55 protein-coding genes and 3 pseudogenes (2 of these 58 only partly in view) are annotated in these 56,277 nt (G+C 63.9%); 19 read left to right on the forward strand and 39 right to left on the reverse strand.

The genetic code is table 11. From position 1 onward, the window contains the following. The 4 genes in view from G3N95_RS02830 to G3N95_RS02845 are tightly spaced (at most 18 nt apart) and all read right to left on the reverse strand, a layout consistent with a single transcriptional unit that may run on beyond the window. Positions 1-28 carry the 5' portion of an MSMEG_0567/Sll0786 family nitrogen starvation N-acetyltransferase gene (locus G3N95_RS02830; protein ID WP_205968418.1) on the reverse strand. 536 nt of this gene lie to the left of the window's left edge, so the window shows 28 of its 564 coding nt (coding positions 1-28); the start codon lies at positions 26-28; the stop codon falls past the left edge of the window. Positions 29-30: 2 nt separating this feature from the next. Continuing rightward, positions 31-1,164: an MSMEG_0568 family radical SAM protein gene (locus G3N95_RS02835; RefSeq protein WP_205968419.1), complete on the reverse strand. Its 1,134-nt coding sequence runs from the start codon at positions 1,162-1,164 to the stop codon at positions 31-33. Beyond that, positions 1,133-2,155, reverse strand: a complete 1,023-nt coding sequence (locus tag G3N95_RS02840; protein WP_205968420.1) for a Nit6803 family nitrilase — start codon at positions 2,153-2,155, stop codon at positions 1,133-1,135. The genes G3N95_RS02835 and G3N95_RS02840 overlap by 32 nt, the downstream gene beginning before the upstream one ends. 18 nt (positions 2,156-2,173) lie before the next feature. After that, positions 2,174-2,656, reverse strand: coding sequence for an MSMEG_0572/Sll0783 family nitrogen starvation response protein (locus tag G3N95_RS02845; RefSeq protein ID WP_205968421.1), 483 nt, complete (start codon positions 2,654-2,656; stop codon positions 2,174-2,176). Between the two features lie 104 nt (positions 2,657-2,760). Here G3N95_RS02845 and G3N95_RS02850 point away from each other — a divergent pair, with 104 nt between their 5' ends. Together G3N95_RS02850 and G3N95_RS02855 are read left to right on the forward strand one after the other, a co-directional pair. Then, the gene (locus G3N95_RS02850) at positions 2,761-3,015 is read left to right on the forward strand and encodes a hypothetical protein (RefSeq protein ID WP_205968422.1); all 255 of its coding nucleotides are present in this window, start codon (positions 2,761-2,763) and stop codon (positions 3,013-3,015) included. A 48-nt stretch (positions 3,016-3,063) separates the two neighbouring features. Then, entirely contained in the window at positions 3,064-4,455 is a 1,392-nt protein-coding gene (locus G3N95_RS02855; RefSeq protein WP_205968423.1) for a PLP-dependent aminotransferase family protein, read from the forward strand. A gap of 49 nt (positions 4,456-4,504) precedes the next feature. Here the strand turns inward: G3N95_RS02855 and G3N95_RS02860 are convergent, their stop codons facing one another. Next, positions 4,505-5,251 carry a glucose 1-dehydrogenase gene (locus G3N95_RS02860; protein WP_205968424.1) on the reverse strand — a complete coding sequence of 249 codons (747 nt, stop codon included), beginning with the start codon at positions 5,249-5,251 and terminating at the stop codon, positions 4,505-4,507. A gap of 287 nt (positions 5,252-5,538) precedes the next feature. Beyond that, entirely contained in the window at positions 5,539-6,234 is a 696-nt protein-coding gene (locus G3N95_RS02865; RefSeq protein WP_205968425.1) for a CBS domain-containing protein, read from the reverse strand. Between the two features lie 209 nt (positions 6,235-6,443). On the opposite strand from G3N95_RS02865, the gene G3N95_RS02870 reads away from it, so the two are divergent. Next, the gene (locus G3N95_RS02870) at positions 6,444-7,400 is read left to right on the forward strand and encodes a universal stress protein (RefSeq protein WP_205968426.1); all 957 of its coding nucleotides are present in this window, start codon (positions 6,444-6,446) and stop codon (positions 7,398-7,400) included. Between the two features lie 143 nt (positions 7,401-7,543). Beyond that, entirely contained in the window at positions 7,544-8,242 is a 699-nt protein-coding gene (locus G3N95_RS02875) for a nitroreductase family protein (RefSeq protein ID WP_205968427.1), read from the forward strand. Positions 8,243-8,337: 95 nt separating this feature from the next. On the opposite strand, the gene G3N95_RS02880 is transcribed toward G3N95_RS02875, so the two are convergent. The 3 genes from G3N95_RS02880 to G3N95_RS02890 form a co-directional block, all read right to left on the reverse strand. Continuing rightward, entirely contained in the window at positions 8,338-8,799 is a 462-nt protein-coding gene (locus G3N95_RS02880) for a universal stress protein (protein ID WP_205968428.1), read from the reverse strand. Between the two features lie 62 nt (positions 8,800-8,861). Continuing rightward, on the reverse strand, positions 8,862-9,389 hold the full coding sequence (locus G3N95_RS02885) for a flavodoxin (protein ID WP_205968429.1): 528 nt from the start codon (positions 9,387-9,389) through the stop codon (positions 8,862-8,864). A 105-nt stretch (positions 9,390-9,494) separates the two neighbouring features. Further along, positions 9,495-10,535, reverse strand: coding sequence for a zinc-dependent alcohol dehydrogenase family protein (locus G3N95_RS02890; RefSeq protein WP_205968430.1), 1,041 nt, complete (start codon positions 10,533-10,535; stop codon positions 9,495-9,497). 232 nt (positions 10,536-10,767) lie between these two features. Between G3N95_RS02890 and G3N95_RS02895 the strand changes: the two genes are divergently transcribed. From G3N95_RS02895 to G3N95_RS02930, 8 genes and pseudogenes are all read left to right on the forward strand, one after another. Next, a complete protein-coding gene (locus tag G3N95_RS02895; RefSeq protein WP_205968431.1) occupies positions 10,768-11,607 on the forward strand; it encodes a universal stress protein in 840 nt (279 codons plus the stop codon). Positions 11,608-11,633: 26 nt separating this feature from the next. Continuing rightward, positions 11,634-12,470, forward strand: coding sequence for a universal stress protein (locus tag G3N95_RS02900; protein WP_205968432.1), 837 nt, complete (start codon positions 11,634-11,636; stop codon positions 12,468-12,470). A 74-nt stretch (positions 12,471-12,544) separates the two neighbouring features. Continuing rightward, positions 12,545-13,027 (forward strand): annotated as a pseudogene (locus G3N95_RS02905) (ATP-binding protein); the annotation flags it as partial. Beyond that, positions 13,024-13,671 (forward strand): response regulator transcription factor, encoded by a 648-nt coding sequence (locus tag G3N95_RS02910; protein WP_205968434.1) that lies wholly within the window; start codon positions 13,024-13,026, stop codon positions 13,669-13,671. The pseudogene G3N95_RS02905 and the gene G3N95_RS02910, both read left to right, overlap by 4 nt. A 122-nt stretch (positions 13,672-13,793) precedes the next feature. Then, the gene (locus G3N95_RS02915; protein ID WP_205968435.1) at positions 13,794-14,204 is read left to right on the forward strand and encodes a response regulator; all 411 of its coding nucleotides are present in this window, start codon (positions 13,794-13,796) and stop codon (positions 14,202-14,204) included. 13 nt (positions 14,205-14,217) lie between these two features. After that, positions 14,218-15,024, forward strand: coding sequence for a fumarate/nitrate reduction transcriptional regulator Fnr (gene fnr / locus G3N95_RS02920; RefSeq protein WP_205968436.1), 807 nt, complete (start codon positions 14,218-14,220; stop codon positions 15,022-15,024). 33 nt (positions 15,025-15,057) lie between these two features. Continuing rightward, positions 15,058-16,089: a nitroreductase family protein gene (locus G3N95_RS02925; RefSeq protein ID WP_205968437.1), complete on the forward strand. Its 1,032-nt coding sequence runs from the start codon at positions 15,058-15,060 to the stop codon at positions 16,087-16,089. Positions 16,090-16,257: 168 nt separating this feature from the next. Beyond that, on the forward strand, positions 16,258-16,638 hold the full coding sequence (locus G3N95_RS02930) for a DUF3564 domain-containing protein (protein ID WP_205968438.1): 381 nt from the start codon (positions 16,258-16,260) through the stop codon (positions 16,636-16,638). A 39-nt stretch (positions 16,639-16,677) separates the two neighbouring features. Here the strand turns inward: G3N95_RS02930 and G3N95_RS02935 are convergent, their stop codons facing one another. After that, positions 16,678-16,995: a hypothetical protein gene (locus tag G3N95_RS02935; RefSeq protein WP_205968762.1), complete on the reverse strand. Its 318-nt coding sequence runs from the start codon at positions 16,993-16,995 to the stop codon at positions 16,678-16,680. 209 nt (positions 16,996-17,204) lie between these two features. On the opposite strand from G3N95_RS02935, the gene G3N95_RS02940 reads away from it, so the two are divergent. Further along, positions 17,205-18,305, forward strand: coding sequence for a PAS domain-containing sensor histidine kinase (locus G3N95_RS02940; RefSeq protein ID WP_205968439.1), 1,101 nt, complete (start codon positions 17,205-17,207; stop codon positions 18,303-18,305). Positions 18,306-18,406: 101 nt separating this feature from the next. Here G3N95_RS02940 and G3N95_RS40480 read toward each other — a convergent pair. Then, a pseudogene (locus G3N95_RS40480) lies at positions 18,407-18,658 on the reverse strand (DUF6691 family protein); the annotation flags it as partial. Between the two features lie 50 nt (positions 18,659-18,708). Beyond that, positions 18,709-20,385 (reverse strand): AMP-binding protein, encoded by a 1,677-nt coding sequence (locus G3N95_RS02950; protein ID WP_205968763.1) that lies wholly within the window; start codon positions 20,383-20,385, stop codon positions 18,709-18,711. A 261-nt stretch (positions 20,386-20,646) separates the two neighbouring features. Here G3N95_RS02950 and G3N95_RS02955 point away from each other — a divergent pair, with 261 nt between their 5' ends. Together G3N95_RS02955 and G3N95_RS02960 are read left to right on the forward strand one after the other, a co-directional pair. Further along, complete coding sequence (locus G3N95_RS02955) at positions 20,647-21,756, forward strand: AraC family transcriptional regulator (RefSeq protein WP_205968441.1); 1,110 nt, start codon at positions 20,647-20,649, stop codon at positions 21,754-21,756. A 167-nt stretch (positions 21,757-21,923) separates the two neighbouring features. Beyond that, positions 21,924-22,859, forward strand: coding sequence for a histone deacetylase family protein (locus G3N95_RS02960; protein WP_205968442.1), 936 nt, complete (start codon positions 21,924-21,926; stop codon positions 22,857-22,859). A gap of 73 nt (positions 22,860-22,932) precedes the next feature. Here the strand turns inward: G3N95_RS02960 and G3N95_RS02965 are convergent, their stop codons facing one another. The 18 genes and pseudogenes from G3N95_RS02965 to G3N95_RS03050 form a co-directional block, all read right to left on the reverse strand. Next, entirely contained in the window at positions 22,933-23,325 is a 393-nt protein-coding gene (locus G3N95_RS02965) for a 2-oxoglutarate dehydrogenase (RefSeq protein WP_205968443.1), read from the reverse strand. Positions 23,326-23,400: 75 nt separating this feature from the next. Next, the gene (locus tag G3N95_RS02970; RefSeq protein ID WP_205968444.1) at positions 23,401-25,209 is read right to left on the reverse strand and encodes a peptidase S10; all 1,809 of its coding nucleotides are present in this window, start codon (positions 25,207-25,209) and stop codon (positions 23,401-23,403) included. A gap of 518 nt (positions 25,210-25,727) precedes the next feature. Beyond that, on the reverse strand, positions 25,728-26,360 hold the full coding sequence (locus G3N95_RS02975) for a c-type cytochrome (protein ID WP_205968445.1): 633 nt from the start codon (positions 26,358-26,360) through the stop codon (positions 25,728-25,730). A gap of 74 nt (positions 26,361-26,434) precedes the next feature. Beyond that, positions 26,435-26,668 (reverse strand): annotated as a pseudogene (locus tag G3N95_RS02980) (quinonprotein alcohol dehydrogenase); the annotation flags it as partial. A 268-nt stretch (positions 26,669-26,936) separates the two neighbouring features. Further along, a complete protein-coding gene (locus G3N95_RS02985) occupies positions 26,937-27,620 on the reverse strand; it encodes a GntR family transcriptional regulator (RefSeq protein WP_205968446.1) in 684 nt (227 codons plus the stop codon). Positions 27,621-27,713: 93 nt separating this feature from the next. After that, positions 27,714-28,499, reverse strand: coding sequence for a carboxymuconolactone decarboxylase family protein (locus G3N95_RS02990; protein WP_205968447.1), 786 nt, complete (start codon positions 28,497-28,499; stop codon positions 27,714-27,716). Positions 28,500-28,553: 54 nt separating this feature from the next. Next, positions 28,554-28,949, reverse strand: coding sequence for a cupin domain-containing protein (locus G3N95_RS02995; protein WP_205968448.1), 396 nt, complete (start codon positions 28,947-28,949; stop codon positions 28,554-28,556). After that, positions 28,946-29,875, reverse strand: a complete 930-nt coding sequence (locus G3N95_RS03000) for an NAD(P)-dependent oxidoreductase (RefSeq protein WP_346778352.1) — start codon at positions 29,873-29,875, stop codon at positions 28,946-28,948. The genes G3N95_RS02995 and G3N95_RS03000 overlap by 4 nt, the downstream gene beginning before the upstream one ends. Positions 29,876-29,897: 22 nt before the next feature. Beyond that, positions 29,898-31,247, reverse strand: coding sequence for an MFS transporter (locus G3N95_RS03005; protein ID WP_205968450.1), 1,350 nt, complete (start codon positions 31,245-31,247; stop codon positions 29,898-29,900). A gap of 86 nt (positions 31,248-31,333) precedes the next feature. Then, the gene (locus G3N95_RS03010; protein WP_205968451.1) at positions 31,334-31,729 is read right to left on the reverse strand and encodes a carboxymuconolactone decarboxylase family protein; all 396 of its coding nucleotides are present in this window, start codon (positions 31,727-31,729) and stop codon (positions 31,334-31,336) included. 133 nt (positions 31,730-31,862) lie between these two features. Further along, on the reverse strand, positions 31,863-33,293 hold the full coding sequence (locus G3N95_RS03015) for an aldehyde dehydrogenase family protein (RefSeq protein ID WP_205968452.1): 1,431 nt from the start codon (positions 33,291-33,293) through the stop codon (positions 31,863-31,865). A gap of 22 nt (positions 33,294-33,315) precedes the next feature. Continuing rightward, positions 33,316-34,203 (reverse strand): NAD(P)-dependent oxidoreductase, encoded by an 888-nt coding sequence (locus G3N95_RS03020; RefSeq protein WP_205968453.1) that lies wholly within the window; start codon positions 34,201-34,203, stop codon positions 33,316-33,318. A 12-nt stretch (positions 34,204-34,215) separates the two neighbouring features. After that, on the reverse strand, positions 34,216-34,542 hold the full coding sequence (locus G3N95_RS03025; protein ID WP_205968454.1) for an NIPSNAP family protein: 327 nt from the start codon (positions 34,540-34,542) through the stop codon (positions 34,216-34,218). A 30-nt stretch (positions 34,543-34,572) separates the two neighbouring features. Next, positions 34,573-35,496 carry an NAD(P)-dependent oxidoreductase gene (locus G3N95_RS03030; protein WP_205968455.1) on the reverse strand — a complete coding sequence of 308 codons (924 nt, stop codon included), beginning with the start codon at positions 35,494-35,496 and terminating at the stop codon, positions 34,573-34,575. A gap of 28 nt (positions 35,497-35,524) precedes the next feature. Then, on the reverse strand, positions 35,525-36,910 hold the full coding sequence (locus tag G3N95_RS03035; RefSeq protein ID WP_205968456.1) for an MmgE/PrpD family protein: 1,386 nt from the start codon (positions 36,908-36,910) through the stop codon (positions 35,525-35,527). After that, positions 36,900-37,685, reverse strand: a complete 786-nt coding sequence (locus G3N95_RS03040) for an SDR family oxidoreductase (protein ID WP_205968457.1) — start codon at positions 37,683-37,685, stop codon at positions 36,900-36,902. Before G3N95_RS03040 ends, G3N95_RS03035 begins: the two co-directional genes overlap by 11 nt. Next, positions 37,682-38,491: an N-acyl homoserine lactonase family protein gene (locus tag G3N95_RS03045; protein WP_205968458.1), complete on the reverse strand. Its 810-nt coding sequence runs from the start codon at positions 38,489-38,491 to the stop codon at positions 37,682-37,684. Before G3N95_RS03045 ends, G3N95_RS03040 begins: the two co-directional genes overlap by 4 nt. 78 nt (positions 38,492-38,569) lie before the next feature. Beyond that, positions 38,570-39,973 (reverse strand): MFS transporter, encoded by a 1,404-nt coding sequence (locus G3N95_RS03050; RefSeq protein WP_205968459.1) that lies wholly within the window; start codon positions 39,971-39,973, stop codon positions 38,570-38,572. A 468-nt stretch (positions 39,974-40,441) separates the two neighbouring features. Between G3N95_RS03050 and G3N95_RS03055 the strand changes: the two genes are divergently transcribed. Then, positions 40,442-41,608: a porin gene (locus tag G3N95_RS03055; RefSeq protein WP_205968460.1), complete on the forward strand. Its 1,167-nt coding sequence runs from the start codon at positions 40,442-40,444 to the stop codon at positions 41,606-41,608. Positions 41,609-41,716: 108 nt separating this feature from the next. After that, positions 41,717-42,400, forward strand: coding sequence for an HAD-IA family hydrolase (locus tag G3N95_RS03060; protein WP_205968461.1), 684 nt, complete (start codon positions 41,717-41,719; stop codon positions 42,398-42,400). Between the two features lie 52 nt (positions 42,401-42,452). On the opposite strand, the gene G3N95_RS03065 is transcribed toward G3N95_RS03060, so the two are convergent. Together G3N95_RS03065 and G3N95_RS03070 are read right to left on the reverse strand one after the other, a co-directional pair. Further along, positions 42,453-43,919: an HDOD domain-containing protein gene (locus G3N95_RS03065; RefSeq protein WP_205968462.1), complete on the reverse strand. Its 1,467-nt coding sequence runs from the start codon at positions 43,917-43,919 to the stop codon at positions 42,453-42,455. A 263-nt stretch (positions 43,920-44,182) separates the two neighbouring features. After that, positions 44,183-44,578: a DUF3331 domain-containing protein gene (locus tag G3N95_RS03070; protein ID WP_205968463.1), complete on the reverse strand. Its 396-nt coding sequence runs from the start codon at positions 44,576-44,578 to the stop codon at positions 44,183-44,185. A 141-nt stretch (positions 44,579-44,719) separates the two neighbouring features. On the opposite strand from G3N95_RS03070, the gene G3N95_RS03075 reads away from it, so the two are divergent. Further along, positions 44,720-45,379, forward strand: a complete 660-nt coding sequence (locus G3N95_RS03075) for a TetR/AcrR family transcriptional regulator (RefSeq protein ID WP_205968464.1) — start codon at positions 44,720-44,722, stop codon at positions 45,377-45,379. 27 nt (positions 45,380-45,406) lie between these two features. Here G3N95_RS03075 and G3N95_RS03080 read toward each other — a convergent pair whose 3' ends face one another. Further along, the gene (locus G3N95_RS03080; RefSeq protein WP_205968465.1) at positions 45,407-45,676 is read right to left on the reverse strand and encodes a hypothetical protein; all 270 of its coding nucleotides are present in this window, start codon (positions 45,674-45,676) and stop codon (positions 45,407-45,409) included. 354 nt (positions 45,677-46,030) lie between these two features. After that, positions 46,031-47,404 carry a M14 family metallopeptidase gene (locus G3N95_RS03085; RefSeq protein WP_205968466.1) on the reverse strand — a complete coding sequence of 458 codons (1,374 nt, stop codon included), beginning with the start codon at positions 47,402-47,404 and terminating at the stop codon, positions 46,031-46,033. Positions 47,405-47,730: 326 nt separating this feature from the next. Between G3N95_RS03085 and G3N95_RS03090 the strand changes: the two genes are divergently transcribed. Continuing rightward, complete coding sequence (locus G3N95_RS03090) at positions 47,731-48,000, forward strand: hypothetical protein (protein ID WP_205968467.1); 270 nt, start codon at positions 47,731-47,733, stop codon at positions 47,998-48,000. 95 nt (positions 48,001-48,095) lie between these two features. Here the strand turns inward: G3N95_RS03090 and G3N95_RS03095 are convergent, their stop codons facing one another. The 5 genes from G3N95_RS03095 to chrA all read right to left on the reverse strand — a co-directional run. Continuing rightward, positions 48,096-50,357 (reverse strand): S8 family serine peptidase, encoded by a 2,262-nt coding sequence (locus tag G3N95_RS03095; protein WP_205968468.1) that lies wholly within the window; start codon positions 50,355-50,357, stop codon positions 48,096-48,098. A 41-nt stretch (positions 50,358-50,398) separates the two neighbouring features. Continuing rightward, positions 50,399-51,715 (reverse strand): phosphatase PAP2 family protein, encoded by a 1,317-nt coding sequence (locus tag G3N95_RS03100; protein ID WP_346778346.1) that lies wholly within the window; start codon positions 51,713-51,715, stop codon positions 50,399-50,401. A 47-nt stretch (positions 51,716-51,762) separates the two neighbouring features. Next, positions 51,763-53,484, reverse strand: coding sequence for a tetratricopeptide repeat protein (locus tag G3N95_RS03105; RefSeq protein ID WP_241018178.1), 1,722 nt, complete (start codon positions 53,482-53,484; stop codon positions 51,763-51,765). Between the two features lie 394 nt (positions 53,485-53,878). Continuing rightward, a complete protein-coding gene (locus G3N95_RS03110) occupies positions 53,879-54,946 on the reverse strand; it encodes a LuxR C-terminal-related transcriptional regulator (RefSeq protein WP_205968470.1) in 1,068 nt (355 codons plus the stop codon). Positions 54,947-55,105: 159 nt separating this feature from the next. After that, on the reverse strand, positions 55,106-56,277 hold the 3' portion of the coding sequence (gene chrA / locus G3N95_RS03115; protein WP_205968471.1) for a chromate efflux transporter. Its footprint extends 67 nt past the window's final position; the window shows 1,172 of its 1,239 coding nt (coding positions 68-1,239); its start codon lies off the right edge, out of view; its stop codon occupies positions 55,106-55,108.

Genomic DNA, 56,277 nt, shown 5'->3' on the forward strand with positions numbered 1-56,277 from the left:
CGAGCTCGTCGATGGATTCGCAGAACATGATCAGTCCTCGTACGATGCCAGCGACGAACATGCGCCGCATTTGCCGCAACCGGCCTTGATATCGGCGGAACGCATCTGCGCGTCGCGCAACATCGCGCCGAGCGGCGCCAGAATCGACTTCATGAACTCCGGCGAAGGGGCAGGATGATCTTCGAGCGGCGTGCCGCTGATCGGCACGAACGGCACGACGAACGGATACACGCCGATCTCGATGAGTTCGCGTGAGATCGACAGGATCGCCTCCGCCGTATCGCCGAGACCCGCGAGGATGTAGGTGCTGACCTGCCCTTTGCCGAACACGGCGACGGCCGCCCTGAACGCTTCCATGTAACGCTCGACGGGCACGCTCGCCTTGCCCGGCATCACGCGCGCGCGCACCTCGGGCGTCACCACTTCGAGATGCATGCCGAGCGTGTCGATGCCGCTCGCCTTCATGCGCTCGAACCACGCATCGTCGTCGGGCGGTTCGCATTGCGCCTGAATGGGAAGATTGACGGCTGCCTTGATCGCGAACGCGCTTTCGCACAGGATCTGCGCGCCGCGATCCGGCGTGGGCGGCGTGCCCGTGGTCAGCACCATGTGCTTCACACCGTCGAGCAACACGGCGGCACGCGCCACTTCCGCAAGCTGCTCCGGTGTCTTGCGCGCAATCGTGCGCCCCGCCGCGAGCGACTGGCCGATCGCGCAGAACTTGCACGTCTTCTTGCGGCTCTCGTAGCGGATGCAGGTTTGCAGCACCGTCGTCGCGAGCACATCGGTGCCGTGCAGCGTCGCGATGTGCGAATACGGCACGCCGTCGAGCGTCTGCAACTGCGTGAAGCGCGGCGCTTTCGGGAAGCTGATGCTGGCAATCGGGATCGTGCCGCGCAGCAGCGCACTCGCGCCGGCTTCGTCAGGCGCGCCTGCGACGAACGGCGAATTCCACGCGGAACTGGTGTGCACGGGCACCATGATCGTCACGCCGTCCACGGTCACGGCCTTGTGGTCCGACGGCCCTGCGCCGCCGCGCCGGCTTGCGGCACCCGCATTCGGGTCGACGAGACGCAAACCGGCCGACTGCAACTCCGTGCGCAGTTCCATCATCTGACGCTGCGTGCGCGGCTCAGCCGGCGACGGATTCATGCTGGCATTCATCCTGGCCTCCCTCCGTGGTGTCGGGCGCGGCGTCCGCGCCGGCACGTTCGAACGACATCGACATCGGCGCAACGGGCGTCGCCGGGCGATCGTTGATGGCAAGACTCAGCAACTCGGGCCGCGCATAGTGGCCGACCGAGTCCATCATCCGTTTGCGCTTGGTGATCAGCGACATGTCGAGATCCGCGACGACCATGCCTTCGCCCTCGCGCAGCGGCTCAGCCAGATGCTGCCCTTCGGGCGACACGATCGCCGTCATGCAGCCGCCGCGCAACGCCTTTTGCAGCTTCGGGTCCGGCGTCACCGCTTCGATCTGCGCGTCGCTCAGCCAGCCCGTCGAGTTGACGACGAAGCAGCCCGATTCGAGCGCGTGATGACGGATCGTCACTTCGATCTGCTCGGCGAAGATGGGACCGACGAGCGAACCTGGAAACTGGCTGCAATGGATTTCTTCGTGCTGCGTCATCAGCGCATAGCGCGCGAGCGGGTTGTAGTGTTCCCAGCACGCCAGCGCGCCGACGCGCGCGATGCCCGTGTGCGCGACCTTCAGGCCCGCTGCATCGCCCTGGCCCCAGATCATCCGTTCATGAAACGTCGGCGTGATCTTGCGACGCTTGAGCACGAGACGCCCGTCGACGTCGAACACGAGTTGCGTGTTGTACAGGCTGCCGTGATCGCGCTCGTTGACGCCGAGCACGACAACCATCGCATGACGGCGCGCGCGCTCGCTCACGGCCTGCGTGACAGGACCGGGGACAACTACGGCCTGTTCATAGAGGCGCATGTGATCGGCACCCGACGCGACAGGCGGACGCACGAACGAAAAGTATGGGTAGTACGGTACGAACGTCTCGGGGAAGACGATCAACTGCACGCCTTGCGCCGCCACTTCGTCGATGGCGGCGCATACCCTGTCGAGCGTGCCGCCGGGTCGCTCGAACTCCGGTGCAATCTGCACCGCGGCTGCACGGATGATTCGCTGGTCGGACATGATCGGCACCCGGCGCGCTCAGACAGTCCACGTGTGGATGATCAGCGCGTTCTCCTTGCGATGGAGCAACTGCAGATCGAGCACATCAAGCGGATTGATCGGCCGGATGCCTTCGATCAGCGACGCTTCGCCATGACCGTACAGCGCCTGCAACGCAAAGCGGCATGCGTAGACCTTGCCGCCCTCTTCCATGAACTTGACCAGTTGCTTGTTGAAGTTCAGATGACCGGGAAAGGCTTCGTCGCCGAGCGTCGGAAAGCCGCGCTGCAGACCGAGCGTGACGCCGGGCCCGTAAAGCAGCACCGACGTATCGAAGCCCTTGCGCTGCAGGCGCGTGGCCTGCAGCAGATTCACGAAGCCGATCGAACCTTCGAATGCAACGGTATGAAAGGTGACGAGTGCTTTCTCGCCGGGCTCGGCCTTGACGTCAGGGAAGACCTTCTCTTCGTAATCGACCAGATAATCGCCTTTCTGATGCATAGGTTGATTGACGGCAGGCATTTCACTCTCCAATAAGTCGCGTGATTGATCGGATTGCTCAACGGGACAAGCCCCGATTGGCGTGTCACTTGACGCAACCCGTATGCCAATTTCCGGCGCGGTTCATGCAATCAATTTCCAATCAATCAAACGGCGATTGTTCGAGCGACCCGAAAATTTCTTTGCGAGCCTTGGCGGGCGCGGCTTTTCAGGGAAAGTGGACCGCTGCGCGCGCACCGACTGCGCACAAAGACGCAGCGTCTTTTGCGTGCGGATGGTGCGGCGTACACCGCAAGCGTGCATTGATCCAATCAATGCGATCAGGTTTTGAATTGAATGAAAAGCGATTTATTTTTTGCGGAGTTCGCGTGGTACTTTGAATGACGCATTCATTCATTCGCTCATTCATTGGCATCGGGAATCACGGCATGGACAGTCTCACGCACCACTGGCTCAGGCGGCTCACCGAGAGCCGCAAACCGGCGTATCTCGTGATACCGGATCTGATCGAAGAAGATCTCGCGAGCGGACGTCTGCGTCCGCGCGACCGCCTGCCCGGTCTGCGCGATCTGGCGGGTGCCTTGCAACTGAACTACACGACCGTCGCTCGTGCCTACGCGGAGGCGCGCAAGCGCGGCCTGCTCGATGCGCGCGCGGGCAGCGGCACGTTCGTGCGTGGACGCACGCAGACGCTGCCGCTTGCAGGCGGCAGCAGTGTCGAGATGTCGATGAACATGCCGCCCGAACCGCCCGAGCTTGCGGCACGGCTGAGAGAATCGTCGGCGCAACTGCTCTCGCAGACGGATCCTTATCGCCTGCTGCGCTACCAGGATTTCGGCGGCACACCCGACGACCGCGCAGCGGGTCGCGCATGGCTCAAGGAACGCGTACCCGATTGCGAAGACGATACCGTGCTCGTGTGTCCGGGCATCCATAGCGCGCTCGTTGCCCTCGTCTCGCAACTCGCGAGGCCGGGCGAAACCATTTGCCTCGATACGCTCGCGTATCCAGGCATCAAGGCCATTGCGTCGCAATTGGGCGTGCGCCTTCAGCCATTGCCGCGCGACGAAGAGGGTCCGCTGCCGCATGCGTTCGAAGCGCTCTGCAAAACGGAAAAGCCCGGTGCGTTCTATTGCAATCCGACGTTGCAGAATCCGAGCACGCTGACGCTGTCGGTACAGCGGCGCGAAGCGCTGGCCGATATCGCGCTGCGCTACAGCGTCCCGATCATCGAAGACGATGCGTACGGCTGGCTGCCCGCGAACAAGCCGGTCGCGCTCGCGTCGCTTGCACCTGAACTGACGTGGTACGTGACGGGCTTTTCGAAAACGTTCGGCGCAGGGCTGCGCGTCGCGTATCTGCGTGCGCCTACGTCGCGACAGACGCAGCGCGTGGCGGGTGCGCTGCGCGCGACGACGGTGATGCCGAGTCCCTTCACGGTGATGCTCGCGACACAATGGGTCAACGACGGCACCGCGCATGACATGCTCGATGCGATCCGCAAGGAAGCGAACGCGCGCCAGTCAATCGCATCACAGGAACTCGCGGACTGGCGTTACGATGCGCAGCCCGACGGGTTTCATCTGTGGTTGCCGATTCCCGCGCAGTGCGACTGGAGCGCGCCCGACCTCGCGCTGCAACTGCGCAATCAGGGCGTGGGTGCCGTCGCGGGTGCGGCCTTTTCGACGGATGGCAATCCACCCAATACGATCCGCGTGTGCCTGGGCGGTCCGCAGGACAGAAACGATTGCCGCGACGCGTTGCAACGCGTCGCGGAAACGTTGAACGATCCGCATCATCTGCACATTCCGATGATGTGATCCGCGCTCGCCGCCCGCTTTCAGGCGGACGGCGCGTTACGCCGGCGTATCAGCGCATCCCGCCGCTTGCGACGATCTGTTCGCCAGTCAGCCAGCCCGAGTCGTCGGACGCGAGGAACACCGCGATCGATGCGATATCGCTCGGCTGACCCACACGGCCCAGCGGTGTCTGACTCACTGCCATCGCTTCGAAGTCGGAGCCGACGATGCCCGCTTCGTGCGTGCCTTCCGTGATCACGATGCCCGGATTGATCGCATTGACGCGAATCTTCTTCGGTCCCAGTTCGCGCGACAGCACGCCCGTGATCGCGTCGACGGCGCCCTTCGTGCCGCTGTAGACGGCGCTCGTCGGCGGCGTGATGCTCGTCACCACCGAGCTGATGTTGATGATGCTCGCGCCTTCGCCAAGGTGCTTGAGGGCGGCTTGCGTCGTCAGCAGCAGGCCTAGCACATTGATGTTGAACTGGCGGTGGAATTGATCTTCGGTGAATTCTTCGATCGGCGCGAGTTCATAGACGCCTGAATTGTTCACGAGAATGTCGATGCGGCCGTACGTTTCGACGGCCGCACTGATGATGCCCTGTGCATCCGCCGCCTTCGATACATCGCCGCCGACCGCGATCGCCTTGCCTTGCGCTGCCGTGATGTCAGCCACGACTGCGTCGGCAGCGGCTTTGCTGCTCGAGTAGTTGACCACCACCGACGCGCCCTCCGCAGCGAGCGCCTTCGCGATGCCCGCGCCGATGCCCTTGGAAGCACCCGTGACGACAGCGACCTTACCTGCAAGCTTGCTCATGACCTGTTTCCTCAATCGATTCGATAACATTGAACGGGACCCGCCGTTACTCGAACAGCCGGCCTGCGATGGAGAGAATGTAGACAGACGATTCGCCGCAATAAAGCGGCTCAGGGCGAATTGACTTGAAGGATCTGGCGAACAATCGACTGCGGATGGTGCAGAGAGCCGCTCGCGGGGATTCTAGCGGGGAAGATGAATATGCGCGACGAAGGTCCGCGGCACGCCGATGCGTTCGCGTATCCCTCGCCGCGCGACTGTCGGCGGGCGTGAAGGCGGTGCAATCGTCACATCAAAGGCATGACGGTCGGATAGCTCAGATGCGCGCGCGCTTCTTTCACGCCTTTCACTTCGAGCGCGGCGACGCAGAGCGCGCGTTCCTCTTCTTCGGACTGGATCACGCCCCACAGATGCGCCACGCCATCCTTGACGATGACGTTCTCCTTTGCCAACGCCCAGCGCTTGCCGCTCAATGCAGCGACGATCGCCTCGGCGATCTCGCGGTCGCTGACGGACTGGCCGTCCTGCGTTTGCGCCGGCGCGGCGGCGCTCGCCAGCGCGCGAATCAGGTTGCCGCGTGTGACGATGCCGATCAACGTGCCGCCGCGCATCACGGGCACGCGTTTGATGCGGCGCGTTTCCATCAGGTCCGCGATGTCGGCGACGGGCATTTGCCAGTCGACGGTCCACACGGACGCGGTCATCACATCGGCGACGCTGCGCCCGTGCTCCTTCACGAACGTGCTCGCCAGGTCGCGCGTCGTCGAGAACAGTTCGAGCCAGCGCGAGCGCCTCGTTTCCGTTCCCGTCTCGACTCTATGCAGCAAATCGCCTTCGCTCACGATACCCACCAGCGCACCGCTTGCGTCGACCACAGGCATACCGCTGATCCCGTTGTCGACCAGTCGTTTCGCTGCTTCCTGGACGGTCATGTCCGGTTGCGCGCAGATCACGGACGGCGTCATCACATCGATAGCTAACATGGTTTTCTCCTTGGCACACTTAGGTAGTGTCTGCCGCTATCGGAGAAACGGCTTGATTGAAGTCAAGCGGATTCAAGCGGGATTCAAGCGAGGGACAGGCCACGTTCCCGCGCGACCCGTTGACGATAGTCAGTCTGGCGAGCGCAACGGCGAGCACAATGACCCGATAAACGTGCGAATAACCCTTTGCACGAATCGCGGAGGAGATCATGGCCAATCCAGTCGATGTGGAACGCAATGCCGTCGGCGCATTCCAGCGTGTGCTGCTGGCTGTCGACGGCAGCGAAGCGAGCCTGCACGCTGCTCAATACACGAACGCGCTTTTCAACGGGCGTGCAGCCATCGCCGTCGTATCCGTCGTGCAGAATCCGCGCACGCTGTTTCCGCTCGGCGCGACGACCCAGGCGTTCCTGAATGCCGCGCGCGACGAACTGCTCAGCGACGCGCGCGCCGCGCTGCAACGAATCGAATCGGTGTTTTCGGGCGCCGCACTCGAAACCGACGTGATCGATCTGTCCAGGCGCGACGGCGACACGGTTCACGCGCTGCTCGACACGGCGGCACACTGGCAAGCCGATCTGCTCGTAATGGGCGCACGGCATCATCACGGGCTGCTGCGCTGGGTCGAGGGCGCCGTGTCCGAGCCCGTCACGCGGCGCGCGGACAGCTCGCTGCTGCTCGTGCCGGAAAACAGCCGCGCCCGCACGGACGCGCCGCCGCAGCGCATCCTGTTCGCGCTCGACGGCAGCGCGCATTCGCTCGGCGCGCTGCGCATCGGTATTCAGCTTGCGTCGGCGCAGACACAACTGCGCGCGATCTACGTCGTCGATCGAGCCGTGCATCTGTTCGATATCGCGCCCGTCGACATGCTCGAAGGCGGATTCCTCGAAGAAGGACGCGTGACGCTCGATCTGGCCGAACGCATCTTCACCAGCGAGGGATATTCCGCTGAAACGGCAATCGTCGAAACGCACAGAACGGGCGACGACGTGCCCCATGCGATCGTGCGCGACGCAGAGCAATGGAACGCCGACCTGCTCGTCGTCGGCACGCATGGACGGCGCGGCATCGCGCGCTGGTTCCTCGGCAGCGTGGCGTCGCGCACGCTGCGGCTCGCCGATACGCCCGTTCTGCTGGTGCGCGTGCCCGAACTCACGCAGTCATGAGCCGCGCCACTGCACCTGGCGAACCACGCTTCCGGCGCGCTTGATCTGTATCAATCCGCGCCGTGCGAAGCATGGGACGATGGACCTACGTTATCCCGGAGGTCCGCAAGCGGAAGACACCTTCCATGCACGGACGGCTCGCCATGACCAAACCTCTTTTCCGCATCGGCGCCGCGCTGCTCCATACGCCCGCGCCGCGTCCCGTCGAAGGCACGCCCGTTCCGTATATCGGCTTTGCGCCCGCTCATCGCACGGGCGGCATGCCCTTGCTCGACGCGCTCGCCGCGCGGCAAACCTCGCGCGAATTCGCCGATACGCCGCTCGATCACGACACGCTCGGCGATCTGCTTTGGGCCGCCGACGGCATCAACCGGACTTCCGAAGGCGGCCGCACCGCGCCGTCGGCGCTCGGCGGCTATGAAATCGACATTTACGTGCTGCTGGCGAGCGGCGCGTATCGCTATGACGCTGCCGCGCATGCACTTTCGCTCGTCGCATCCGCCGACCTGCGCGCGATGACCGGCTATCAGGAGTTTCTCGGCCACGCACCCGTCAATCTCGTCTACGTCGCGGATCTCACGCGCATGCACGACATTCCGCATGCGCAGCGCGAAGCGTTTGCATCGGCGAGTGCGGGCGCGATCTTGCAGAACGTGTACCTGTACTGCGCATCGACGGGTCTTGCGGCCGCCGCGCGCGGCTGGATGAACCGGACGGCGCTCGCCGTCAATCTGAAGCTGCCCGTGGGATCGATGGCGCTGCTCGCGCAGACGGTCGGGCATTTCGCGGGGAGACGCGCGCATCGTCCGACGGATGAAGACTTTGCGACGACGGCATGTTGATGCCGTCGTCGACGCGTGATCAGTACGACGCGCCGCTCATCGAAGTCGAGCGGCGCGGTCCATAACTACTCACCGCGCTGCGTCAGCGCATCGAATCACGCTTCGTGCGGCTCGCTGCCGCGCACCAGCAGCACGGGACACTTCGACATCCGCAGGAAACGTTCCGCGACGCTGCCAAGCACGATCCGCTTCATGCCGCGCCGTCCGTGCGTGCCGAGCACGACAAGTTCGGCGCCGATGCGCTCCGCACAACGCTGCAGCGTGTGCGCGACATCGTCGTTCAGCTGTTCCGTTTCGATCAGTTCGCTCGCACTCGCGACACCCGATTGCCTGCACACCGCCTCGGCGTCTTCGAGCGCCACGCGGCCATCGTTACGCAGCGCGTCCGTCAGCACGACGGGGTCGAAGTAGCCGGCGTAGTTGAACATCGGTGACGTATCGACGACATAGACGGCATGCACCGTCCCGCTCGTCAGCGATGCCATCTTCGCCGCCTCCTGGACCGCCAGCTTCGATGTGTGGCTACCGTCCACCGCCACGAGGATTTTCTTGTACATGCTGAGACTCCTTTAAACACTCAAAAGCACGACGCTGCACGCCGGAAAAAGGAAGGCACCGGCTAATCGATCCATTCTGTCTGCTGCAGCTTTGCCAGCCGATGCCGGAGCTTCTGGCCAAAACCTTGACGTTTCGTCCCGTCGATACGTCGCCGCAAGTCGTGCGCCGTGATGGCGCAGACAGCCAGCGGCGTCTTGCCCGCCGCCTTCGCCAACTGGTCCAGCGCCGGCTGGCTGCCTCGGCCGCCCAGCGTGCAGAACAGCGCGAGATGCCGGATGCGCTCACGCTGCGCCTTCAGCCACGCGACGGCCGGCGCAGACGCACGGCTTGCCCACACGGGCGTGCCGACCACGATGGCGTCGTACGCGGACAGGTCGTGGACAGGAGACATTACGCGGACGTCGCGATGACGCAGCGCGTCGAGAAGCGAGCGCACGTAGCCGCGCGCACCCGAACGTGCGGAGTGCTCGCCCTGCTCGCGAATCGGCTCGAGGTCGGCGCCCAGTTCCGCCGCGAGCAGTTCCGCGATGCGCTGGGTCGTGCCGCTGCGCGAGTAGTAGACGACCAGAATCCTGCTTGGCGCGGTCATGACGGGTACTCCCTTTCTCGCAGTGCCGGCACCGAATGGGGCGCCGCCTGAGCCCAGCATAAAGGCGTGCTGCAACTCACCGCTGACGCAGATCAAACGCACCGGCTAGGAAACCTCGATCAGCACCTTGAGCGCATGCGTGCTCGCCGCATGCGAAAAGGTCTCGTACGCCGCGAGCATATCGTCGAGTGCGAAGCGGTGCGTGATCAGCTGCTTCGGATCGAGGCGCCCCGCGCGCACGGTTTTCATCAGCATCGGCGTGCTGACGGTGTCGACGAGACGCGTGGTGATCGAGATGTTGCGGTCCCACAGTGCTTCCAGATGCAGATCGCACTTCACGCCATGCACGCCCACATTCGCAATCGTGCCGCCGGGCGCAATCAGCGCTTCGCAGAGTTCGAACGTCGCGGGCACGCCGACGGCTTCGATTGCGCAATCCACGCCCGTCGATTCCGTCAACGCCATCACCTGCGCGACGGCATCCTCGTGACCGTTGTTGATGCATGCCGTCGCGCCGAAGCGCCGCGCGACTTCGAGCCGGTTCGAATCGGGATCGATCATGATGATCTGCGCGGGCGAGTAGAACTGTGCGGTCAGCAGCGACGCGAGCCCGATCGGCCCCGCGCCGACGATCGCCACCGTGCTGCCCGGCTGAACCTTGCCGTTGAGCACGCCGCATTCGAAGCCTGTCGGCAGGATGTCGGAGAGCATCACGAGCGCCTCTTCGTCGAGGCCGGCGGGAATCCGGTAGAGGCTCGTCTGCGCATGCGGAATGCGCACGAATTCGGCCTGCGTGCCGTCGATACGATTGCCGAGAATCCATCCGCCCGTCGTGCAATGCGAATACATGCCGCGCCGGCAATACTCGCACTGCCCGCACGACGAGATGCACGACACCACCACGTGATCGCCGACGGCGAGACCGCTCACCGCGCTGCCCACGCTGTGCACGACGCCCACGCCTTCGTGTCCGAGGATGCGCCCAGGCTCGCAGGTCGGCACGTCGCCCTTGAGGATGTGCAGATCGGTGCCGCAGATCGTCGTGCGCGTCATCCTGACGATGGCATCCGTCGGCGCCGCGAGTTCGGGCATCGGACGTTCGTCGAGCGACTTCTCGCCGGGGCCGTGATAAACGAGTGCTTTCATAAATGTCCCCCAGGGAAGGAATGAAGCAGTTCACACGGAGCAATCTAGGCGCATGCAGGCCAACGCGCTTGACGTCGATCAAACGATGTCGAGTCCCGTCTGACAATACACCTCCGGCTCGCGATACGACACCGCTTGATCTGCATCAATCGCGTCGCCGGACCGCCTCGTAGACTCGATTGCATCGCGGGCCGCGGCCCGCCCCACGTGTCTCTGTTCCGGAGCAACGGCGATGAGTTACAAGAGCATCCTCGTGCAACTCGATACGGGCGTTCATGCGCATCCGCGCCTCGAAACCGCGCTGCGTGTCGCCCACCAGTTTCATGCGAGACTCACGGGCCTCTTCACCACCTACCTGCCCGATCCGCACGCGTTCTACGTGATGGCGGGCACCGCGTCCTACTACGCGGAGCACGAGCGGCAGCGCAACGAGCGCGGCGCCGCGCTCGAGCGCCTGTTCCATGCGGAGGCCGCACGCGCGAAGGTCGATGGCCGCTGGATCGCAGCCGCGGGCTATGCGAACGACGTCGTGCCGCCCTATGCGCGCCTCGCCGATCTGGTGATCGCGGGACAGGCCGATCGGCAAGACCCGGAATCGTTCATCGCCGATCAGTTCGCCGAGCATCTGCTGATGTCGGCGGGGCGCCCCGTGTTGCTCGTGCCCGCGAGCGGCACACATGCGACGCTCGGGCAACGCGTGATGGTCGCGTGGGACGGCAGCCGCGAAGCCACCCGCGCGATCCACGACGCGATGCCGTTCCTGTCGCATGCCGCCGACGTCACGCTGCTCACCGTCAACGCGACGCGCAACGAGCCGCCGTCATGGCGCATTCCGGGCGCCGACATCGCGCTGACGATCGCGCGCCACGGCGTCAAGGTGAACGTGCGCGAACTGAGCGTCGAAGCCGATGCGGCGATCGGCGACGTGCTGCTGTCGCAGGCGGCCGAAGCGGGCTGCGACATGATCGTGATGGGCGCCTGGGCGCATTCGCGTTTGCACGAACTCGTGCTCGGCGGCGCGACACGCACCGTGCTTCAGTCGATGACCGTGCCCGTGCTGCTGTCGCATTGAGCGCATTGCCCCCAAAAGGAACCGACATGAGCTACAAGACCCTGCTCGTCCATATCGACGATAGCCGCCGCAGCGACACACGTATCGCGCTCTCGCTCGAACTCGCGCAGCGCTGGGATGCGCATCTGATTGGCCTGTACGTCGTCTGCCAGGATCTCTTCAGGCCGATCTTCCGGCAGGACAAAACGTTGTCGTTCGCGCAGATCGAAGCGCAGGAAACCAACCGCCGCGACACGGCTGGGAATGCCTTCCTCGCGGCCGCCGAGCGTGCCGGGCGCAGCGCCGAATGGCGCGCGCCACCCGGTCCCGCGCTCGATGTCGCGATGCTGCATGCGCGGCATGCCGACCTGCTCGTGCTCGGTCAGGAAGATCCGAAAGATCCCGCCTCATTTGTCGCGCCGAATTTCGCAGGCGACCTGGTACTGGGCGCCGGCCGCCCCGCGCTCGTCGTGCCGTATGCGGGCGAGGTGCGTACGCTCGGCGAAAACGTGCTCGTCGCGTGGGACGGCAGCCGCGAAGCGGCGCGCGCCGCCGCCGATGCGCTGCCCCTGCTCCAGCGCGCGCGTCATGTCGGCATCGAGATCGTGCACGCACACGGCCAGCCACAGTATCCCGAGGTGCCCGAGGGTATCGACGTCGCAGCGTGGCTCGAGACGCACGGCGTGCGCGCAGCGTTCTCGACGACGCCGCATCATATCGGCGTCGGCACGGGCGCGACGCTGCTCAATCGCGCAACGGATCTGCATGCGGACCTGCTGGTGATGGGCGCGTACGGGCATGCTCGCGCGCGTGAACGCGTTTTCGGCGGCGTCACGCGGACGATGCTCGAATCGATGACGGTGCCCGTGCTGATGGCGCATTGAGTCGATTGCGTGATGCGCGTGGCCACGGGCAAGGCGTCACGCGGCGCGCATTGGCGCACGGCTCGCAAACGCGCACAATGTGTGCGCCCCGCGCGCTTCGGGCTCGGCCTCGCCCGAAGCCAGCCGCGACGAGGCGCCATCACTGGCTCGCGAACGACTTCACGAACCGCTACGGCATCGCGATCGAGCGGCGTATCGAAACGAACGACGCAGCCTTCACGAACGACGCCGCGACCGCGCTGTTCCGCAGCGCGCAGGAAGCGCTGACCAATGTCGCGCGCCATGCGAATGCCACCGCCGTCGAACTGACACTGCACATGACCAGCCGGCACTACGTCCTGCGCATCGCGGATAATGGGCGTGGCGCCGATCGTCATGCCAGACCGGACACGAGCGCCAGTCCCGGCGAGGACAAGTCGTTCGGCCTGATCGGCGTACGAGAACGGGCCTATATGCTCGGAGGTTCCGTGCAGATCGATACGGCGGCGAACGAAGGCTTTGCGCTGACGGTCACTTTCCCCTTGCAGGCCGTGCAACAGGAACACTCGCATCCATGATCAAGGTATTGCTTGCCGACGACCACACGCTCGTACGCGACGGGCTGCGCCACATCCTGCAATCCGCGAGCGGCTTCACGGTGGCGGGCGAAGCGTGCGACAGCGCGACCACGCTCGCGCTCGTCCGCGCCACCGACGCACACGTGCTGGTGCTCGACCTGTCGATGCCCGGCCGCAACGGCATCGACCTCATCAAGCAGATCAAGGACGAAATGCCCGCGCTGCGCATTCTCGTGCTGACCATGCACGCCGAGCAGCAATACGCGGTGCGGGCGTTCAAGGCCGGCGCATCCGGCTATATGACGAAGGAAAGCGCGAGCGCCGAGCTGGTCGGCGCGGTGACCAAGGTGGCGGCGGGCGGCGTCTACGTCAGTCTCGCGATGGCCGAGCGCTTCGCGCAGAATCTCAACGAACCTGCCGAAGCGCTGCCGCATCAACGGCTGTCCGACCGGGAGTTCGACGTGTTCAGGCGTATCGTCGGCGGACAGACTATCACCGAAATCGCCCACGAACTCTGCCTGAGCGTCAAAACCGTCAGCACGCACAAAACCCGCATCCTCGAAAAAATGCAGATGCCCAACGAAAACGGGCTCGTGCGCTATGCGATCCGCCACAAGCTGTTCGACGACGAAGCCGACATTTGACCGCAAGCGAAGCACCTCGCGTCGCGGGGTAGGAATATTCCTATAAGACCCACCCAAGTTCCTGGGTTTGCTTCAATCATCTCCGATACATTTTTAAGATAAGCCCGCCGATACTGGTGGACATGGATACCGCCGTGTCAGCCATCGTCTCGAAGGTCTATCTCGTCGACGCCGCCGTCGAAGTCAGGCGCCGCCTCGCTCGTCTGCTCGGCGCAATTGCGGGCGTCGAAGTCGCCGGCGAGGCGGAAGACGGGGACGCCGCGCTGGAAGGCATTCTTGCGTGCGGCGCGGATATCGTCGTGCTCGACCTGCGGCTAGCAAGCGGGACGAGTCTCGATCTGATCCAGGCGCTATCGCGCACGTACCCCGCGATCGTCAAGATCGTGCTGACCAACTACACCGCGCGCGCGTTCCGCGCTGCCTGCGAGGCGGCGGGCGCCGATTTCTTCTTCGACAAGACGTCTGAATTCGATGCGGCCTGCCACACGGTCGCAGGCATTGCACGCGCGCGCGGTGCGCGTGCACGTGAATGAACAGGAGCCGATCATGCTTGCCGCAACCGACCTCGACACGGTCATCGACACCGCCATCGCCCCGATGAGTCCGCCGCCGCGCGCGGCAACCGTCGTGCCGATTCATCCTGTGGCACGAGCCGAACGCGCTCCGCAGCGCGCGTCCCGCTGCTCGACGTGCGCGATGCGCGCCCTCTGCATGCCCGCCGAACTGAGCGCGGCCGAACTCGCGCGGCTCGATTCGATCATCTGCGCGACGCGCTCGGTCAAGCGCGGGGACACGCTGTATCGCGCGGGAGATGCATTTCACAGCATCTACGCGGTGCGCGCGGGCTCGTTCAAGACGGTCGTGATGCATCGCGACGGCCGCGAGCATGTGACCGGCTTCCAGATTGCCGGCGAGGCGCTGGGGCTCGACGGCGTCGGCGCGGGTCAGCACAGTTGCGATGCGATTGCGCTCGAAGACAGCGCCGTCTGCATCATTCCGTTCGCGCAGCTCGAAGTGATCTGCCGCGAGATGAAACCGATGCAGCACCACATCTATCAGATGATGAGCAGCGAGATCGTCCGCGAGTCGAGCCAGATGATGCTGCTCGGCACGATGTCGGCGGAGCAGCGCGTCGCGACGTTTCTGCTGAATCTGTCGCGACGCTTCAAGGCGCGCGGCTTCTCGGCCGCCGAATTTCATCTGCGCATGACGCGCGAGGAAATCGGCTGCTATCTCGGCATGAAGCTCGAGACCGTGAGCCGCATGTTCTCGAAGTTCCACCGCGAGCGGCTCGTGTGTGCGAACGGCAAGACGATCCGTATCGTCGATCCCGAAGGACTCGCGCGCGTGTAACGCCTGCTTCGCCTCGCCCCGGAGGATGCCCCGATGGTTCACGCGTCTTCGCATTCCGCCTGGCAGATCGATGAAACGCATTTCGATCGTGCTGGCCCGCTCGCCGAACAACTGCGCTTCGCGCTTCAATACGCGGTGCTCGCGCCGTCCAATCACAATACCCAACCGTGGCGCTTCCTGATCGACGGCAACACCGTGCAGGTTTGCGCCGACCGGCTGCGCGCGCTGCCCGTCGTCGATCCATTCGACCGCGAGCTGCTCTTCAGCTGCGGTGCGGCGCTCTTCAATCTGCGCGTCGCGCTGAGCCATTTCGGCCTGGCCTATGCGATCACGCTGTTTCCATCGGACGCGGATCCCGACGTCGTCGCGCTGGTGCTCGTGTCGAATCACGGACATCGCGACATGGCGCTTGCGCCGCTCTTCGATGCGATCACGCAGCGCGTGACGACGCGCGCTCCCTTTGCGGACGAACCCGTTCCGGCCGCCGCGCAGCGCGCGCTGATCGACGCATGCGAGGCGGAAGGCGCGCTAGCCAGTTGCGTGCATGAACGGGCCGGTCGCCAGGCGATCGCGGATCTGGTCGCGGAAGCGGACCATATCCAGTTCGCCGACCCGCGTTTCAGGCGCGAACTCGCTGCATGGATTCATCCGCGTCACCGCGACGACGGCATGCCCTTGTATGGCGCGGCCGTCGGCGGGCTGCTCGATTTCGCGGTTCCGCTGGTCTCGGCCGTGGTGCGCGTGTTCGATGCAGGCGCGGGCGTTCCCGCCACGCATCGCCATCTCGTCGACGGATCGCCGCTGATGGTCGGCATTGCGACCGCGCGCAACGACCGCGAGGCGTGGCTCGCCGCCGGACAGGCGCTCGAACGCATGTTGCTGGTCGCAGCCGGCTTGGGCCTGACGGCGTCCTACCTTAATCAGCCGATAGAAATCAGCACGTTGCGCGTGCAGATCAGCAGCCTGCTCCATCTCGACGCGACACCGCAACTCTTGTTGCGCGTCGGACGCGGCCCGCACGCGGAGCATGCGCCAAGGCGTCCGCTCTCCGATGTCCTGTTCTGAGTTCATGGCCGGCGCGCTTTGACGCATGGGGATGTCCGCCGTCGTTGACGTGCCTCAATTTCCATCGACGGACACGCGATAGATTGAAACTGCGATCTACGCCACAGCACGATTCGCTGCCTCTCGCGCGAATCGCGCCCTTCCCGAGTGTCCGACAAGGAGCCGTCGATGAGAATCACCCTTCACCTCGATACGTTCGAATGTGCCGATCCCGCCGCCTACGCGATTCTCTGGCTCGACCGCGACGCGCGCAAATGGTCGCGCGAAGGACACGCGGCCATCGATCTGCCCGAATGGGGCACCCTGGCGCTCACGAAGGACAGCACGCGCATCCTGGGCGCCGCCGGCGCCGGCAAGGATCATCTCTACTGCGAACTGACGCGTCTCGATCTGCTGTCGCCGCAAGGGCCGTTCGAAGGCGAGTCGGGACACGTGCTCTGGTATCGCCATGCGGATCGCGCGCCCGTTGCAGGGCAATGGCATGTGCAGTGGATCGACGAAACCGACACGGAACCGGAGCACGGCGTCTTTGCGGACGACGAGCTCTGATATCCGACCCGCTTAAGCACAAGCGGCGCACCGTTTCGATCAACGCCGTCGCGTCGCTGCAATGGCCGCTGTCTGCAACGCCCGTTCCGCGGCGTCGAATGCGCAGCGCACGGCCTCTTCCGCACTCTCCGCCGCATAGCGCCCGATGGGCTCCAGTTCCTGCGTCGCGGTGACCAGATCGAGGCGCACATCGTAGAGCGGCTTGCCCGAGCGCAGACACAGCGCTTCGATGGCCAGACGGCAGTTCGACAGACGCGCGCCGAACCGTTGCAGGCGCACGAGCTGCATTGCCGCTTCGGCTTCGAGCGACGCCGAGGCACTGCAGCCGAGATACACAATCTGCATGCCGATGCCCATCATCGCCTCCCGTCGATCCGCTCTTCATTCGATGCGCGGACCTCGCGTCGCGCAAGCCCGTATCGCCAGCGTACCGGCGCGCGCGCGGCCACGATTGATGCAGGTCAACGCGCCTGGCCCGGCTCCCAAACTGGAACAACCGTTAGCGAACTGATATAACTCAGCTTCGAATGCGCGAAGCGTCGTCTGTCAAACTGCCGGGAGCCGCGATGGCCACGCCGAAGAACGAGCCGTCCCGCATCGCCAGAGCGGCATCCGCGTCGGATGTCCCGCTCGAAGACCGCTATGTGCTGCTGATCGAAGCCGTTCAGGATTACGCGATCTTCATGCTCGACGCGAACGGCAAGATCTCCAGCTGGAATCCGGGCGCGCAGCGAATCAAGGGCTACACGCACGACGAGATCATTGGCCGGCACTTCTCGACGTTCTATACGGAAGAGGACATCGCCGCCGGCAAGCCCGCGCGCGAACTGGAAATCGCCGCCGCCGAAGGACACGTCGAGGACGAAGGCTGGCGCGTGCGGCGCGACGGTTCGCGCTTCTGGGCCAACGTCACCATTTCCGCCGTGCGCGACGCGAACGGCGCGTTGCTCGGCTTCGCCAAGGTGACGCGCGACATGACCGACCGCATGCGCCTCACGGAACTGGAACGGGCGAGCGAGGTGTCGGCGCAGGTGCAGATCACGCGTGAAAACGAGCAGAAGCGCATTGCGCGCGAATTGCACGACGATCTCGGGCAGCAACTGACCGCGCTGAAAATGAGCGTCGCGCTGATCGAAGGGACATTGGCAAAAAAGGACGAAACCGCGCATCTCGTGCCGCAGACCCACGCGCTGCAACAGGAAATAGACGCCATGGCGATGTCGTTGCGCCGCATCGCCGCGGACCTTCGTCCTCCGCTGCTCGACGATCTCGGTTTGACGGCCGCGCTCGAATGGCTCGCCGAGGACTTCACGAAGCGCTACGGCGTCGTCGCGACGGTCCACGTCGAGACGGACGAACCGCAGTTCAACGAGTTCGCTTCGACGACGCTGTTCCGCATCGTGCAGGAAGCGCTGACCAATGTCGCGCGCCACGCGGCGGCGAGCCACGTGCGCATCGAGCTTGCGCGCGAAGGCGACAGGCTGGCGCTGGAAATCGAGGATAACGGCGTGGGCGCGACGCCAGGCTTGCCGACCGGCAACACGTCGTTCGGGTTGCTCGGTATCCGCGAACGCGTCAGGCAATTGCACGGCACCGTGTCGTACATCAGTTCGCCCGGCGCGGGCTTTCGCATTTCGATCCGCGTGCCCTTGGCCAACGTGCAATGACGCGACAATGACGCAAGCGCGTCAAGAGCGAGCATCGCGTCGAAAGCAGAGCCGGGACAGGCCGTTCATCCGGCAACGAAGCGATGTCACATCGAACCAGCTTAGGCCCGCTGCCGCGTGTGCTGCAATCGTTCGAGCAATTCGAATGCCGCCATGCCGCCGAGCATCGCCGCGACGAAAACCCACGCCTTCGTGGAGCCCGCGCCGAGCGCGACCAGCGCCGGCCCCGGGCAAAACCCCGCGATGCCCCAGCCGACGCCAAACGCGGCGCTGCCTGGCACGAGCCTCGCGGTCACGGCGGCGCTGGCGGGAATCTGCATCGGCAGGCCCAGCAGCGATTTTGTGCGGGCACGGCATCCGCCTATGGGCGCAATTGTTTCCTGGCTGTCGCGGGAATGGAAGATCAATCGACGCCGCGCAGTTCCCGCCGAAGGATCTTGCCCACTGTCGACTTCGGCAACGCATCGACGAAACGGATGATCTTCGGCACCTTGTACGCGGCCATGCTGGCCCGGCAATGTGCGATCAGCGCGTCCGGCGTGAGTTCGACGCCCGGCGCGGTGACGACGAACAGCTTCAGCGCCTCGCCCGTCCTTTCATCCGGCACGCCGACGCACGCGCATTCGGCGACGCCCGGCAGCGCCGTCGCCACCGCTTCCACTTCGTTCGGATAGACGTTGAAGCCGGACACCAGCACCATGTCTTTCTTGCGATCCACGATCCTGAGGAAACCCTGCGCGTCGAACACGCCCACGTCGCCCGTGCGGAAGTAGCCGTCCGCCGTGAACGCGCGCGCGTTGGCCTCCGGCTGCTGCCAGTAGCCGCGCATCACCTGCGGACCCTTGACGCAGATTTCGCCGGGCTCGCCGATGGCGGCTTCGCGGTTCTCGTCGTCGAGCAGTTTGACGTCGGTGGAAGGCACGGGAAGACCGATCGTGCCCGTGAACGCTTCGATGAATTGCGGGTTGAACGACACGACGGGCGAGGTCTCCGACAGCCCATAGCCTTCGCGGATGAAGCTGCCCGTCACCGACTTCCAGCGCTGCGACACGACGTCGATCACAGCCGCCCCGCCGCCCGCCGACAACCTGAGCCGCGACCAGTCCACTTCCGCGAGGCGCGGATGGGCCGCGAGACACGCATACAGCGTGTTGACGCCGACGAAGATGGTCGGACGCGCGGCCTTGAGCACGTCGATGAGGGAATCGACATCGCGCGGATTCGCGACGAGCCAGTTCTCCGCGCCGACGGAGAAGTACGTGAGGAAGTTCACCGTGAGCGCGAAGATGTGATACAGCGGGATCGCCGTCACGACGACTTCTTCGCCGGGCCGTATCGCGTCGGGCATGAACGCCTTGAACTGCTCGATGTTCGCGACGAGATTGCGATGCGTCAGCACGGCGCCCTTCGACAGCCCCGTCGTGCCGCCCGTGTATTGCAGGAACAGCAGATCGCTGCCGTCGACATCGACGGGATCCGCTTCGAGTTGCGCGCCTTGCGCGAGCGCTTGCCGGAATGTGATCGCGTTGTGCAGCGTTGCGTCGGCGGCAGGGCCGGCAATGCCCGCGCCGCTGCCGTCCCCCGCGCCCGCTGTGATGACCGTGTTGATCTTCGTGCTGCCGATCGCTTCGGCCAGCGTGCGTGTCGAGCCGTCGAAGACGACGATGGTTTCGACGCCCGCGTCGTTGAGCTGATGCTCCAGTTCGCGCGCCGTGTACAGCGGATTGACGTTGACCTGCACGCCGCCGATCTTCGCAATCGCGATGAACGCGATCGGAAAGGCCGGCAGGTTCGGCAGCATCACGGCCACGCGATCGCCTTGACGGACGCCCGCCACCTTCTGCAGATAAGCGGCGAATGCCGTCGACAAGCGGTCGATGTCCGCGTACGTCAACGTCTGGCCGAACGCGCGAAACGCGGGCTTCGCCGCGAACCGCTGCATCGCGGCTTCGATCAGCGCGTTGATGGATGGGTAGCGATCGGCGTCGATCTCCACGGGGATCGAGCCGTATGAGGCGATCCAGTGCCGGTCGCCCGTCGGGCGTTCTCCGGATGAGTTCGTGCAAAGGCTGGGCTTGATGTGGCTGTCGTCCACGTTGTCTCCTGATATCGCTTTTGTGCAGTAGAGACTATCGCCCGCAGAGCGTGTGTTGCAAATGATCGGTGCGGCCGAATCGGTGATCGAAACGGACAATCTACGTCTGGCCGATGTAAGCGCGAGGATTCGCTGAAGCGCCTTATGCGGCGGTTGCGATCAGGGTGAACCCTATGGCGGGTGGATCCGATCGGGCGCAGAATTCCGGGCACGCAACCGGTATCGATTCGGACACAGGACCTCGACATGCAGCAGCGCGCACCGGCGACGGCCACGCATCATCAGGGCGAGCGCCCCGCACAGGCGTCGTCGGCCGTCGCATGGCGCGAGAAGCGCTTCGCGCCGTCGAAGCTCGTCGCGCTGCTCGACGTTACATCGCAAGCCGGCCTCGATGCGAATGCCGTGCTGGCGGGCACGGAACTCGACGCCGCGGCCGTCGCCAACCCGTTCACGCTCACGTCGTCGCTGCAATTTCTGACGGCCGCCCGCAATGCCGTGCGGATGTATGCGAGGCCCGATCTTGGCGTGCGCGTCGGATGCAGCCTGCATGCATCGAGCTACGGCATGTACGGCTATGCGCTGCTGTGCTCGGAGGCGATGACTCAAACGTTCGATACCGCCGTCAAATATCATCAGCTCGCCAACGGGATGCTCGATATCCGCTGGGCCGAGCATGACGACGCAGCGACATGGATCTTCCCGAACCGCGACGAAGTGCGCGTGCCCGACGTCGACGAGCCGCTGTACGACTTCCTGATCGATTTGCAGTTCGCCGTGCACGTGACGGTCATCAAGGACGTGATGGGCGCGTGGTGCGTGCCGGCGCGCGCCTCGTTCACACGGGCGCAGCCGCCGCATGCGGCGCTGCTTGCGGACGCGCTCGAATGTCCGCTCGCCTTCGACCAGTCGCAGAACCTGTTGAGCTACCCCGCAGCATGGCTGTCGCGCGCGCCGCAACTGGCGAATCCGATCACGGCCGCGCAGGTCTCGACGCAATGTGCACGGCTGGTCGAACAGTTCCGCTGGCAGGCGGGCGTCACGCGGCGCGTCTATCAGGAACTCACGCGCACGCCGGGCAGATTCCCCGATATCGAACAGATCGCCGAAAGCCTGTGCATGACCTCGCGCACGCTGCGCCGCAAGCTCGAAGCGGAAGGCGCGTCGTATAGCGAGCTGCTGACGGGCGTGCGCAAGGCGCTCGCCGTCGACTATCTGAACACGACCGCGCTGAGCATCGAAGACATCGCGCTGACGCTGGGTTTCAGCGACGCCGTGAGCTTCCGTCATGCTTTCAAGCGCTGGACGGGCAAGACACCGAACGAGGTGCGGCGCGATGGCGGCGCGGCGCTTCCATAAACGAACGTCTATAGCGAGCCAAAGTTTGTTTGATTGTTCGGTGCGAAAGTCGCGACCTTACACTTGAAGGACGAACGGCAACCGCTCGCGTCGCGAAGCGCGTTCCCCACATTCCACAACATCAACGCCAAGGAGACGATGCCCGTTCTGTCGAGCATCCGCAGCCCATGCCGCCTACCCTCGTCTACACGCACGCCGCCTGCCTGAACCATAAGCCTGGCCCGCATCATCCCGAATCCCCGGAACGGCTCGACACCGTGCTGAAAACCTTGCGCTCCCCCGAATTCGCCGCGCTCGAATGGCGCGACGCGCCGATGGGCACCGTCGAACAGGTGCAGCTCATTCACAGCCAGGACTTCATCGACGAGGTTGCCGGGATCGCGCCGGCGCACGGTTATATGCCGCTCGACGGCGGCGATACGGTGATGTCGCCGGGTTCGTGGGAAGCCGTGATGCGCTGCGTCGGCGCGGCATGCGCGGGCGTCGATGCCGTGCTCGCCGACGAAGCACGCAACGTGTTCTGCGCGACGCGTCCATGCGGGCATCATGCCGAGCCGTCGAAGGCGATGGGCTTTTGCATCTTCAATCAGGCCGCGATCGCCGCAGCGTATGCCTATGAAGTACAGAGACTGGCGCGCGTGGCCGTCGTCGATTTCGACGTGCATCACGGCAACGGCACACAGGCCGCGTTCTACAACCGGCCCGAACTCTTCTATGCGTCGAGCCATCAATCGCCGCTGTATCCCGGCACGGGCAAGGCAGCCGAAACGGGCGTGAGCCACAACGTCCTCAACGTGCCGCTGCCGCCGGGTTGCGACTCGCAGTTGTTCCGCTCGCGTATCGAACTCGACATGCTGCCTGCCGTGCGCGAGTTCGACCCTGAGCTGATCATCATTTCAGCGGGCTTCGATGCGCATCGTCTCGATCCGCTCGCCGCGCTGCGCCTCGACGACGACGACTTCTACTGGATCACGCGCGAACTGGTGCAGATCGCCGACGAGGCATGCGGCGGCCGTATCGTGTCGATACTCGAAGGCGGGTACAGCATGGAGGGGCTGTCGGGCGGCACGCGCGCGCATGTGCGTGCGTTGATGGGGCTTTGAGAGCTTTCTTTCCGCGCAGCTGATTTGATTAGCCCACGCCTCGACACCATTCGAGGCGTGGGCACGTCACACGTTACTGCCGCTGTTGCTGCTGTAAATACTGGCGCACGTCATTCAACGACACGCGGCCCGAATGCGCCGTGTCGATCTGATCGAAGTGCCTGGCGATAAAGCCGAGACCGCTGCTTTGCGCCTGCGCTTTGGTGATCGATGCGCCGTTGCTCAGTACCGAGTTCCCTCCCATACGCGCGTCGACCCGCTGTTGTGCCTGCTGCTGCAATTGCGTTCCCGTGGTTGGCGCGACAGCCGCGGCGCGGCTGGCCGGAAAGAATGGACCGTCGACGCCATGACCGCCCTTCGGCAGCGTGACGGGCGCGACTGCCTGCGTCGCGGCGTACGCACTGCCCGTCACGGCGCCGACAACGACGACGACAAGAATGCGCGACAACATATCGATTCGAGACATGATCACTCGCCCTGAATAGATGAGCCGGAGATCCCCGCTTCCGCAGGGATCGGATCGTTCAAACCTGCTTCAAGCTTACTGCGTCGCCGCCGCCTGCGCTGTGGATGTCGGCGTACCCGCCGGGCTCTCGTCTCGCCACGGCGCAGGCAATGTCCAAAGCGACAGCGCGAGCGGTATTGGCTGGCCGCCATAGTAGTCGACGAGATCGCTCTTCATCTTCGGACGCGCGACGTCATCCAGATAGATCATGTGTCCGCCCTGGAAGAAGTTCACCTGCAAATCAGGATTCAGACCACCCACCGTTTGCAGACGCGCGAGTTCTTTCTCCGTCGTGAAGAACGGCGTCGCGAGATCGTGATAGCCGTTTTCCGCGAGCACCTTCAGCTTCGGATTCAACGTGAGCGCGCCGAGCAGATCGGGCAACGTGTCGGGCAACGGCTGACCGTCATGCGAGAAGTCCCACGCTTCGATGATGTTGTCGTTCAGCGGCATGTAGGTCGCGTTGGGCGCGGTGTAGCCGAGATAGTCGGGCATCTGCGACGCCAGCGCCGTCGTGAACGGCTGCGAGATCAGGATGTCCGAGGGGTCACCGTCCGTCTGCAGACGCGGGTCCGAGTTGGGCAGCGACACCCGTCCATCGTAGCGGCCGATAGTGGTGCCCGGAATCAACGACGTCCCGAACGAATTGACGCTGAAGTAGCCTTGCAGCGCCTGCAACGTCAGGCTCGAAGGCCATTCCCACGACTGAAGCGTGCGCGTCGACGGCACCACCGGGTTGCCGAGCGCATCGGGAATGCCGAGCTGGCTCAGCACCCATGTCTGCGCGTACTTTTTGAAGTGGTTGTATTGGCCGGTCGCGAATATCTCCGATTGCAACGCGAACAGCCCCTGATCGATCAATGGCGGCGACACCTGCCGGTAATACGCGGCGACTTCCGCATAGCCGGGGTAATAGCCGGCGAGCGTATCGGTATCGAGTTGCAGCCCCAGCGTGTCAAGCGTGATTGCCACGGCTTCGATGGAGTCGGCGAAGTAGTTGAGTATCGACGATTGCAGCACGATGCCCGTCAGATGCACACCAGACGTTTCGAGTGCGAGCGCGAGCATGTCGGTGCGCGGTGTGCCGTACGATTCGCCGTACAGATAGATCGGCGAATCGCTGCGATTATTCGCGGCCAGATAGCGGATGATGAAATCGCGCATGATGTCGACGTCGGAATCGACGCCCCAGTACTCCTTGTTCGTATGCGGCAGCACCGCTTCCGAAAGCCCCGTGCCCGGAGGATCGATGAACACCATGTCGGTGGTGTCGATCAGGCTCTCCGCGTTATCGACGAGCGGATAGTTCGGCCAGTTGGTGAGCAGCGGATCGGGCGTCGCGACGCGCGTCGGCGCGAACGAGCCGAGACGCAGCCAGATCGACGACGAACCGGGGCCGCCGTTATAGAGGAACGTCACCGGGCGCGGCTTGCCGTTCGTGCTGGGCGCCGTATAGGACACGTACGACATCGTGGCTTCCGGATTGCCGTTCGCGTCGGCGGCCGTTAAATGGCCTGTCGTCGTCGTGTAGTTGACGGTCGTCTTGCCCGACTTCCACTGGTAATGCATGACGGCCGCTTTCTCCGAGACCTGCGACTTCGCAAGGCCGTCGTTTGCATTCGGCGAATAGGCAACGAGGTCGACGTAGGGCTGATTCGCTGTTTGCGGTTGAGCTTGCGCGAGTGCGTTCGCCTGACTCAACGCGCTCGTCGCCGAAGAAGCGGAACCGCTATCGCCGCCACCGCATCCCGCGACGATCAGCATGGCAAGAATCATCGAACCTGACGCAGCGAGCCACCCCTGACGACGCGGGCGGTTGCGGCTGGTACTACCGTCTGGCTTCATTTTCTGTCCTTGTGATAGGTAGGCTAACCGTGACACAAAGGCCGCCTTCGCCGGCGAGGCGCATAGGAAATGGACAGCGAGTGCAGAACGCGTCGGCACCGATAGCGGCTGACATTTGACTTTCGTGTTTCTAACAGCCTTAATACAATTAAACGGTCTTTCTTTTAATCAGTATCACTAATTACATACCAAGAGACAGGCCGGTAATTTGTTCTCGATATTCGAATTGCTTCGCCCAGGAAAGATTTGGTAATGAATGGTGGCAGAGGAAAAATAGGAGGTCGAATAGGTCTTTGTCAAGGCGCGTTTTCGCGCTTCATGCGTCCTGGATAGGGTTCAATCCAGACACCTTAAAATCTCTAGAATTTTATAAATCGGCAGCACCCATGCGCAATGCCGGATTTAATTGAAGGACGAAAAAGCCAAAGCTTCTTTAAGTCTTTTTATCGACATCAATGCGAATAACGCCGTTGATCATTCAATTCGATGCATGGTTCCGTGCTACCGCCTCACAACCACTACCGCAGGTTCGCGACATAGCCGGCGAGATTGCGAATATCGTCGTCAGTCAGATTTCGCGCGACGCTGCCCATGTTGCCTGCATCGTTGGTGCGCGTGCGGGAACGGAAGTCCTGCAACTGCTTGATGATGTACTGATAGTGCTGCCCCGCCACGCGCGGCATCTCGTTCCGCCCTGAGAAGTTGTCCTGATGACACTTCGTACACAATTCTTCCTGAGATTTCTTGCGCCCCGCTTCGACAGCCGCGCTATCCGCCTTGAAATCGATGGGCGTGGGCTTTTGCGCGGCGAAATAGTCGGCGAGATTCTGCATATCGTTCTTCGACAGTTTCGCCGCCATTGGCGACATGCGCGGATCCTTGCGTCGGCCTTCCCTGAAGTCCGTCAACTGGAGATACGTGTACCGCGCGGGCTGCCCGGCAAGCATGGGATATTGTCCATCCGTCGAATTGCCCATCGGACCATGACACGCGACGCAAACCTGCGCTTTCGCCTTGCCCGCTTCCGCGTCGGCGCGCGCGTCGGTGGACGGCCACACGATGCCGCTCGCACACAAAAGAACCGCGCATGCACAAGCGATACTTCGCGACGCGCGCTGCGCGCCAATCGATGACGTCATGGCGCGAGTCATCACGGCAGCGCCAAAACCGGCACCATGTTGCCGCGCTTGAAGTCCCGCTGCGCGTTGCCGTGCGCCGCGACATCGAAGTGCCATTTGTATTTGCTCGTGTCGAGATCGATCGCGACGAGCGAATCCGTATAGACGTTCCAGCGGGATCGCGCCATCAAGATCGGGCGGCGGATTACCGACCGCGAAGAGCACGATATGCGTCTTCGGGTCGATGGTGCAGAAGTCGCCGCTCTTGTCGGGAATCGTGTAGGACGTCCAAAGCTTGCCCCGGGGTTCGCGTCGAATGCCTTCACGAAGCTGCGTATGCCGGCTGCGCAAATCGGGGCGAGCCGCGCTTCACTCTCGCCCTTAAAAGCCGGCTCAATTGACAAGCATAGGGGAAGCGCTACCGATTTACCATGCGCACGGCATCGCATTGGCGCGGCGTGGCCGCGCCAATGACGGTTGATTCACATATGAGGATTGAAGGCGGTTCGCGCCGCTACGTCGAGCGGCGCGAATGCAATACGGACGATGCTTCCGGAAGCGAGCGCATGGTGCGCCGCATCGAATGCGCACGCAACGGAGCGGGCACGCTCAAGCCTGCTGCGCGTCCTCGCTCTCGCCGAGCATGCGCATCGCAGCCTTCTCCGCGTTGGCCACGTGCAGACGCGCCAGTTCCTTCGCCTCGTCGGCGTTGCGTGCCTTGAGCGCCTTGTAGAGCTTGTCGATTTCGCGCAGGCTGCTCGGCAGCCGGTCGGGATGCATCAGCGACGTGGCGCGCAGTAGATTCACCCGCGAATACAGGCTATTCAGGATCTCCTTAACCAGCGCATTGCCGCAGTTGTCGAGCAGCACGTCGTAGAGCGCCGTCTTTGCCTTGAGGACCCCGGCCTGATCCTGGGCCGTTGCCTGCGCACGCAGTTCTTTCGCGGCCTCGCCGAACTGGGCAATGGCGTCGTCGCTGGCAAGCTTTGCGAATTCATGCGCCGCGAAGCCTTCGAGCAGCCCGCGCAGCGCATACAGCTCGCTCGCTTCCTGCTGCGACATCACCGCGACGATCGGGCCTTTGTGCGGCACGCTGCGCACGAGCTTTTCCGCTTCGAGCTTGCGCAACGCCTCGCGCACGGAGGTGCGGCTCACGCCAAGCGTCTCGCACAGCTCGCGTTCGATCAGCCGCGCGCCCGGCGCGAAGCGCCCGCTCATGATGGCCTGGCGCAGCACGTTTTCGACCTGATGACGCAGCGTCTCAGGCCGGACCAACCCGATATCAGTCGACATGATTGTCTTCCCGTCCGACAAAGTTCCAGTCGCTATGATACTTCACCGCCGGCCGTTTTCCGCCCTCCGATACGCATAAATCACGCGCTGTCGCTATCCATCGACGGCCATATGCCGCTTCGCGAGGGCCGCTTCCAGCAGCGGCGCGCCGAGTTCGGCACCATGAATACCCGTCGTGCTGACGATCTCCAGCAGCTCCATCAACTCGTCCGCCGTCGCGCCGTAGCGCAGCGCGTTGCGCATGTGCAGCTTGAGGCCGGGCACGTACAGATGCGTCGACGACGCATCGAACGCGCAGTACATGAACTCCTTGAGCTTCGGACTCAGCACGCCCGTGCGCCATGGCACCGAAGAAAACTCGACATACGCTTCGAACAGATCGGGATCGAGTTCGAGCAGCCCTTCCCACGTCGGATGCCAGTAGCCGCGATTCTTTTCGAACGCCTCCTTGAGCACGCGGCGACGTTCGTCGAGCGGCGCGGGCCCGACGCGCAGCCCTTCTTCTTCGAGCACTTCGAGCAGCACGGGCACGCCGACGTTGCTGGTGTGAATGCCGATCGTGCTGATCAGCTCCAGCACTTCCATCAGTTCTTCGCGCGTCGCGCCGAACGCCAGCGCGCGTTCCAGATGATGCGCGACGCCCGGACCATACAATTGCGTCGCGCAGGCATCGGCGGCCAGCGCGATGAACGCGCGTGTCTTGTCGTCCAGACGATTTCTGCGCTGCGGCACCGCGGAGAACTGCACGTACGCATCGACGAAGCCTGCATCGAGACGCAGCATGCTGTCCCACGCGGCATTCCACACGCCGTGCACGCGCATGAAGTCTTCCTTGACCTGCTGCGGTTCGCGTTGCGCACGCGCCGGTTCCTGCTTCATTCGCTCACTCCTGTTGACGATGATCCGTGCATGCGCGCCGCGATCGGCCCGCAGTCAGGCCGCAACCAGCCCCTTCGGATAATCCGCTTCGGCGACTTCTTCCTGCCACGTCGCCTTGCCGATCGACGTCGCGATGTGCACCATGTAGCTGCCGTCGCTCGCGCCGTGCCAGTGCCGCTCGTTCGGCCCGATGAACACGATGTCGCCCTGGCGGATTTCCTGCGGCGCCTCTCCGTCCTTGCAGATCCAGCCCTTGCCCGCCGTCACCTGCAGCACCTGGCCTTGCTCGTGCGTATGCCAGTAGGTGCGGCCGCGCGGCGCGAAGAACACCGTGTTGATGGTCACGCCGTCCGTCGTCGGCATCACCGGGTCGGCCCAGACCGTGCCCGAAAAGGTCTCGCCGCGCTGCTCCGACATCTTGCCTTCCGCCCTGCCGTGAAATACCTTCATGCCTGCTTCTCCTCTTTGCGAACCTTTCCGTCGAACAGCCGTACGCCGCCCGATACATCGCCGATCGCATCGACGACACGATTGCTGATCACATCGCCATAGCCGAGCGCCGTGCCGAGCCCGAAGCTCGCAAGCGGCCCCGCCGCATTCAGCGACACCACACCGAGTTCGCGCGCGAGATCGACATACAGCACGACGTCCTTCGTCATCAGCTTGCCCGTCAATCCACCTTCCAGATAATCACCGTCGACGATCTTCGGAAAACGGTTCAGCGTCGCGAAGTTGACGCCGCTGCTGCTGTTGAGCACGTCGAGCAGCAGATGCAGATCGAGTCCCGCCTTCTTGCCCGCTACCATCACTTCCGCGCTCGCCGCAAGGCTCACGGCATTGAGGAAGTTGTTCAGCAGCTTGGTGGTGTGACCCGCCCCGCTGTCGCCCATGTGCGCGACCTTCGAACTGATCGGCGCAAACGCCCATTTGAGCGCCTCTACAGCGCTCGCATCGCCGCCTACCATCAGCGTCAACGTGCCCTTCTCCGCCGCCGCCGCGCCGCCCGAAATGCCCGCGTCGACATACTGCACGCCGCTCTGCGTGAAGCGCCGCGCGAGCCGTATGGTCGAACTCGCGGCGGCCGTGCTCAGATCGACGACGATCTGTCCGGCGCGGCAATGCGCGAGCACGCCACCCTCGCCTTCGACCACGGCCTCGACGACCTTGCTGTCCGGCAGCGACATCATCACGACATCGGCGAACTTCATCACCTCAGCGATCGACGATGCAGCCTGCGCGCCCGTCGCCCTCACGCGCTCCGGCGCCGTGTCGTAGCCGAGCACTGAAATGCCCGCGTCGACGAGACGCCGCGTCATGCGGCCGCCCATGTTGCCGAGACCGATGAAACCGATCCTTTCCTTGTTCATGTCCGCTATTCCCTCGCAATCAGGTGATTCGTCAAAAATCGACGTCCTTCGTTTCCGGTCCCATCAGCGCGCCGATCGCGCCGATCAGTCCGCCGATGCACAGCAGCACCACCGACGTCATGCGCAAGGGCATGAACGCGCTCAGCCAGTCCATGTAGAACGCGTAGAACGACGGGATGATCACCGAGAGACTGAAGCCGACGCCGAAGCCGGTTGCGCGCACGTCGGTGACGAAACGTTCGTTGATGTACGTGACGATCACGCCCCACGGTGACGTCACCAGCACGGCCAGCACGCAGACGAGCGCGATGATCGCCGGCAGCGGCAGCCCGTCGACGTTCGCGAGCACATACAGCAGACCCGCGCCGACCGTCGCGATCAGCGGCCCGACGATCGTGAAGAAGCGCCGCCGCCCGATGGCCTGCGCAATCAGGCCCGAGCCGATATAGCTGAAGAACAGCACGAAGTACGTGATCATCAGCGTCGACGTCATCTGGAAGCCCGTGAGATGCAGCGTCTTCACGAGCAGCCCCGTCGGCAGGAAGATCGTGATGATGTTCTGCGTGAGCCAGAAGCCCGTCATCATCACCAGCACCTGCAACAGGTTGCGTCCGCTCTTGCCGCGCAGCAGATCCGTCAACGGCAGCTTTTCAGGCTGGTTGCTTTTGTCGGCCGCTTCGCTCTTCCAGATCTCCGATTCGGCGACCTTGTGCACGTAGTACATCGCCAGAATGCCCGCGAGCACCGCGCCGAGCACGAACGGAATGCGCCAGCCCCACTGCGCGTACGGCGAGTTCATGCCGTTGAGCGGAAAGAGCGCGAACATCAGCATCGCGACGAGATTGATCGACACGTATGCAGCCGGAAAGCCCGCGATGATGAAGCCGCCGACGAAGCCGCGCTGCTCCTTCTTCGAGTATTCGATTGCGAGCGGCATCGCACCCGTATAGCCGCCGCCGAGAAAGATGCCGTCGACGAACCGCAGCAGCACGAGTGCCCAGTACGACACGATGCCGATGCTCTCGTAGCCCGGCAGCAGCGCGATCAGCAGCGTGACCACGCCGAAGCCCGATACCGACCAGATCGACGCCTTGCGGCGCCCGATGCGGTCCGCGATCATGCCGAACAGCAGCGCGCCGATAGGCCGCCCGAGCAGCGTCGTGATGAACACCAGCGACGCGAGGATCGTCTCCATCCCGCTCGACAGATGCGGCGGCTGGAAAAACGCGAGCACCGGCGACAGCACGACGACGGGCAGATAGATATCGAACATGTCGATGTATTCGGAAAAGAACGCGCCTTTGATCGCGTTGCGTCTTTTCGTTTCGATCGACTGCTCGCCTTCGGACTGTACGACGTCGGTCGCAGTGAGGGTTTTCATCGTTGTCTCCATTCGTTGTCGGGCAGCGTGGGCAGTGCGTGCCGTGTTCGCGCCGCCTTTTAGGGTGTCGTGGCGTCACCGCATCGTCAGGCTGCCGAAGTCTCCGCTTCGTACGCCTTGATCGCCTCAGTCGCGACGCGGAATGCCGCGAGCGCGAGCGGCACGCCGCAATAGATCGCGGCCTGCATCAACACCGCGCGGATCTCGTCTTGGGTCACGCCGTTGCGCAGCGCGCCCTTCACGTGCACCGCGAGTTCGTGGTGCTGGCTCATCGCCGTGAGCATGCCGAGATTCAGCAGGCTGCGCGTCTTGAACGACAACGTTTTGTCGCCCCATATGTCGCCCCAGCAGCATTCCGTCACGTACTTCTGCATCGGCCGGTTGAAGTCGTCGGCATTCGCCCACGATTTCTCGACATGCCCTGCGCCCAGCACTTCCTTGCGGTTTTCAAAGCCCTTGTCAAAACGTTCGTTGCTATCCATCTCGAAGTCCTCTCTGTTGCTCAAGCCGTTTCGGTTTCAGTGGCATCTCGCGCCGACAACTGCCTGACGCGATGATTGTCAGACAATCCAGACACGCAAAAAATTTTCTGGCGAGCTTCTCGATCCGCGCTGATCAAGGCGTGCCGTAGCCCACCATCGCCTTCGTTTCCAGATACTCGCGCAACCCCGCTTCGCCCCACTCGCGGCCATTGCCCGAACGCTTGTAACCGCCGAACGGCGCGTGAAAATCGGCGGGCGGATAGTTCAGGTGCACGCCGCCTGCGCGCAGCGCGCGGCCCACCTTGCGAGCGCGCGCGAGATCGGCCGATTGCACGTAAGCGGCCAGACCGTAGTCGGTGCCGTTCGCAATCGCGATGGCGTCCGCTTCGCTGTCGTACGGAATCATCGACAGCACCGGCCCGAAGATTTCTTCGCGCGCGATCGTCATGTCGGGCCTGACGTCGGCGAAGACTGTCGGCTTCGCGTAGTAGCCTTTGTCGATGCCCGCAGGCAAGCCAATGCCGCCCGTCACCAGCCGCGCGCCCTCGTCGATGCCCGTCTGGATCAATGCCTGCACACGCTCGAACTGGTTACGGTTGACGAGCGGACCGAGCTGCGTCGAGGGATCATCGGTCGGTCCAACGCGATAGGCTTCCGCCGCATGTTTCGCGATCTGCGCAGCGTCGTTCATCAGATGACGCGGCACCAGCATGCGCGTCGGAATCGAGCAGGACTGGCCCGAGTTCGTGAAGCACGCCGCGACGCCGCGCTTCACGGCCTCTTCGAGATCGACGTCGTCGAGCAGAATGTTCGCCGACTTGCCGCCCAGTTCCTGTGCCACGCGCTTGACGCTGAGCGCAGCGGCCTGCGCAACCAGCACGCCCGCGCGAGTCGAGCCCGTGAACGACACCATGTCGATATCCGGATGGCCCGCGATCGCTTCGCCGACACCCGGACCGTCACCATTCACCAGATTGAACACGCCCGCGGGCAGTTGCGCTTCTTCGAGCACTTCCGCGAACAGCAGCGCGCTCAGCGGCGAATACTCGCTGGGCTTGAGCACCATCGTGCAGCCCGCCGCGAGCGCGGGCGCGATCTTCACGACGATCTGGTTGACGGGCCAGTTCCACGGCGTAACCAGCCCGCACACGCCGATCGCTTCGAGCACGACGCGCGTGCTGCCGCGCTGTTCCTCGAACTCGAAGCGTTCGAGCACGTCGATCAGCGTGTTCAGATGCGCGGGGCCGCGCGCCGCCTGACCGTTGCGCGCGAACGTGATGGGCGCGCCCATCTCGCGGCGCATCGCTTCGGCGAATTCGTCGGAGCGGCGCTCGTAGATCCGCAGCACGCGGCGCAGCATCGCCACGCGATCCGCGACGCTCGTCGCCGACCACGCGGGAAATGCGCGGCGCGCGGCGGCGACGGCGCGGTTCACGTCGTCCGCGTTGCCGAGCGCGAGTGTTTCGAAGGGCACTTCCGTCGATGGATCGACGAGATCGAACCAGCGGGCGGACACCGGCTCGACCCAGTGTCCGTCGATATAAAACTGCGCTGCATGTGACATGGCAAGCTCCTGGGCAGAACGATCAGCGCGCATCGCGATCGAGCAGGCGATACATTTCGGTGTGGTCGGTGGCGGGCGTCGAATGCTGCGCCGCTTCGTCCCACATCGCCGTACAGGTCTCCCCCAACGCCAGCGGATAACCCACTGCCTGCGCCAGCGCACGCGCGATCTTCAGATCCTTGTTCATCAGTTGCAACGCAAAGCCGGACGCGAACGTGCCGCTCAGCATGAACTGCTTCACCTTGTTCTCCGACGTATTGCTGCGGCCCGACGACGCGTTCAGCACGTCCGTCATCACATCCGGTTCGATGCCGAAGCGTTGCGCGACGAGCAACGCCTCGACGGTCGCCGCGAGACCCGCCGCCGACACGTAGTTGTTCAGCGCCTTCGCCGCATGGCCCGAGCCCGCGCCGCCGATATGCAGAATGCTCTTGCCCATCGCGTCGAGTGCGGGCCGGCACTGCGCGAGCACATCCGCGTGGCCGCCGACCAGAATCGCAAGCGTGCCTTCCTTCGCTTTCTTCACGCCGCCTGACACGGGCGCATCCAGATACGCAAGACCGCGCTCTTCGAGCACCGCGCCGAGCTTGCGCGAGCGTTCCGGCTCCGACGAACTCATGTCGATGACGACCGTGCCCTGCACAAGCAGGCTCGCCCAACCGTCCGCGCCGCTGCCGAGCAGCACGCTTTCGACGATGGCCGAATTCGGCAGCATCGTGATCAATGCATCGAGCGACGCGGCGTTGTCCCGCTTCAGACGCTGTGCGCCCGTCTGCGCGGCGAGCGTGTCGGCGCGCGCGGCATCCGCGTCGTCGATGTAGAGCTCGAAGCCCGCGTTGGCGAGACACTGCACCATCGGCGCGCCCATCATGCCGAGTCCGATGAAGCCGATGCGCTTTCGTTGTGTCATGGCTTGCATCCTTTAGCGCAGTTTGGAGAACGAGGTCGGCGTCAGGATGTGGCTCTCGATGCGCTCGACAATCGGCCGCTCCGCTTCCGATGCCGCGCGTTTCGCGATCCATTCGGCGTCGGCCTGGAACGCGTTCCACTTCTCTTCGCGCTCAGCGAGGCTTTCCCATTCGATCATGTACGTGAGCGCGTGATTGCTCGCGCCGATCAACGTCGTCCAGAAGCCGACCTGGCGGATGCCGTACTTCTCGAAGAAGCCGAGCGTGGTGGTCGTGAAGCGGTCGAGCAACGCAGGCAGGCGCGTCGGCGCGCAGTGATAGATACGCATTTCAACGATCATGTGATTCTCCGTATGGGTGATGTGTGTGATTCAGTCTTCGAGCCCTTCGACCGATGACCAGCGTTCGACGTATTTGACGAGTTCCGTCATGTCGCGTGCAGCACCGTCCTGCATCGCGGCGTAGTTCCACATCTGGCGCGCGACGCTGCCCACCCACATCGGCACGCCGAGTGCCTGGCATTCGTCGACGGCAAGCCCGATGTCCTTGCAGACGCTGCCGACCGGAAAGCCGAAATCGAATGTGCCGGGCAACACGTGCTTCGGAAACTTGTCGAGCGTCGCGCCGTTCTTGCCGCTGCCCGCATTGATCACCGACATCATCACTTCCGGATCCAGGCCGCCGCGCACGCCCGCGACGAACGCTTCGGAGGTGATCGCGAACGCCGTCGACGACAGCATGTTGTTGAGCAGCTTCAGTAATTGCCCTTGCCCGGCCTTGTCGCCGACCACGAACACCTTGCCTAGCACGTCGAACAGGCCGCGCACTTCTTCGAGCGCGACCGGGTTGCCCGCCGCCATGATCGCGAGCGTGCCCTTCTTCGCACCCGCTGCGCCACCGCTCACGGGGGCATCGACGGTTTCGATGCCCTTTGCGAGCAGGCCTTCCGCGACTTCTTTTTCGATGCGCGAGCCGACCGTCGACAGATCGACGAGAACCTTGATCGCGCTGCCTTCGATCAATCCGCCGTCGCCGAGCGCGACCTGCCGGAAGATCGCGGGCGTGGGCAGACTCGTGAACACGATGCGTGCGCTGTCGGCCACTTCGCGCACCGATGCGGCCGCCTGTGCGCCGATCGCAACGAGGTCCGCGACGGCCGCTTCATCGCGATCGAACACGATCATGGTGTGACCCGCCTCGATCAGCCGCCGCGCCATCGGCCGGCCCATCGTGCCGACGCCGACGAAACCGAGCAACGGACCGCGCTGATGACTTGATGCCTGACTACTTGACATGACAATCCTCGTGAATAAAGAAACCGTGTCAGTTCGATTCGGAGAGACAGGCGAGACGCACCACAGCCGCCGCGTCGTGCTCCGTTTCGAACTTCCATAATCTGTCGATCAACGCATGGACATCGACGCCCGAGCGCCCGTACGCTGCCAGCTGATGCAGCTTGTCCGCCAGTTCGACGTTGGCGAGCGGCGCGGCGAGACTGCCGCGCGCGGCATGCACGCGATGCGCGATCCGCTCGCCCGAACGCAGCACGATCGTCACTTGTGCGGATTCGACGGGCCACGACGCGTCGTCGATGAAACGCAGCCGGCCGGCGAGCGCGCGCAGCGATGGATCGGCGACGGCGGCATCGCTGAATTCGTCCAGACCCGCCCTGCCGCGCGCGAGCACGACAGCGACCGCGTGCTGCGCACTCACCTGCGATTCGCGTCCCGTGCGCACGCCCGGCCGATCCGTACGCTCGCGCAACAGCGGATGGCCTGTCAGTTCGATCTGTTCGATATCGTCGAGCGACCAGCGCGCATCGCGCCGCAGATCGAGGCACGCATCGATCACCGGGTTCAGCACGACGCCGCACGGATAAGGCTTGTAGGTGTTCTTCAGCAACTCCCACTCGCGTCCGAGCCCTTCCGTGAGCGCGTTCCAATGCGGATTCGAAGCGCTCACACGCAGAAAGCCGCGTTCGCCTTCGAGCGGCGCGACGGGCCCCGAAAAGCCGTCTTCGGCCAGCAATGCAGCGAGCAAGCCGTTGCGCGCCGCATTGCCGACGCTGATGCTCTTCGACATCGTGCCGAGCGTTTCGACGAGTCCGCCCGTTTGCACCGACGCGTTGCCGAGCGCCCACACGATCGCGTCTTCATCGAGTCCGCGCGCCTTCGCGACCGCAGCCGCCGCGCCGAACACGCCGGATGTCGACGTGATGTGCCAGCCACGCTGATAGTGCTCCGGAGAAACGGCATTGCCGATGCGGCATTCCACGTCGACGCCGAGCACGAACGCGAGCAGCAGCGTTTCGCCGCTCATCGGATGCGACTCGGCGAGCGCAAACAGCGCGGCGGCGACGGGCGCAGTCGGATGGATGATGGTCGGGATATGCGTATCGTCGAAGTCGTAGACGTTCGCGCTCATTGCGTTGAGCGCGGCGGCGTTCAACATGTCCGTGCGCTCGCTGCGGCCGATCAGCGTCGCGTTTTCGCCGGCGCGAAAACGGCCATAAACGGCTACGGCCTTATCGAGCGTCGGATCGTGCGCGCCTGCCAGCGCGACCGCGAAGTAGTTGACGAGCGAGCGCTTCGCTTCGTTGCGCACGGCAGCGGGCAAATCGCGCCATTTCGTATGAGCGACGAAACGTGCCAGCGAGCGCGTCAATGCGCCGCTTTGTAATGCCTTTGCGTCGACGCTTTCAGCCTGCAAGCCAGCCTCCTTCGATCGGCATCATCGCCCCCGTGATCTGGCTCGCCGACGGTCCGCACAAGAACACGACCAACTCGCCGACATGCGCGGCATCGACCAGTTCGCCCGTCGGCTGCTTGCCCTTGAGAAATTCGCGCACTGCCTCGCTGCGTTCGAGGCCGCGCTCGTCCATCAGCGCATGAATGCGGCCATCGATGTTCGGCGTCAGCACCGAGCCCGGACAGATTGCATTGCACGTGATGCCCTGATTCAGCGTTTCCATGGCAACCGAGCGCGTCAGTCCCAGCAAGGCTGTCTTCGTCGTCACATAGTCGACGCGATTCGCGACGGCGCGCGCGCCATACACCGACGTCATGTTGAAGATGCGCCCCCAGCCGCGCTCGCGCATGCCGGGCAAGCTCAGTTGAATCGCGCGAAACGCGGCCGTCAGGTTCACCGCGAGCGCGTTGTTCCAGTGTTCCAGCGGATACGATTCGATACCCGCGAAATGCCGCACGACGGCGTTGTTGATGAGCACGTCGAGCGTGTTCAATTTCGCCCTCGCGTCGTCGATCAGCGCATCGACGCCGGCTGTTGTCGCGAGATCCGCCTGCACGTAAGCGACATTCACATCGAATGAAGAGGCCAGTTCATCCGTCGTGCGCGCCATCTGTTGCGGCGTTTCGAGGCCGTGCAACACGATGTCGCAACCGGCACCCGCGAGCGCACGCGCCATCGCGAGCCCCAAGCCGTTCGACGAGCCCGTTACGAGTGCGCCTTTGCCTTTCAGTGTCATCGGTCGCCCCGGACTTCGGCATCGAGCCGCACGATCCAGCCCTCCGTCTCGCGATCGTGCGACGGATAGCGCGTCAGCACAGCGGGATCGTGGCCGGGAATCACATGCTCCGGCGAACTCGCGAGCCGATGCGCGGCCTCGTAGCCTTCGAGCATGTCGCCGACGTTGTAGACGACGGGAAACGGCCGGTGCTCCTGCATGTTCGCGTAGAAATGCGACGCATCCGACGCAAGCACGACCCAGCCGCGCTGCGTATGCACGCGCACGACCTGCAATCCGTTCGTATGCCCGCCGACCCAATGCACGCTCAGTCCGGGCGTGATCTGCGACGCGCCGTCATGAAACTGCACGCGCCCTTCGAAGAGGCGCCCGACCATCGACTTCACGTCTTCCGGTTCGAACGGATGACTCAGCGCGTGATGACACATGCAGCGGCCCGTGCAATACGCCATCTCGCGATCCTGAAGGTGATAGCGGGCACGCGGGAACAGCGCATGATTGCCTGCGTGGTCGTAGTGCATGTGCGTGATGATCACGTCTTCGACATCGTCCGCGCGAATGCCGATCTGTTTGAGCCCACGCTCCACCGTATTCGTGATCGTGCGGCCGCGCTTGTCGGCCATCGCCTGATCGAAGCCGGTGTCGACGATGAAGGTGCGCGACTCGCCCACGACAGCCCACACGAAGTAATCGAGCGGCATCGGCACGTCATGCGAATCGCCGCCGATGAAGTTGTCGCCTGATCGGCGCTCGAAATGCGCGTACTTGACTGCGTAGATCCGGTACTGCTCTGCGGGCGATGACATGTCTCGAGTGTCCTTGTGTGAATAGTTCGTGTAACGCCTTCACGCCGATGCATCGTGCGCGGCCGCCTGTTGCATCGCTTATTTGATCGCAGCCGTCGCGCCTCCTTCGACGGTTTCCTCGCTCGTCACGGCCGCGTCGGCCGCAATCGATTCGAGCGAACGCTGCTTCGTTTCCGCACCGAGCACGCCGACGATCAACGCCTGAATCAGCAGCGTGCCGACGATCAGCGTCAGCACGCCCGCGATACCGAAGCGCGTGAACGCGCCCGCTACCGCATACGGCACGGCGATGCTGACGGCGCGCCCCGCCGTGTTCGCGAGGCCCGAGCCGCGCAGGCGCAATTGCGTCGGGAACAGTTCGGGCACATACGTCGCGACGCTGAACGACGACAGCACGTAAATGCAGCAGGTAATCGCAAAGCCGAGCGCCGTGATCGCCACCGCCGACTGCGCAAACGGATACGCGACGCCGAACGCTGCGCACACCAGCGAAAACACCACGATGCCCCACTTTCGGCCGAGATGCTCGGCGAGCGCAAAAGCAATCAGCGAACCGACGGGACCACCCGCGAACATCAGCGCCGTCAGGCCGAGCGAGTTCGAGACGCTGTGCCCCTGCTTGACGAGAAAGGTCGGTATCCAGCTGACGAATGCGTAGTTGACGGTGAAGAGCGCGACGAGGACCGTGATCGCCGTGATCGTGCGCGTCAGCAGGCGGCGTGAGAACAGGTCTGGGAGACGGCCCGTGTCGCCCGGCTCGAACTCGCGTGCGGAGGAGCCGGGTGCGCTTGCTGTATGCGTGGCCGCGCCGCCGCATGCCGTCTCGATCCGCTCGACGAGCTGCCGCGCTTCGTCGCCGCGTCCGCGCGACGCGAGCCAGCGCGGCGATTCCGGCATCGACTTGCGCAAGAACCACACGACGAGCGCGCCGCATCCCGCGATCGCGAACATCCAGCGCCAGCCGTATTGCGGAACGATCAGCCAGCCGAGGAACGTCGACAGGAACAACGACGTATTGATGATCAGGTTCAGGATCGTGCCGAAGCGGCCGCGCCAGTCGGCCGGAATGAACTCGCTGAGCGTGCCGTAGCCGACGACGATCTCCGCGCCCATGCCGACGCCCATCACGAGTCGAAAGAAGATCAGCCAGTAGATGGACGGCGCGAGCGCCGCCGCAATCGAAGCGAAACCGTAAATGCCGAGATTGAACTGGTAGCAGAAGCGGCGGCCGAAGCGGTCGCCGAGCAGACCGGAGAGCCACGCGCCCGTCATCATGCCGATGAACGTGACGGACACGAACGCCGCATTGAGGCTGAGCGTGGATTCGCCGCTGTGGATCATCGCGGCGAGCACCGTGCCCGCGATGTAAATGTCAAATGAATCGAAGTACATCCCCGCCGCGATCAGGCCCAGCAGACGCCAATGAAAGCCCGACAGGGGAAGCCTGTCCAGACGCGCTCCGATGCTGGCATCCATCTGCATGATGTCTCCGTCATATTGGCGTGCTTGTCCGGCGCCGCCTTCGCGTTCGGGAACGCGAGGCGTCGTCTCATGGGACGGATTATATTCCTGTCATACAATCCGTCAAGAAGACGATTTAACCGAGACCGCCGCTGCCTTCATGACAGATGTGTGGACAAAAGACTACAACTCGCCTTGCAAATGTTTACTGCCAGATAACATCCCGATATATTCCACGGATCACAACGGTGCCGCCGGCTCTTCGGTCTGCGGCGCCTCAAGCAGGTCATCCGCTCCACGAAAGTCGGAAGACGGCTACTGACCAGCATCGCGAGAGCACAACACCGGCATCGAAATGAAAATCGTGCACATGCATGAGGTCTTCGCACGAACTTACGTTTCGTTGTCCCAATCGATCCACATGTTCATCACCATGCCGCACGTTCGCCGCCGGCGACCGCGCGGGCATCTACTACAAGAAGGAAGAGAATGAAAAAGACCATCCTGGCCGCAGCCGCCCTCGGGACTCTCAGCGTGGCAGCACATGCACAAAGCAGCGTCACGCTGTACGGCCTGCTCGATGCCGGCGTCACCTATGCAAACAAGGTGGCCACCTCGACGGGTCACGACAGCCTCGTCAAATATGGCGACGGCGTCGCGTCGGGCAGCCGTTGGGGCCTGCGCGGCACGGAAGACCTCGGCGGCGGTCTGAAGGCGCTGTTCGTGCTCGAAAGCGGCTTCAGCACGGGCGACGGCACGTCGGGCCAGGGCGGCGCGCTGTTCGGCCGCCAGGCGTTCGTCGGCGTGGCGAAGGACGGTATCGGCTCGCTGACGCTCGGCCGCCAGTACTCGTTCTCGACCGAATACCTCGGTGCCAACTACACGATGGGCAGCCAGACGCCCGCCGGCAACTACGCGTACCACATCAACGACCTCGACCAGTTGACTTCGAGCCGCATCAACAACGCGGTCAAGTTCAGCAGCGCGAACTTCGCGGGCCTCACGTTCGGCGCGATGTACGGGTTCTCGAACTCGACGCAGTTCGCCGGTACGCCCACGACCACGACGGGCACCACGACCACCCAAGGTTCGTCGAGCGCATACAGCTTCGGCGCGAACTACGCGCAAGGTCCGTTCGGCATCGGTGCGGCCTACACGAACATCCGCTTCCCGAACGGCGCGACGCCCGCGTTCAGCGTGAGCATGGCGAACGTCAACACGGCGGGTCTGCGCGACCTCGAAACGTTCGGTATCGGCGCACGTTACGCGATCGGCGCCGGCCTCGTGTGGGCGAACTGGACGCACACGAAGTTCGAGCCGCTGTCGGGCGAATCGTCGAAGCTGAACAACTATGAAATCGGCGGTCGCTATGCCTTTACGCCGGCGCTGTCGGCGGGTCTCGGCTACACGTTCTCGGACCTCTCCGACCGTGTCGAAGGCAAGTGGAATCAGATCAACAGCTCGGTCGACTATGCGCTGTCGAAGCGCACCGACGTCTACGTGCTGGCTATCTATCAGAAGGCGTCGGGCAGCAACGTCGTGGCAGGCCGCGAAGTGCCCGTGCAGGCTGAGATCGGCTCGTCCTCGTCGTTCATCGGCAACGCGGGCGCGAATACGCAGTTCGTGACGCGCGTCGGCCTGCGTCACCGCTTCTGATCCTCCGCGATGTGGCCGCCGCGCACGCTCTGCGCGCGGCCACTTTTCAGCAGATAGCGGCGAGTCGCGATAACCTATTGGGTTTTGACCGACTCACAAAGGACCGCGATGTCTGCTTTTCCCTTCGACGCCGTACTGTTCGACTGCGACGGCGTGCTCGTCGACTCGGAAACGATCACCAACACCGTGCTGGCAGCGATGCTCGGCGAACTGGGCTGGCAGTTGAACGTCGACGAAGCGATGACGATTTTCGTCGGCAAGACGGTGATGGACGAGGCACCGCTGATCGAAGCGAAAACGGGCGTGAAGATCACGCGCGCCTGGCTCGAATCGTTCCGCGAGCGCCGCAATGCCGCGCTCGAACGCGAAGTGACGGCGATCGACGGCATCGTCGCGTCCGTCGCGGACCTGCACGCGCGGCTCGGTGGACGGATCGCCGTCGCATCCGGCGCGGATCGCTTCAAGATTCGCCTGCAACTGGCGAAGATCGGCGTGCTCGAATACTTCGACGGTCATATCTACAGCGGCCATGAAACGGCCCGCAACAAACCTCATCCCGATGTCTATCTCACGGCGGCTGCGGGGCTCGGCGTCGATCCTGCGCGCTGCGCAGTGGTCGAGGACACCGTGACGGGCGCCACGGCGGGCCGCGCAGCGGGCGCGACCGTGTTCGGCTTCAGTCCCAGCGAAAAAGGCCACAGCTCGAAGGCGGCATTGAGGACCGTCGGCGTTGCCGAGGTGTTTGAAGAGATGGCGCACTTGCCCTCACTGCTGGCGGGCTGGCAACGCTGAGCGGCGGGACGTCGCGGCAATGCCGGCGTCGCGGCATGCCGCCGCGACGCACTCACAGCATTTCAGCTTCTTCGAGATTCGCGCCGTAGAAGAAACGGCTCAATTCGCGCGTCAATTCGTTGAGGACGGCCATTTCCGGCTGCGTGATCTTGTGCACGGCCTGCGGGTCGGTCCAGTCGCCGTAAACCAGTGCGACGGTCGTGTCCTTGGACTTCACGGGCAGCAGCACGAACGCTTGCGCGTCGGCGAGATGCGCCTTGAACCAGTCCGGCAGACGCGCTTCCATACGCGGCTCGTGCGCGTTTTCGATGAAAATGCCGACGGGATTCGCGATGGCAAGATGAAACACGTCGGGCTGGAAGCCCGCGCCGAAGTTGAGCGTCGGCTGCATGCGCTCCATGTCGGGACCGAAGCCGATGCGCGCGTGATAACGCGCGTCGGCCTGGCGCACGAACACCAGCGTGCGCGACAGCGACAGGCCCGCCAGAATCGTTTCGGAAGCCAGCGTGAGCACGGGCGACAGCGCCTTGCTCGACGGCAGCGCGCGCAGGTCTTCGAGTCCCGCGGAAAGGCGCGCCTGCGCGGACTTGCCGGTGCGCACGATCGCATCGGCATGCGCGCGCAGTTCGGAGATCTCCTGCATCAGGCCTTCGTTGCTCTCTTCGTCGATCAATGCGGCGCTCAGGTGGGCGAGCCGCGGCGCGTCCATCCGCAGCGCGTCGCTGTAGAGCTGGGCGAGTTCGGTGAGCCGTGCTTCCAGTTCGTCCCCCGGCGCGTGCGTGACGAGCGCATTGCCCACTTCCGTCGCATAGCTGTTGACGGCCCGCAACCAGCGCACATGCTCGGAGAGCGGTTCGTCCGACGCCGCGCCGATTGCCTGCATGCCCGCCGCAATGGTTTCCGGCAGCCGCCAGCGGCGCGCGGCCTCGATGCCGATGTCCTCGAAACTCACGCCCAGTTGCAGCGCGCAGGCTTCGCTGTCGTCGATTTCGTCGGTTGCCGCCGTGCGGCGCAGCCGGTCCCACTCGACTTCCAGATAGAACGCCACCAGCAACCTGCCGATCTGACGCATCAGCGCGCAGACCACGGCCTCTTCGGCGACGCGCAGATCGAAACCTTCCGTGATACGCCGCGCGACCGTTCCGCACAGCAGCGCGCGATTCAGTTCGAGCTTCGCGTCGATCCGGTGCGGCGCGCTTTGATGGAAGTGATCGACGATCTTCATCCCGACCACGAGATGGCCGACGGTATCCATGCCGAGCACCATCAGCGCCCGGGTCACCGTGGTGATGTTGCCGCCGAATGCGAGATACATAGCCGAATTGGCGAGGCGCAGCACTTTTTGCGTGAGGCCGACATCCGAAAGCACGACCTGCACGAGCGACGTGAAGTCCAGATCGTCGTTATTCATCGCCGACACGGTGGAACGCAGCGCCTGCGAGAGCATCGGGAAATCCCCGCGCTCGCTCATGCGCGCCCACAGTTTTTCCAGCAGTTCGGACTTGACGACGGGGGACATCTGGTGGTGATTGAAAACGGATATGTTGAAAGGCAACGACGTATCCGTGATTAAAACACAACCCGTCGCCGATCATCGTGCCCGTGAGTCGTTGACTCGCCGCAAACTGTCGGCCCGATGTGTCATCGCGCTTTATTTCAAAGTCTTTCCGTGTCGCCAATCCGCGACAGACGGGCTTTCGGGCGGTCCGGCAAGATCGCCCTTGCCTTCGACCTCGTGCGGCTTCGCCATCCGGCTTCACAGCGCGATTTGACAATCTGCCTTCACCATCCGATGCCCGACACGACGATCATCGCGCCCGCGTTGCCCGGCGGCGTGCCGTTCGCGCGGGGACAGTAGACCATTTCGCCCGCCTCGATCGCCCGGCCCGTCAACACGCAGATGCCCGCCCTGCGCGCGATGTTCACGCGCCACGTCTGATAGCCGTAGTGGCCCGTCCGCGCGTCGCACCACGAGACCGTCAGCGTCTGCGGCGTCGGCTTGTCCAGCACGCGCACGGTCGGCTGGCTGCGCCCGTCCCAACGCGCCGCCGTACGCGCCCTGCGCCCGGCCGGCCGCGGCGCCTCGATGGGTTCCGGCCTGACCTCGAAGTTGCGGATGGCCGCAACGGTGCGGGGCCAGACATCGGCAATGGGTTCGATCCGTACGCGCTCAGACATGATTGATTGAATAATTCAACACGTGATGAATATTGAGATCGTAACGGCGCGGCGGGCGCGTGTCAAACCGGCTCGTTGCGGCCCCTTTCCGGGGGCTCGGTTAAACTCACGCCTGATCTGACGATCGGCAAGTACATTCGAATGAAAGACGTAATGGCAGCAGCGGACCCCCACAAAGAGACGAAGCGCGCACGCGGACGCCCGGCATCGAGCGCGTCGGTCGGGCCGGACGTGATCCTGCGCAATGCGCGCAAGACCTTCGGCAAACGGGGATTCGAGGCGACCAGCGTGCGCGAGATCGCGCGCGACTCAGGCGTCGATGCGGCGCTCGTCGCGCATCATTTCGGTTCGAAGGAAACGCTTTGGCTCGCGGTCGTCGAACAGATCGCGGAACAGATGGCGCCGATGATCGACGCCACGGCGGCCTTGCAAAGCTCGCCGCTGGGCCCGAGGGCGCGTGTGGAAAGCGCCGTCGCGCGGTTCATCGACGAAGTGTTCAGCGACCCCGACGTCGGCATTTTCTTCTCGACGGCGGCGACGGAAGAAGGCGAACGGCTGAACGTGCTGATCGAGCGGCTGGTGCGCCCTTACCACGACGCGCTCGTGCCGCTGTTCGCCGACGCAGCAAAACGGGGCGAGTTGAAGATCAAGGACGCCAGCGTGATGTTTTTCATGCTGCTGAACGCGATCAGCAAGACGGTCGCGTACAGCCATCTGATGCGGGCGTTTTCGTCGCTGCCCGAGCATGAAAAGAAGTTCAAGCGCACGGTGCTGGAGACGGCGCTGGGCATGCTGGCCTAGCCTGCGCGGTCTTCCGCGCGGAACGGGTCAGACGGCGACCGTGCGCCGCGCCTGATACAGCGTTTCCCGTTCGAGCAGGTCCAGCAGCGCGATGACCCGCTGCCGCTGCGTCGTCACCAGGTCGTACATTTGCGCGAGCTTGCGCAGCCGCTTGGCCCAGTATTCATAGTCCAGCTTCGATACATCGTCGGCTCCCGTCCGGCGAACCACGTACTGAACCATCCTCTCCAGATGCTCCAGTTCCACGTCCGCAAGGCTCGCCGAGCGCAGCGTCGCGACGTCCGCCGGCGTTTCCATTTTTATTGCTGGCATGTTGGCCCCCGATCTTTACGTGTAGCTGCCGAACCGGCCGCGCCCGACTGTCTCCGACGACAGCGGCTGCGTAGCGCCCACGGTGCCGCCACATCGACGATGCACCACCGCGCGACCTGTCCTGCTCTTTTCGGAGAACAATAGCGCGGCTTCCGGCGAGGGCTTTACCATGCGTCTCAGTTCGAGAATGCATCGCGAAAATTCGCTGCAGCGGCTTTGCGCGAGGCGATGCGCCATGCATCGACGGATGAGATGCCGCCGTATTCGCATCCGGCCTCAGGAGAAACAATCGTCGCGCAAACGATTGCGCCTTGCCGCGAAGCGCAAAGTAGCGGCCCTTCAATTCGCCTCGATACAGAACGCCAACAACCCCGAGGTGACCTCGTCGATGATCTGCTTCATCTCCGGATAGGCGGGATGGAACGGCGTCGGATTGTCGGGGCTGCCCCATTCGATCGTGTACGAGAACACCTTCGCCTTCTTCGCGTCGACGATGTGACGGCTGAACGCGTAGTCGTCGGAGGTGCCGGCTGTCGGATAGAGGCTCATCGACTGTTCCGTCTTGTACACGCGGCCGCGCGACGCCTTGATCGCATCGCGCATCTCGTTCGCGAGATGCACCGCGATTTTCTTGTCTTCGCTCTTGATGTACTCGCGATACGCGGTGTCGTTCGCGATGCCGCGTTTGCCGTCGTATGCGGGATTCTGGAAGTTCATGTCGGGGTGACTGCTCTGGTCTTCGTCGTCGCCCCAGTTGTACAGAATGTCTTCCGAATAGCTGTGCAGATCGACGAAATAGCGGATGTTCGGGTACGTGTCGAACATCCAGACAGCGTTCTGCGTTTCAGGCTCGGATTCGGCGGAGGGGCCGATGTACACCTCGAAATCGCAGGGATCGATGGAATTGGCGATGGGGCTGTGCGGATCGAAGTACTGCGGAAAATTCCACAGGAAGTTGTAGTTGCGATTGATGTCCACGCCGCAGCATTGCGGCTGCGTATGGCCTGCCGGCGCCGGCCGGCGGTTCTTGCGCCACATCGACTCCGCCGTCATGCTGTAATGGCGGCCATCGGGGTTGGCTTGCGGAAACACGAACAGGTCTTTCGTTTCGATGACATGCTTGATGTCCGCCGCGCTGAAAGTTCTGCTGCCGATCTTGATGGGCGTGTGCGTGGCGTACGCATTCGAAAGCAGCTGCACGAAATGAATCAGGATGTCGGGGCTGCCCCACTCCCGCGCATGCACGCCGCCCAGAAAATAGATGCCGGGACGCGCCGCGCCATTGCCCTTGCCGATTTTCAGCGCGTGGCAGGTGCGTTTTTCCCATGTCGTGTGCGGCAGCTTGATCAGCTTGGTAAAGGTATCGTTGGGCGCGGCCGTTGCAGCCGCCAGCGCGGCCTCGACCTGATCGACGTCCAGATAACCCGTGCCCGCTGCAACCGACAACGACTCCAGCGCTTGCGGACCGGCCGTCCGCGCACGCGTCTCACGCTGGCGCGCCTTGCCTTCGGCGTCCACGTCCTCGGCACGATCGACCTGATAGCCGGCTGCTTTTAGCGCCTTCAGCTGCTCATCCGTTGCATGCGCGTCGACGCGATAGCCGTCGTGAACCTTTTCGATCGTATGGCGCGCAACGATGATCTTGTGCTTCGTCACGAGATCGGCCAGCGCCGCCTGATCTTTACCTGTGATGCGAGCGTGATAGCGAGACATGTCGATCTCCTGTGACGTGGTGTTCTTCTGATCAAAACGGCGCACGGGCCCGCCATTTCAAGTGCAAGGCCGCGCGCGTGTCCGTTCCTGCGTGTATCACCAAAGTCATAGGGGCCCAGGCGCGCGCAGCAACCATACTGGCTTCATACGGCGCTCGCGAGTGTCACGATTCACGTGTCAACGAAGTCAATCCTGTTCCCCACAGATCCTGATGGTTGCTCACGTCTATGGTCGGCGTGTATCACGTTCCCGTCGAACGCCTTACACGCCTCGTCTCGGTCCGGCGCAACCGGGTAATGCGCCGCTAAGTTCGTAAGGAGACTCACATGAAGACGATGCTCATCCTCTGTGGCGGCGTGCTCTGCCTGACAGCCATGCAAGCCTATGCGCAGGAAACCACCACGACCAATGCGTCGACCGCGACACCCGAAACCGTGATCAATTCCGAAGGCCCCGGCATGTCGTCGACCTCGATGTCGGGCGGTACCGCCATGAATCACGGCAAGACGCGCGCCGAGGTCTATCAGGACCTCGTGCACTCGCAACAGAGCGGCGAAGCGCAACGGCTGAACGACCTGTTCAAAGGCGGCAACTGATCGCTTCGTGCGTCGTCGGCCGGCGATGCACGGCGAACAGTGCGAGGGCCCGTCGGCAACGACGGGCCTTTTTCATTCTCCTTTCGCAACGCACGCTACAGCTTGACGCCGCGCTTCTTCCAGCGCGGCGAAGGAAACCGCCCGAAGCCTCCGCGCGGCGCGGGCAGCCTCGGCACCCACGCATGAGCCGGCAGCGGGAGGACGGGCGGCTTCGCGGTGCCGGGACAGGTGCCAAGCTGATTCGCCATCGATGCGGCAGACGCCGGCACCGGATCCACCACCTGCGCGCGTTGGTCGACCCAGGTACGCGCCGAGAACGGCGGCATCCCATGCGGCTGGATGACAGGCGCCTTTCCAATCACTTGTGCACACGCGATCGCACGCGCAACCTGCGGCGCGGCCGCGCTCGTCCCCGATATCGCGGCGAGCGAGCCGCTGCGCGTGCTGGCACCGAGCACACCTGCACAGGCGGGCGAGTCCTCGCTGATAGCAGTCGCATCGGGACCCACTCTCACGGTCACGCCCAGCGAAGGTCCCGTCGACGAATACTTCGCCGCCGTGCCATCCGTGCGCCGGTATCCGCCGACCACGACGGTGGAGTCGCCCGTCGCAATCGAATTCAGCGTGCTGCGTCGGTTGATCCAGGAGTCGGTATTGTTGTCGTCGGTATCGCGCACATGCATGCCGCCGAAAAAGCGTTTGTAGCGCGGATCGTCGAAACGCGACTGGCGTCCGCGAATGGGAAAACCATAGGCCGTTTCGTTGCGCTGGATCCATGCATGGATATCGAGCGACCCGCTGGTGCTCGCGAGATTCGCCAGCGTCACGACCCAGTTGCCCGCAGGCGCCGCGATACGCGCCGGTTGAAGCGTGACGGTCGGCGCGAGCGCGATCAGGATCATGCTGCGCTGGCCTGTCGCGACCCGGTCCAGATACACGACCGTGCACAACAGGTCGCGGCCGTTCTGCCACGCCGCCATATTCTTCACCGCGATGGGTGGACTCGGGTCGCCCCAGGGCGGGTGTATCCGGACCGTCACCGTCGATGCATCCGCATGGTCCGGCAACCAGATCTCCAGAAAGCCCGGCGTTGCGCAGTCCGGCAGCGCGCGCCACGTGATGTCGTGCGACGTGCCGTTCTCTACGGAGAAACTCGCATGACAACGCAGCATGTTGCTATTGCCCGCCGGCACGACGACGCTCAGGTCGTGATGCATCGCGATCAGTTCGTCGATCGCGCTTTCGATGATCGAACTGCCGTCGTGCGATCCCGCCATATAGCCGTAGCTCAGATTCAGCACGACGCAATACTTCGCGCCATCGGCAAGATCGTCGGCGCAGCGCAGGATATAGCGCATCGCATCGAGCGCATGCACGGCGAACCAGCGTCCCGTCGTATCGCGCACGGTCCGGCCCGCTGTCCTGAACTGCACGCCGAGCACACGCACTTGCTCCAGTGCATCACGCTGCTCGCGTTCGTCCGGTGACATCGACGCGGCATGAAGTGGATTGGGCCGCAAGCCGCCCGCGAGATCCATCACTTCCGTGCCATGTGCCCAACGCCTGCGCACGTTGATGTAGCCTGCCTGCGCGTACACGGCGTCTTCGTCGACCTGCCCGGCCTGCGTGCAGCGCGCGAGCAGCGCGTCGATATCGGCCTTCGTGAACTCGCGCCCGTAATGCAGCGCCGGCGGCATACCCGCTGCGTCGTCCTGATTCCAGAAGCGTTCGATACGCGTAGTCGACGGCGTGGCCGTGGAGCGAAACCGTTCGTGCGCGAATGCAAGGCCGTCGTCCATCACGCCGAGAAACGTCATTTGCCCGGAACCGGTGTTCGCGCCCGCGACGGGAGGCGCTGAAGCGGAAGCCACGGGACCGAACGCCGGGCCCGTTCCCGCTGCCAGCGTTCCCGCATCCGGCAAGGTGCTGGTAGCGGGTGCATCGTCGGGCACGACGGGCATGCCGAGTTCGAAGCGCTTCACGAAACCTTTGAGCGTTGTATCGAGTTGAGTGAAGAACGCCTTCGTCACGACAGCCGTCAGGAAGTGCGTCTGCGCGAGGTCGGCAGGCGGATAGCGATACAGCGACGACACCTGTATCCATGCTTTCCACGCCGCATGCGCGCCTTCGAGACTCTCCGCGAACGACTTCGCGGTCAGCGCCGTGCCATTCGGCTCAGTAGATTCGAGTTCGATGATGACGCGAATCCAGCCCGCGGGCGGTCCGCCGAGATCGGCGAACTGCGTCGCATCGGCCCACGCGAAATAGGGGTCTGCGCTTGCCGTATCGGCGGCGCGGCCCGTCCAGTCGACCCCGCTCCACGCGCCGCCCGTGCCCGTCAACGATTGCCAGGTCATCGCCCACCTCGCTCGAACAGGGTTGAGAGCTTTTGCTTACGTCAGAACTTCGTGTTCGCGAGACTGTTGCCGTTCCACTCGGCCTCGGCCTGATTCCAGAGCCACGACAGGATGTTCGAACCGTCGACGACGACGGTCGTCGGATCCCATTGGAGATACGGAAACTTGCCCTTGATCGTGTTCTGATCGGCAACACTGTTCGGATCCATGTCGTGCAATTGCGCATAGATTTTGACGTCGTCCAAGCTCAAAGGCTCGTGATAATCGAAATCCGGATTGTCCGCCGCCGTCACGAGATTGCCCATGAATGAGCGCGGAATAATCGTGCCGTCGCTTCGCGTGTACATACCGGTGTCGCGCGGCGGCGGCGGTTCAGGCGACGGCCCTGGCGGCGGAAGATTGCGCGTGCAGCGCGCGACGAAATATTCGCCGAGCGCCGTACCGAGCACGTGTCCCGCGATACCGTCGACAGGAAAATGCACACCCGCTACGGTGCGGTTCATAGCCACGCGATACGCCTGCCGCATCGCCTGCTGATAGAAGACGGTGCCGAACTTCTGATTGAATAGCGCGCAGAGTACGACGGCGACGATGAACGCCTGGGTCGAATGCCCGCTTGGCAGCGAGCCATGTCCCGGCGTCTGGATCATCGGCTGCACCTGCGACGAATATTCGATCGCGCGCGGCGCGGCAATCGCATGCTTGAAGCGGATCTCCGTGAAGATCGCCAGACGCACGGCGGTATCGAGCAGTTCGATGGTCTTCGGCGTGCGGCTCGGATGCAGATAGATCAGCATGCCCCAGAACGCGTGCTGCGGTCCGAGCTGGCAGAGTATCTCGGCCATGCGATCCTCGCGCAGGTCCGAATAGAAGTCGAGCCATTCGGCCTGCGCCTCGAAGACGTCCTTACCCGGACGGCTCAGACTCACGATCTTTACGTCAGCGGCGCCCGCCGTCGACGACCGATGCCAGAGCTGCGCATGTTGAACGTTCGCCGCCGCGGCATCGTTCTCTATCGAGAAACGCAGGTTCGACAGCAGTTCGAAATCTATCGCCGTTGCGCGGACCCACGGCTCCCATCGCCAGAGCTGCCGATAGTCGTCAAGCGGCCGAAAGTTCATCACGTCGAAGTTCAGCGTGACGTCCTGAGGCGTACGCCAACTGCCGACGATGCCGTCGCGGTGACCGATCATCGCTTCCGCGAACAGCGGCCCGTCGCACGGTACGCCACCTCCGCCCTGATCGTAGACGCCGCCTGCTCCGCCCGCACCGCCGGCGCCTCCCGCTCCACCGGCACCGCCCGCCCCGCCTGCGCCACCCGCACCGCCTGCACCGCCTGCACCGCCCAGTCCGCTCACGATAGGCCTCCTCTCTCAGGGATCCCGCACCGCATCGACGTCTTCTTCTAGGCCGGCAAGCCGGCCTGCCGCAATGCCTCCGACCAGATCTTTCCGGTCTCATACGCGCCGCTCGGTGAACGGTCGAGGTAGCTCTTGACCGTCAACGAGGGGTCGAGCACCAGCACTTCCTGCACCGTGCGCCGCGCCGCTTCGAGGTCGCCGAGCAGCGCTTGCGCGATCGCCAGCGCGCGCAACGTCGACGTATTGGTGCGATTCACGCGCAGCGAACGTTGCGCGAGTTCGACCGCGCGTTCGTAGCGTCCCGCCGACAGCGCCGCCGTCGCGCCGAGCGATTCATAGAAGTAACGCAACGGATCGAGCGGCGAGAGCCGCAACGCGCGCTCGGTTGCGTCGACAGCCTGTTCGCCCTCGCCTTCGAACGCGAGCAGCGTGCCCTTCAGCAGCCACGCGAGCGAGTCGTTGGGATTCACATCGAGTGCGCGTTCGTAGCGACGTTGACCGACGTCGAGCTGCTTGAGCAGGTTCGTGTGCACGAAGCCGTCGATCGTCAGCGCGAGCGAGCAGTCGGGATCCGCATCGAGTGCGCGGCGCGTGCAGTCGAGCGCGGCCTGCGCCTGACCGGTGCGGTCGTCGGTCCAGCCGCGATTGAAGCGCAGCACGTGCCATTTGCCGAGCCACGCATGCGGCAGCGCCTGACGCCGCGCGCGTTCGATCAGCGCTTCGAGCATGTCGCGCGCGCGATGGAAGTCGTGCGAAACGCCACGATGCATCAGCACGATCGCGCTCATCAGCAGCGTCGAGCTGGCGAGCGACGGCAGCGCCTGCGAACGCGCGCGCTGCAATTCACGGTCGATGATCGCGCCGCTCACTTCGGCGACGATGCGGTCGATCAGCTCGTCTTCGCCGAGCATGATGTGCGTCGCGCGTCCCTTGATGCTCTGCGTCCACAGGATATGACGCGACTTCGCTTCCGCCAGCTCCACCACCAGCACGACCTGATCGCCCGAAGAACGATACGCGCCCGACAACACGTAGCGCGCGCCGAGAAACGCGCTGATCTCGTCGAGCGTCGCATCGCGCTCGCGAAACGTGGTGGTCGACAGGCGCGAGATCACCTGCATCTCGGCCGTGCGCGACAGCGACGAGATGATCTCGTCGGCCATCACTTCGCCGAGCACCTGCTGCTCCGCTTCGCCGCCGCGCGACGCGAACGGAATCACCGCGATCGTCGGCCGCAATTCCGGCAGGAACGCGCTGCCCGGCACGATCACGGGACGCGGTCCGGGCGGTCCGATGCGATACGCGCGCACGGGCTGATCGAAATGCTTGAGATGGCATTCGCCGAGATCTTCGATGTCGGCATCGAGTTCGGGCGTCAGCTGGTCGCGCACCTGCGCGGACACGACGATCTCGCCGGGACCCGCGAGCGTGTACAGCCGCGCGGCCAGATTGACGCCGCGGCCGTAGACATCGCGCTCGTCTTCGTAGAGTTGGGTGACGTGCAGGCCCATGCGCAGCAACATGTGCGTCGCGGCGGGAAGACCTGCGTTCATTTCGCCCGACGCGTGCTGGATCGCAAAGGTCGCCGCAAGCGCGTCGCGCAGTTCGACGAACGTGACCATCAGTCCGTCGCCTTCCGTGCGGATCAGACGGCCGCGATGCGCCGGCACGATATCGTTCTCGATGTGCGCCTTGTAGCGGCGCCACCGTCCCGCTGCTTCGACTTCGTTGTCCTGGATCAGCCGGCACGACTCCACGAGATCCATGAACAGGACCGTACGAACGACACGCGCGAGCCCATCGGATGAGCAGGAGGAATCTGCAGTCACGTTGTTGCTGGCCTTTAAAACGTACGTGATATCGGCTCGCGATCCGCTTCGCCGCATTCGCGCAATCGTTGAGAACGCATCGCAATGCAGCGGCCGCGCATGCAGATGCAACGCTGCGCCGGCGGGTCGAAGTGCGGATGGCTCGCGTGTCGCGTCGGTCGGCAAAACATGCGCCCCGACGGTCATTTCGACGTGCGATTGCTATGTGTTATAGATCAAAAACCGCCGTTTAAAACGGCCTTTTTTCCTGAATCGGGTTTGCGTCATTCAAACCGTCGGACGCAGCACGGCGATTGATATCGCGCATGTAAATAAACCGCTGCACATGAAACTAGTTTTTCGCGCGCAGATTGTCCGCTTCGAGCCGGCGCGTAATTAAATGAATCAGATAAGTAGCGAACTCCGGATCCTGATAATAAAGCCGCATGGCATCCGTCGCCGAGACCATCAGCAATTCGCAATCGCTGATGCAGCGCGCGGTACAGGTGCGCCGGTGATCCGGCGAAAAGAGTCCGATCTCGCCGAGCACCGTGCCTTGCCCGACTTCGATGTTGATCTCCAGCAGGCTCACCGTGCCGCGCACGACGTAATACAGCGCGTCGCTCGGATCGTTCTTGCGGAACAGCACTTCGCCCGCCTTGAAGCGTGACGGCATCGTGAACGCCAGCAGTCTGCCCACTGAAAGCTGGCCGTCCAGCGCGTGATGCAGCTGCGCGTCGCCGATCTGCTGCAAGCGCGCGGCGGCCACGCTCGCCTGCCCGCGGCTGCCGACCTTCAATGCCTTGTAGACGGTATACAGGTGCACCTTCACGGTGCCTTCCGTGATGTTCAACTGTTTCGCAATCGACTTGTTGGTTTCGCCGCGCGCAGCCAGCGCGAGCACCTGAATTTGCCTGGGCGTGAGGACGTGAGGCTTCGCGTCGGACGATGCTTCGGCCGATGCTTCGGCGATAGCCAAAGCGGAGGCGTCGGGTGTGGGCGCATCGTTCGCGGACAACTCCGGCGGGAGCGCTTCCAGCACCAGCGGCGCGGACGCCGGATAACGACTGCCGGCAAGCACGAGACGCAGTGCATCCAGCAGCGCCCGTCCCGATTCCGATTTGCCGAGATGCCCCGCGACGCCCGCCGACACGAATTGCTCGACCGTCCGCGGATCGACGGCTGTCAGCAATACGAGCACGGGCAAGCCCGCTGAAAGACGCTGCGATGCCGTCGCCACGCTGAGCGCATCGGGCAGATAGTCGCCGTCGAGCACGATCAGATCGGCGGGCGCGCCGCTCTCGAAGACGTTCGACGCGTAATCGGCACAACGCACGTCGACCTGCTCGCCGAGATCGGCGAGAAGACGCGCGACCCCATCGCGAAACAGACCTGTCGGAGCGACGAACAGAATCAGCATGCGCGTCTGCTCCTTTGCGGTTGGCCGGCGGTCCGTGTGCCGCGTGCACCTTGCTATTGATATGAATAAAACAAAGCGCCCGCGCTGCTAACCGTTATAGGACACGCAACGCGATGCGTGTGGCGCGCCATGCGCATCGTACGGCCGCGCGAACGCGCTTCAGCGCACGTACGATTCGACGATTCCCGCTGCCGCGCACAGCAGTACGACGAGCAAGGGCCGCACATTCCAGCGCGTGAGCAGAATCAGCGCGATCACGGCGACGGCGAAGTCGGCGGCGGAGAGAACCGCACTCGTCCACACGGGCGAATAGAATGCACTTGCCAGCAAGCCGACCACCGCCGCATTCGCGCCCGCCAGCAGCGCCGCCACGGGCGGCCGCACGCGCAACGCCTGCCAGTGCGGCAGCACGGCGATCACGAGCAGCAGGCCAGGAAGAAAGATGCCCGCCGTCGCAAACAACGCGCCGAGCGCGTGATGGGATGCCGGACTCATGATCCAGCCGAGGTACGACGCGAACGTGAACAGCGGCCCCGGAACGGCCTGCGCCGCGCCATAGCCGGAGAGAAATTCGTTGGCCGATATCCAGCCGCTCGCGACCGTCGCCTGCTGAAGCAGAGGCAGAACGACATGACCGCCGCCGAATACGAGCGCACCGGACCGATAGAACACGTCGACGACCCTGAGCATCCACGCGCCAGGAAGAAGCGCTTCCAGCGCGGGCAAGCCGACCAGCAACGCACAGAACAGCACGAGCGCGATGACGCTCGCAACGCGCGGCAAAGCAAAGGCGTGTGCATCGTGCGACAGGTTGCGTGCGTCGGCGGATGTCGAAGTCCGGCAGAACATCAACCCGAGCAATGCGCCGCCGGCGATCACGATGATCTGCGCATACACGGTCACGAGCATGCTCAACACGGCGAGCGCCGCCAGCGCGATGGCTGCGCGCACGCGATCGGCACACAGGCGTCGCGCCATGTCCCAGATGGCCTGAGCAACGACGGCGACTGCGACGAGCTTCAACCCGTGTACGAGGCCCTGGCCGATTGCGTTGTCCAGCAGACCGGCGATGCGCGCGAAGCCGGCCATCAGGATCGCCGAAGGCAACGTGAAGCCGAGCCACGCGGCCAGGCCGCCCCACCATCCCGCTCTCAGCAGGCCGATCGAAAAACCCACCTGGCTGCTCGCCGGTCCAGGCAGGAACTGGCAGAGCGCGAACAGATCGGTGAAGGTCGTGTCGTCGAGCCAGCGCCTGCGCTCGACAAACTCGCGGCGAAAGTAGCCGATGTGCGCAATCGGCCCGCCGAAGCAGGTGCAGCCAAGCAGCAGGA

The organism is Paraburkholderia sp. Tr-20389 (assembly GCF_017104565.1).
Classification (GTDB): Bacteria; Pseudomonadota; Gammaproteobacteria; order Burkholderiales; family Burkholderiaceae; genus Paraburkholderia.

Bases quoted from the DNA above. Each gene is read 5' to 3' on its own strand.
- G3N95_RS02835 (WP_205968419.1), bottom strand. From the start codon at position 1,164: ATGAATGCCAGCATGAATCCGTCGCCGGCTGAGCCGCGCACGCAGCGT.
- G3N95_RS02840 (WP_205968420.1), bottom strand. From the start codon at position 2,155: ATGTCCGACCAGCGAATCATCCGTGCAGCCGCGGTGCAGATTGCACCG.
- G3N95_RS02845 (WP_205968421.1), bottom strand. From the start codon at position 2,656: ATGCCTGCCGTCAATCAACCTATGCATCAGAAAGGCGATTATCTGGTC.
- G3N95_RS02850 (WP_205968422.1), top strand. From the start codon at position 2,761: ATGCAATCAATTTCCAATCAATCAAACGGCGATTGTTCGAGCGACCCG.
- G3N95_RS02855 (WP_205968423.1), top strand. From the start codon at position 3,064: ATGGACAGTCTCACGCACCACTGGCTCAGGCGGCTCACCGAGAGCCGC.
- G3N95_RS02860 (WP_205968424.1), bottom strand. From the start codon at position 5,251: ATGAGCAAGCTTGCAGGTAAGGTCGCTGTCGTCACGGGTGCTTCCAAG.
- G3N95_RS02865 (WP_205968425.1), bottom strand. From the start codon at position 6,234: ATGTTAGCTATCGATGTGATGACGCCGTCCGTGATCTGCGCGCAACCG.
- G3N95_RS02870 (WP_205968426.1), top strand. From the start codon at position 6,444: ATGGCCAATCCAGTCGATGTGGAACGCAATGCCGTCGGCGCATTCCAG.
- G3N95_RS02875 (WP_205968427.1), top strand. From the start codon at position 7,544: ATGACCAAACCTCTTTTCCGCATCGGCGCCGCGCTGCTCCATACGCCC.
- G3N95_RS02880 (WP_205968428.1), bottom strand. From the start codon at position 8,799: ATGTACAAGAAAATCCTCGTGGCGGTGGACGGTAGCCACACATCGAAG.
- G3N95_RS02885 (WP_205968429.1), bottom strand. From the start codon at position 9,389: ATGACCGCGCCAAGCAGGATTCTGGTCGTCTACTACTCGCGCAGCGGC.
- G3N95_RS02890 (WP_205968430.1), bottom strand. From the start codon at position 10,535: ATGAAAGCACTCGTTTATCACGGCCCCGGCGAGAAGTCGCTCGACGAA.
- G3N95_RS02895 (WP_205968431.1), top strand. From the start codon at position 10,768: ATGAGTTACAAGAGCATCCTCGTGCAACTCGATACGGGCGTTCATGCG.
- G3N95_RS02900 (WP_205968432.1), top strand. From the start codon at position 11,634: ATGAGCTACAAGACCCTGCTCGTCCATATCGACGATAGCCGCCGCAGC.
- G3N95_RS02910 (WP_205968434.1), top strand. From the start codon at position 13,024: ATGATCAAGGTATTGCTTGCCGACGACCACACGCTCGTACGCGACGGG.
- G3N95_RS02915 (WP_205968435.1), top strand. From the start codon at position 13,794: ATGGATACCGCCGTGTCAGCCATCGTCTCGAAGGTCTATCTCGTCGAC.
- fnr (WP_205968436.1), top strand. From the start codon at position 14,218: ATGCTTGCCGCAACCGACCTCGACACGGTCATCGACACCGCCATCGCC.
- G3N95_RS02925 (WP_205968437.1), top strand. From the start codon at position 15,058: ATGGTTCACGCGTCTTCGCATTCCGCCTGGCAGATCGATGAAACGCAT.
- G3N95_RS02930 (WP_205968438.1), top strand. From the start codon at position 16,258: ATGAGAATCACCCTTCACCTCGATACGTTCGAATGTGCCGATCCCGCC.
- G3N95_RS02935 (WP_205968762.1), bottom strand. From the start codon at position 16,995: ATGGGCATCGGCATGCAGATTGTGTATCTCGGCTGCAGTGCCTCGGCG.
- G3N95_RS02940 (WP_205968439.1), top strand. From the start codon at position 17,205: ATGGCCACGCCGAAGAACGAGCCGTCCCGCATCGCCAGAGCGGCATCC.
- G3N95_RS02955 (WP_205968441.1), top strand. From the start codon at position 20,647: ATGCAGCAGCGCGCACCGGCGACGGCCACGCATCATCAGGGCGAGCGC.
- G3N95_RS02960 (WP_205968442.1), top strand. From the start codon at position 21,924: ATGCCGCCTACCCTCGTCTACACGCACGCCGCCTGCCTGAACCATAAG.
- G3N95_RS02965 (WP_205968443.1), bottom strand. From the start codon at position 23,325: ATGTCTCGAATCGATATGTTGTCGCGCATTCTTGTCGTCGTCGTTGTC.
- G3N95_RS02970 (WP_205968444.1), bottom strand. From the start codon at position 25,209: ATGAAGCCAGACGGTAGTACCAGCCGCAACCGCCCGCGTCGTCAGGGG.
- G3N95_RS02975 (WP_205968445.1), bottom strand. From the start codon at position 26,360: ATGACTCGCGCCATGACGTCATCGATTGGCGCGCAGCGCGCGTCGCGA.
- G3N95_RS02985 (WP_205968446.1), bottom strand. From the start codon at position 27,620: ATGTCGACTGATATCGGGTTGGTCCGGCCTGAGACGCTGCGTCATCAG.
- G3N95_RS02990 (WP_205968447.1), bottom strand. From the start codon at position 28,499: ATGAAGCAGGAACCGGCGCGTGCGCAACGCGAACCGCAGCAGGTCAAG.
- G3N95_RS02995 (WP_205968448.1), bottom strand. From the start codon at position 28,949: ATGAAGGTATTTCACGGCAGGGCGGAAGGCAAGATGTCGGAGCAGCGC.
- G3N95_RS03005 (WP_205968450.1), bottom strand. From the start codon at position 31,247: ATGAAAACCCTCACTGCGACCGACGTCGTACAGTCCGAAGGCGAGCAG.
- G3N95_RS03010 (WP_205968451.1), bottom strand. From the start codon at position 31,729: ATGGATAGCAACGAACGTTTTGACAAGGGCTTTGAAAACCGCAAGGAA.
- G3N95_RS03015 (WP_205968452.1), bottom strand. From the start codon at position 33,293: ATGTCACATGCAGCGCAGTTTTATATCGACGGACACTGGGTCGAGCCG.
- G3N95_RS03020 (WP_205968453.1), bottom strand. From the start codon at position 34,203: ATGACACAACGAAAGCGCATCGGCTTCATCGGACTCGGCATGATGGGC.
- G3N95_RS03025 (WP_205968454.1), bottom strand. From the start codon at position 34,542: ATGATCGTTGAAATGCGTATCTATCACTGCGCGCCGACGCGCCTGCCT.
- G3N95_RS03030 (WP_205968455.1), bottom strand. From the start codon at position 35,496: ATGTCAAGTAGTCAGGCATCAAGTCATCAGCGCGGTCCGTTGCTCGGT.
- G3N95_RS03040 (WP_205968457.1), bottom strand. From the start codon at position 37,685: ATGACACTGAAAGGCAAAGGCGCACTCGTAACGGGCTCGTCGAACGGC.
- G3N95_RS03045 (WP_205968458.1), bottom strand. From the start codon at position 38,491: ATGTCATCGCCCGCAGAGCAGTACCGGATCTACGCAGTCAAGTACGCG.
- G3N95_RS03050 (WP_205968459.1), bottom strand. From the start codon at position 39,973: ATGCAGATGGATGCCAGCATCGGAGCGCGTCTGGACAGGCTTCCCCTG.
- G3N95_RS03055 (WP_205968460.1), top strand. From the start codon at position 40,442: ATGAAAAAGACCATCCTGGCCGCAGCCGCCCTCGGGACTCTCAGCGTG.
- G3N95_RS03060 (WP_205968461.1), top strand. From the start codon at position 41,717: ATGTCTGCTTTTCCCTTCGACGCCGTACTGTTCGACTGCGACGGCGTG.
- G3N95_RS03065 (WP_205968462.1), bottom strand. From the start codon at position 43,919: ATGTCCCCCGTCGTCAAGTCCGAACTGCTGGAAAAACTGTGGGCGCGC.
- G3N95_RS03070 (WP_205968463.1), bottom strand. From the start codon at position 44,578: ATGTCTGAGCGCGTACGGATCGAACCCATTGCCGATGTCTGGCCCCGC.
- G3N95_RS03075 (WP_205968464.1), top strand. From the start codon at position 44,720: ATGAAAGACGTAATGGCAGCAGCGGACCCCCACAAAGAGACGAAGCGC.
- G3N95_RS03080 (WP_205968465.1), bottom strand. From the start codon at position 45,676: ATGGAAACGCCGGCGGACGTCGCGACGCTGCGCTCGGCGAGCCTTGCG.
- G3N95_RS03085 (WP_205968466.1), bottom strand. From the start codon at position 47,404: ATGTCTCGCTATCACGCTCGCATCACAGGTAAAGATCAGGCGGCGCTG.
- G3N95_RS03090 (WP_205968467.1), top strand. From the start codon at position 47,731: ATGAAGACGATGCTCATCCTCTGTGGCGGCGTGCTCTGCCTGACAGCC.
- G3N95_RS03095 (WP_205968468.1), bottom strand. From the start codon at position 50,357: ATGACCTGGCAATCGTTGACGGGCACGGGCGGCGCGTGGAGCGGGGTC.
- G3N95_RS03105 (WP_241018178.1), bottom strand. From the start codon at position 53,484: ATGGATCTCGTGGAGTCGTGCCGGCTGATCCAGGACAACGAAGTCGAA.
- G3N95_RS03110 (WP_205968470.1), bottom strand. From the start codon at position 54,946: ATGCTGATTCTGTTCGTCGCTCCGACAGGTCTGTTTCGCGATGGGGTC.